37 protein-coding genes and 1 pseudogene (2 of these 38 cut by a window edge) are annotated in these 57671 nt (G+C 69.6%); 26 read left to right on the top strand and 12 right to left on the bottom strand.

What is annotated here, in order from left to right; translation table 11 throughout:
- The 8 genes from ASD33_RS11595 to ASD33_RS11560 form a co-directional block, all read left to right on the top strand.
- Positions 1-200, top strand: partial view of a DEAD/DEAH box helicase gene (locus tag ASD33_RS11595; RefSeq protein ID WP_056557574.1) — the end only. The gene continues 2710 nt to the left of window position 1, outside the view; the window shows 200 of its 2910 coding nt (coding positions 2711-2910); the start codon falls outside the window, past its left edge; the stop codon is at positions 198-200.
- Complete coding sequence (locus tag ASD33_RS11590; protein WP_056557573.1) at positions 200-4261, top strand: DNA methyltransferase; 4062 nt, start codon at positions 200-202, stop codon at positions 4259-4261. Before ASD33_RS11595 ends, ASD33_RS11590 begins: the two co-directional genes overlap by 1 nt.
- Positions 4258-5931 (top strand): hypothetical protein, encoded by a 1674-nt coding sequence (locus ASD33_RS11585; RefSeq protein ID WP_056557571.1) that lies wholly within the window; start codon positions 4258-4260, stop codon positions 5929-5931. The genes ASD33_RS11590 and ASD33_RS11585 overlap by 4 nt, the downstream gene beginning before the upstream one ends.
- Positions 5928-6575: a hypothetical protein gene (locus ASD33_RS11580; RefSeq protein ID WP_157870027.1), complete on the top strand. Its 648-nt coding sequence runs from the start codon at positions 5928-5930 to the stop codon at positions 6573-6575. The genes ASD33_RS11585 and ASD33_RS11580 overlap by 4 nt, the downstream gene beginning before the upstream one ends.
- Positions 6572-8668, top strand: coding sequence for an Hsp70 family protein (locus tag ASD33_RS11575; RefSeq protein WP_056557567.1), 2097 nt, complete (start codon positions 6572-6574; stop codon positions 8666-8668). Before ASD33_RS11580 ends, ASD33_RS11575 begins: the two co-directional genes overlap by 4 nt.
- A 47-nt stretch (positions 8669-8715) precedes the next feature.
- Positions 8716-11637 (top strand): GTPase, encoded by a 2922-nt coding sequence (locus ASD33_RS11570; protein WP_157870026.1) that lies wholly within the window; start codon positions 8716-8718, stop codon positions 11635-11637.
- On the top strand, positions 11630-13372 hold the full coding sequence (locus tag ASD33_RS11565; protein WP_056557563.1) for a GTPase: 1743 nt from the start codon (positions 11630-11632) through the stop codon (positions 13370-13372). Before ASD33_RS11570 ends, ASD33_RS11565 begins: the two co-directional genes overlap by 8 nt.
- Before the next feature lie 157 nt (positions 13373-13529).
- Positions 13530-14885 (top strand): endonuclease domain-containing protein, encoded by a 1356-nt coding sequence (locus tag ASD33_RS11560; RefSeq protein ID WP_056557562.1) that lies wholly within the window; start codon positions 13530-13532, stop codon positions 14883-14885.
- 66 nt (positions 14886-14951) lie between these two features.
- On the opposite strand, the gene ASD33_RS11555 is transcribed toward ASD33_RS11560, so the two are convergent.
- Together ASD33_RS11555 and ASD33_RS11550 are read right to left on the bottom strand one after the other, a co-directional pair.
- Positions 14952-15137: a DUF397 domain-containing protein gene (locus tag ASD33_RS11555; RefSeq protein ID WP_030309559.1), complete on the bottom strand. Its 186-nt coding sequence runs from the start codon at positions 15135-15137 to the stop codon at positions 14952-14954.
- Positions 15134-16002, bottom strand: a pseudogene (locus ASD33_RS11550) (helix-turn-helix transcriptional regulator). The gene ASD33_RS11555 and the pseudogene ASD33_RS11550 overlap by 4 nt, the downstream one beginning before the upstream one ends.
- Positions 16003-16171: 169 nt before the next feature.
- On the opposite strand from ASD33_RS11550, the gene ASD33_RS11545 reads away from it, so the two are divergent.
- The gene (locus ASD33_RS11545; RefSeq protein ID WP_063991931.1) at positions 16172-16726 is read left to right on the top strand and encodes an ATP-binding protein; all 555 of its coding nucleotides are present in this window, start codon (positions 16172-16174) and stop codon (positions 16724-16726) included.
- Here ASD33_RS11545 and ASD33_RS11540 read toward each other — a convergent pair.
- Positions 16707-17315 (bottom strand): hypothetical protein, encoded by a 609-nt coding sequence (locus ASD33_RS11540; protein WP_242426909.1) that lies wholly within the window; start codon positions 17313-17315, stop codon positions 16707-16709. The two genes, ASD33_RS11545 and ASD33_RS11540, sit on opposite strands and share 20 nt — an antisense overlap.
- A 256-nt stretch (positions 17316-17571) precedes the next feature.
- Here ASD33_RS11540 and ASD33_RS11535 point away from each other — a divergent pair, with 256 nt between their 5' ends.
- Entirely contained in the window at positions 17572-18807 is a 1236-nt protein-coding gene (locus tag ASD33_RS11535; protein ID WP_056557557.1) for an AAA family ATPase, read from the top strand.
- Between the two features lie 47 nt (positions 18808-18854).
- Complete coding sequence (locus tag ASD33_RS11530) at positions 18855-19469, top strand: hypothetical protein (protein WP_056557555.1); 615 nt, start codon at positions 18855-18857, stop codon at positions 19467-19469.
- Between the two features lie 15 nt (positions 19470-19484).
- Here ASD33_RS11530 and ASD33_RS11525 read toward each other — a convergent pair whose 3' ends face one another.
- Positions 19485-20114, bottom strand: coding sequence for a uracil-DNA glycosylase (locus ASD33_RS11525; protein WP_056557618.1), 630 nt, complete (start codon positions 20112-20114; stop codon positions 19485-19487).
- 105 nt (positions 20115-20219) lie between these two features.
- Positions 20220-20834 (bottom strand): hypothetical protein, encoded by a 615-nt coding sequence (locus tag ASD33_RS11520; RefSeq protein ID WP_056557553.1) that lies wholly within the window; start codon positions 20832-20834, stop codon positions 20220-20222.
- Between the two features lie 205 nt (positions 20835-21039).
- Here ASD33_RS11520 and ASD33_RS11515 point away from each other — a divergent pair, with 205 nt between their 5' ends.
- The 6 genes from ASD33_RS11515 (at position 21040) to ASD33_RS11490 (ending at position 30870) form a co-directional block, all read left to right on the top strand.
- A complete protein-coding gene (locus ASD33_RS11515) occupies positions 21040-23424 on the top strand; it encodes an ATP-binding protein (protein ID WP_056557552.1) in 2385 nt (794 codons plus the stop codon).
- The gene (locus ASD33_RS11510) at positions 23421-23813 is read left to right on the top strand and encodes a hypothetical protein (protein ID WP_056557550.1); all 393 of its coding nucleotides are present in this window, start codon (positions 23421-23423) and stop codon (positions 23811-23813) included. The genes ASD33_RS11515 and ASD33_RS11510 overlap by 4 nt, the downstream gene beginning before the upstream one ends.
- Before the next feature lie 24 nt (positions 23814-23837).
- Positions 23838-25487 carry a hypothetical protein gene (locus ASD33_RS11505; RefSeq protein WP_056557547.1) on the top strand — a complete coding sequence of 550 codons (1650 nt, stop codon included), beginning with the start codon at positions 23838-23840 and terminating at the stop codon, positions 25485-25487.
- Between the two features lie 108 nt (positions 25488-25595).
- Positions 25596-27458: a DUF4357 domain-containing protein gene (locus tag ASD33_RS11500; protein WP_056557545.1), complete on the top strand. Its 1863-nt coding sequence runs from the start codon at positions 25596-25598 to the stop codon at positions 27456-27458.
- Positions 27455-28669 carry a restriction endonuclease gene (locus tag ASD33_RS11495; RefSeq protein ID WP_056557543.1) on the top strand — a complete coding sequence of 405 codons (1215 nt, stop codon included), beginning with the start codon at positions 27455-27457 and terminating at the stop codon, positions 28667-28669. The genes ASD33_RS11500 and ASD33_RS11495 overlap by 4 nt, the downstream gene beginning before the upstream one ends.
- Positions 28670-28713: 44 nt before the next feature.
- Positions 28714-30870: a DEAD/DEAH box helicase gene (locus ASD33_RS11490; RefSeq protein ID WP_056557541.1), complete on the top strand. Its 2157-nt coding sequence runs from the start codon at positions 28714-28716 to the stop codon at positions 30868-30870.
- A 12-nt stretch (positions 30871-30882) separates the two neighbouring features.
- Here ASD33_RS11490 and ASD33_RS11485 read toward each other — a convergent pair whose 3' ends face one another.
- Together ASD33_RS11485 and ASD33_RS11480 are read right to left on the bottom strand one after the other, a co-directional pair.
- Positions 30883-32544 carry an N-6 DNA methylase gene (locus ASD33_RS11485; protein WP_056557539.1) on the bottom strand — a complete coding sequence of 554 codons (1662 nt, stop codon included), beginning with the start codon at positions 32542-32544 and terminating at the stop codon, positions 30883-30885.
- Between the two features lie 118 nt (positions 32545-32662).
- A complete protein-coding gene (locus ASD33_RS11480) occupies positions 32663-33022 on the bottom strand; it encodes a PIN domain-containing protein (protein ID WP_056557616.1) in 360 nt (119 codons plus the stop codon).
- A 510-nt stretch (positions 33023-33532) separates the two neighbouring features.
- On the opposite strand from ASD33_RS11480, the gene ASD33_RS11475 reads away from it, so the two are divergent.
- Both ASD33_RS11475 and ASD33_RS11470 read left to right on the top strand, forming a co-directional pair.
- Complete coding sequence (locus tag ASD33_RS11475; RefSeq protein ID WP_056557537.1) at positions 33533-34993, top strand: basic amino acid/polyamine antiporter; 1461 nt, start codon at positions 33533-33535, stop codon at positions 34991-34993.
- 70 nt (positions 34994-35063) lie between these two features.
- Positions 35064-36344, top strand: coding sequence for an arginine deiminase (locus ASD33_RS11470; RefSeq protein WP_056557534.1), 1281 nt, complete (start codon positions 35064-35066; stop codon positions 36342-36344).
- Between the two features lie 78 nt (positions 36345-36422).
- Here ASD33_RS11470 and ASD33_RS11465 read toward each other — a convergent pair whose 3' ends face one another.
- The 5 genes from ASD33_RS11465 to ASD33_RS11445 all read right to left on the bottom strand — a co-directional run bounded on the left by ASD33_RS11465 (position 36423) and on the right by ASD33_RS11445 (position 41491).
- Positions 36423-36923: a DUF1269 domain-containing protein gene (locus ASD33_RS11465; protein ID WP_056557532.1), complete on the bottom strand. Its 501-nt coding sequence runs from the start codon at positions 36921-36923 to the stop codon at positions 36423-36425.
- Between the two features lie 91 nt (positions 36924-37014).
- On the bottom strand, positions 37015-38109 hold the full coding sequence (locus ASD33_RS11460; RefSeq protein ID WP_056557530.1) for a hypothetical protein: 1095 nt from the start codon (positions 38107-38109) through the stop codon (positions 37015-37017).
- A gap of 98 nt (positions 38110-38207) precedes the next feature.
- Positions 38208-38696 carry a DUF1269 domain-containing protein gene (locus ASD33_RS11455; protein ID WP_056557528.1) on the bottom strand — a complete coding sequence of 163 codons (489 nt, stop codon included), beginning with the start codon at positions 38694-38696 and terminating at the stop codon, positions 38208-38210.
- A 101-nt stretch (positions 38697-38797) separates the two neighbouring features.
- The gene (locus ASD33_RS11450; protein WP_157870025.1) at positions 38798-39496 is read right to left on the bottom strand and encodes a hypothetical protein; all 699 of its coding nucleotides are present in this window, start codon (positions 39494-39496) and stop codon (positions 38798-38800) included.
- 39 nt (positions 39497-39535) lie between these two features.
- Positions 39536-41491, bottom strand: coding sequence for an APC family permease (locus ASD33_RS11445; RefSeq protein WP_056557523.1), 1956 nt, complete (start codon positions 41489-41491; stop codon positions 39536-39538).
- Positions 41492-41926: 435 nt separating this feature from the next.
- Here ASD33_RS11445 and ASD33_RS11440 point away from each other — a divergent pair, with 435 nt between their 5' ends.
- The 7 genes from ASD33_RS11440 to ASD33_RS11410 all read left to right on the top strand — a co-directional run.
- The gene (locus tag ASD33_RS11440; RefSeq protein ID WP_056557522.1) at positions 41927-43117 is read left to right on the top strand and encodes a cytochrome P450; all 1191 of its coding nucleotides are present in this window, start codon (positions 41927-41929) and stop codon (positions 43115-43117) included.
- Positions 43118-43490: 373 nt separating this feature from the next.
- Positions 43491-43580 carry a K(+)-transporting ATPase subunit F gene (gene kdpF, locus ASD33_RS11435; RefSeq protein ID WP_033204243.1) on the top strand — a complete coding sequence of 30 codons (90 nt, stop codon included), beginning with the start codon at positions 43491-43493 and terminating at the stop codon, positions 43578-43580.
- 8 nt (positions 43581-43588) lie between these two features.
- Positions 43589-45253 carry a potassium-transporting ATPase subunit KdpA gene (gene kdpA / locus ASD33_RS11430; protein WP_056557519.1) on the top strand — a complete coding sequence of 555 codons (1665 nt, stop codon included), beginning with the start codon at positions 43589-43591 and terminating at the stop codon, positions 45251-45253.
- A complete protein-coding gene (kdpB, locus tag ASD33_RS11425; protein ID WP_056557517.1) occupies positions 45250-47361 on the top strand; it encodes a potassium-transporting ATPase subunit KdpB in 2112 nt (703 codons plus the stop codon). The genes kdpA and kdpB overlap by 4 nt, the downstream gene beginning before the upstream one ends.
- 6 nt (positions 47362-47367) lie before the next feature.
- Positions 47368-48036: a potassium-transporting ATPase subunit C gene (locus ASD33_RS11420; RefSeq protein WP_056557515.1), complete on the top strand. Its 669-nt coding sequence runs from the start codon at positions 47368-47370 to the stop codon at positions 48034-48036.
- 545 nt (positions 48037-48581) lie between these two features.
- Positions 48582-57167 (top strand): DNRLRE domain-containing protein, encoded by an 8586-nt coding sequence (locus tag ASD33_RS11415; protein ID WP_079044715.1) that lies wholly within the window; start codon positions 48582-48584, stop codon positions 57165-57167.
- A 13-nt stretch (positions 57168-57180) separates the two neighbouring features.
- A protein-coding gene (locus tag ASD33_RS11410) for an SMI1/KNR4 family protein (protein ID WP_056557513.1) crosses the window boundary here: on the top strand, positions 57181-57671 show its 5' portion. 31 nt of this gene lie beyond the right edge of the window; only the first 491 of its 522 coding nucleotides appear in the window; the start codon lies at positions 57181-57183; the stop codon falls past the right edge of the window.

Below are 57671 nucleotides of genomic sequence, written 5' to 3'. Positions count from 1 at the left end.
TCGGCCAGCTCCCCGCCGTCACCGACCACCTCGAGCAGTTCGGCGGCACCCTCGCCACCGAACTCCACGAGTCCCACCGGCGCGTCCGCCGCGCCTCCGACGAGATCGTCCGGGGCCTGCGGGTCACTGCCCAGAAGCCGGCCGACGTCCTCGGCGTCTACGTCTACCTGCCCGCCGCGTCCGGAGAGGCCGCCGTCTGATGTCCGCCACCACCCGCAACCAGGTCTTCTCCGCCGTCCACACCGTCGGCGGCCTGCTCCCCGCTGACATGCTGCTCCGCATCGCCGACGGCAAGGACGTCAAGGGCTCCGCTCCCGCCGACTACCAGGTCATCGGCGCCCGCTCCGTACGCGACGAGGCCGAACGCCACTGGGACTACCTGAAGTCCGTCTGGCGCGAACTGCGCGAGAAGCTGCCGGTCGCCCCGGACGCCGAGACCCCTGCCGACCCGACCGGCCTGGCCGTCTCCCAGTGGCTGGAACCGCTCTTCGCCGAGCTGGGCTTCGGCCGCCTGACCCCGATCGGTGCCACCGGCATCCCGGCGGACAGCGACCCCGACCGCGTCTTCCCCATCAGCCACCGCTGGAACCACGCCCTCCTCCATATGACGGCCTGGAACGCCGACCTGGACAAGCGCACCAGCGGCGCGGGCACGGTCCCGCCCCAGTCCCTCGTCCAGGAGTGCCTGAACCGCACCGAGGCCCACCTGTGGGGCGTCCTCACCAACGGCCGCCGGCTCCGGATCCTGCGCGACTCCAGCGCGCTCGCCACCGCGTCGTACGTCGAGTTCGACCTCGAAGCCATCTTCGACGGCGAACTCTTCAGCGAGTTCGTGCTCCTGTACCGCCTGCTGCACGTCTCCCGCTTCGCGGTGGCGGAGGGCGCGGCCCCGTCCGCCTGCTGGCTGGAGAAGTGGCGCACGGAGGCGATCGCGTCCGGCACGCGCGCCCTGGACCAGCTCCGCAAGGGCGTCCAGGAGGCCATCACCACCCTGGGCACGGGCTTCCTGCGCCACCCGGCGAACACGACCCTGCGCGAGGACACGGACGTCAAGGCCCTGCACGGCGCGTTGCTCCGGCTCGTCTACCGCCTGCTGTTCATCTTCGTGGCGGAGGACCGCGACGCCCTGCACGGCCCGGAGGCGACCGACCAGGCCCGGGACCGCTACACGACCCACTTCTCGTCGGCTCGTCTGAGGCAGCACGCCCGCCGCCGCCGGGGCACGGCCCACGGCGACCTCTACCAGGCCCTCCGGATCGTCCTGGACGCCCTCGGCGACGAGAACGGCCGCCCGGAACTGGGCCTGCCGGGCCTCGGCGGCATCTTCGACGAGACGGAGACGGACGCCCCACTGAAGGGCCTGTCCCTCTCGAATGAGTACCTCCTCACGGCCGTACGCCACCTTTCCCAGGTCCGGGACGCGGGTTCGCGGCGCTGGCGCACCGTCGACTATCGCCACCTGGACGCCGAGGAACTGGGCTCGATCTACGAGTCCCTGCTCGAACTGGTACCGCAGCACAGCGCGGCCGACCGCACCTTCGAACTGGTGGAGCTGGCCGGCAACACGAGGAAGACGACGGGCTCGTACTACACCCCGTCCTCGCTCATCGAGTGCCTGCTCGACTCCGCGCTGGACCCGGTCCTGGACGACGCGGTCAAGCGCGGCGAGCAGACGGCGAGCGCGGCGGGCGACCCGGACCCGTCGGACACGATCGTCCGCGAGCTCCTGTCCCTCACGGTCTGCGACCCGGCCTGCGGCTCGGGCCACTTCCTGGTGGCGGCGTCGCGGCGCATCGCGAAGCGGGTCGCGGCAGTACGGGAACGCAACCCGGAGCCCACCCTTGAGGCCGTCCGCCACGCGCTGCACGAGGTCGTGGCGCGTTGCGTCTACGGCGTAGACCTCAACCCGATGGCCGTCGAACTGGCCAAGGTCTCGCTGTGGCTGGAGGCCCTGGAACCGGGCAAGCCGCTGGGCTTCCTGGACGCCCACGTGAAGCACGGCAACGCCCTGATCGGCGCGACGCCGAAGCTGCTGCGGGGCGGAATTCCGGACGAGGCGTTCATCGCGACGGAGGGTGACGACAAGAAGCACGCGAAGTCTCTGGAGAAGCTGAACGCCGAGGAGAGAAAGGGCCAGTTCACCCTCTTCGACATGGAGGACGAGGGCGTGAAGGTCGCCAACACGACCCTCGCGGCCGGCATGCGCCGGATCACCCATGCCCCCTCAGGCAACCTGCGTGAGGTCCGGGGCCAGGCGGCGGCCTACGAACAGTGGGAGAAGTCCGCCGACTACCTCAACGCCCTCCACCTGGCCGACGCCTGGTGCGCCGCCTTCATGTGGCTGAAGACCCCGGAGGCTCCCAGGGCGGTCACGCACGGCCTCTTCCGCTCCCTGGAGGACCCGGACGCGTCCAGCGCCTCGAAGGCCACGCACGACGAGATCGTGCGCTTGCGGGAGCAGTACCGCTTCTTCCACTGGCACCTGGAGTTCCCCGAGGTGTTCGCCGTCCCGAACGGGGTCGTCACGGGGACGGTGGACGAGGCGACGGGCTGGGCGGGCGGCTTCGACTGCGTGCTCGGCAACCCGCCGTGGGACAGCGTGGAGCTGAAGGAGCAGGAGTTCTTCGCCCAGCGCGCCCCGGAGATCGCCGCCGTCTCGAACGCGAGCGCCCGCAAGAAACAGATCGCCAGGCTCCAGGACGACCCGGACACGCTGGAGCTGTACGGCGACTACGTGGCGGCGAAGCGTGCCGTCTATGCGGAAAGCCACTTCCTACGCAGGTCGAAGCGGGTGCCGTTGACGGGCCAGGGAAACCTGAACCTCTACGCGGTGTTCGCGGAGACGGACCGGATACTGACGGGCGAGCGGGGCCGCGTCGGCGTCATCGTGCCGACGGGCATCGCGACGGACGCGAGGACGCAGTACTTCTTCAAGGATCTGGTGCAGCAGGGCTCGATCGCGGCGCTGTACGACTTCGAGAACCGGGCCGGCCTGTTCCCAGACGTGGACTCCCGTATGAAGTTCAGCATCCTGTCCCTGACGGGCCGGGCCCTACGCGAGCCTGCCGCTCGGTTCGCCTTCTTCCTGCACGACCCGGCGGAGTTGGACGAGGCGGACAAGGCGTTCACGCTCACGCCCGAGGAGATCACCCTCCTCAACCCGAACACGGGCACGTGCCCGGTCTTCCGCTCCCGTCGGGACGCCGCGATCACTCTTGGTATCTACGGGCGGGTCCCCATTCTGCTCAAGGAGGGCGACTCGAAGGGGAACCCGTGGAGCGTCTCGTTCGGCCAAGGGCTGTTCAACATGGGGCACGATTCGGCCCTCTTCCACTCCCGTGCGGAATTGGAGGCAGAAGGCTGGTACCTGGAGGGCAACGTTTTCGTCAGCGGCGACAACAGGATGCTGCCCCTGTACGAGGCGAAGATGACCGACTTCTTTAACCACCGCGCCGCTGACGTGGTCAAGAGTGTCACTGCGGTCAAGCGCCAGAACCAACCGCGCTCCCTGACGCCGGACGAATGGGAGGACCCCGACCGATGGGCGCTCCCGGACAGCTGGGTGGCGGAACACGATGTCCGCTCCAGGCTGGCTGACAAGGCGTGGAGCCGTCATTGGCACATCGGGTGGCGCGACGTCACGAGTTCGACCAATGAGCGCACGATGGTGACATCGGTCATTCCTGACGTCGGTGTAGGACACAAATTCCTCATCGCCGCTTCAAAGGCCCCAGAACTCCTCGTGTCCGCGTGGTCGTCGTTCGCGTGTGACTACATCGTCCGCCAGGGCATTGGTGGCAACTCGATGAGCTTCTTTATTGTCAAGCAGGTGCCGGTTCCAGGGCCTGATGAGCTGTCCGCGCACCGCGACTGGGTCGTACCGCGGGTTCTCGAACTCTCCTACACGGCGACCGACATGGGTGGGTTCGCGGACGACCTCGGCGATACCGGCGCCCCCTTCATCTGGGACGAAAACCGCCGCACCGTCATCCGCGCCGAACTCGACGCCCTCTTCTTCCACCTCTACGGGATCACCCGAGACGACGTCGACTACATCCTCGACACCTTCCCCATCGTCAAGCGCAAGGACGAGGCCAAGTACGGCACTTACCGCACCAAGGACCTCATCCTCGCCGAGTACGACCGCATGGCGGCGGCCGGCGTCAGCCTGACCGCGCCCCTCGTGGACGGCGAGAACTACACCTCCACCCTCACTCCGCCCCCGGGCCACGGCCCCCGCCACGAAGGAACCGGAGAGTGACGAGTCCGCCGCCGGCCAGCGGCACGGCGGGGCAGTCGGAGGCCGGGGCGCGGGCCGAGGCGGTCGCGCGGGAGCGGGAGCGGCTGCGGGCGCTCAGGGAGCGCAGGGAGGCTCAGAGCGCGGACTCGGGAATCGACGGGTTCACCGTACGCAGATGGCGGAAGGTGGGGGTGCTCGGAGCCCAGGCGGTGCCGCGCGCCCACACCCTGCTCCGGCGACTCGCCGACCTCGCGCGCGATACGGCTCACGACGTCGCGCATGACGCACTGACCGACGCCCTGCGCGACGAACCTGACGACCGGCTGCTGCCCGCTGTCCGGGCTGTACTCGAACGGGCCGACCCGGCCGCGGTCGCCGCGACGCTCACGGAAGTTCACGCAGGCGGCTTCCTGTGGCTGTCCGAAGTCGGGGAGCAACGGCTTACCGCGCTGACGGCGGGCGACGACACCGTCGCCGTCTCCGGGAGCGAGGACCCCTCCGGGGCGTTCGCTCTCCTCGCCGCGTTCGCGGCGGAGAGTACGGCCGCCTTCCCGTCCCGGATGCTGCCGCGGGTGCTCCCCTGGATACCGCTGAGCGTCCTCGACGACCTGATCGACGCCGGAGTGGTCGGCCCCGAGCACCAGCCCTGGCAGTACCGGGCCGAGGAGACGGATCACGCGTACCTCAAGGCCCGGCTGGTCCCCGACCAGGTGACCGCCGAGCAGGCGACCGCGCTGGAATGGACGGCCCGGGAACGGCGGAACGCGTTCCTTGCCGGGGGCGAGCCGCTGCCCTCGGCCGGTGACGTCTACGACCTCCTGGAGCGGGTCGCCGACGGCGACGCCTCGGTCGTGAAGGAGCTGGAACGGGAGCTGCCCCGTGACCTGGTGCTCCGACTGCGCCGGCTCCTGGACGGGGTCGCGGTCGGCAACTGGGACCGGGACATATGGGAGGACCGGGGGTTGTGGCGGCTCATTTTCGCTCTGTGGGAGCCCAAGGCGGCCGTCAACCCGTCGCGCTCGCCGCTGCACGCGCTGATGGCCCTGCGCCAGGCCTACGACCTGCTGTGCATGAACGACCTCGCACGTGCCTCCGCCCAGATCGACAAGCTGGTGTCGTACGAGGCCGCCGACCCGGCCTGTCGGGCCGAGGCCCTCAACTTCCACGCGTACACGCTGCTGCTCCAAGAGGAACTCGATGCGTCGGCCCTGGTCCTGGAGGGCATCCGCGACGCTCACGAGCGGGCCGGGTCCAACCTCCGTATGCTCCGCCGACGGCAGGCGGTTCAGCGCAACGACAGACCGGCGGCCTCCAACCCCTATCTCGACCTCGGGCTGCCGCACGGCGCGCCGAGCTGGACGACCCGGTACCGGGACCTCCGCCGGGAGCATGTGCGCGATGTGGACATGAGCGCGCGGCTCAACAGCGCGATGAAACGCATCAGGGACGCCGAGCGTGACGAGGACTGGTCTGGCTTCTTCGTGCTGCCGCTCGACCTGGACGTGTTCGAGCTTCCGGACGAGGTGCCGGTCACGTTGGTTCCGCCCCTGGCCCCCCTGACCAGGCGAACGGCATCTCACTCTCCCGAAGGCCTGGGGCTCGTGCGGCAGCGGGCGGTGGCGGATCTGCTGCCCCACCTACTCAACGCGCCCCGGCGCCCCGATCGCAACGCAAGGACGCACACACCGTGAAGAAGGTGCCCCGCAGCCAGCGGAAGACCCTGGTGAGCCCCAAGCGGGTTCCTCCCAAGGGAAACAACGGCCTCAAGCATCGTAAAGAGAAGCGGCGAGCGGAGGCGGACGCCCCTGTCGCTTCTCCCCGGGCTTCCCAGCAACATTCCGCGGACTCCCCGCGCACCTACCGCCCCGAGGAACTGCTCAGCCCCCACATGCTGCTCGCACGTTTCACCGAGCGGGCGACCGAGCTCCTGGCCGCTGTCCCGGAAGAGGAGAGGCCGACGCAGACCGCTGTGGCGGCTGCCCTGCGCCAGGCTGTTCTGGAGGCGTTCCGCTCCCGGGAGGAGTACGTGGCCCGGATGGTCGAGGTCGATCTGCTCGCCGGCGCGCCCAAGCAGAACGCCAACTCGCTACGGAGGGGCATCCGTGCCGCCCTGCTGGACCAGGGAGTGCGGTGCGTGGACGCGCCTGACGGCGAACACGAGCTCTTCGTGGTGGTGGAAGGCGACGGCGAGGTGTTCGAGGTGCTGCGTCCGGCCTACGTGGACCAGGCCACCGGAAAACTGGTGCTCGCCGGGCAGCTGCGCCGCCTGGCCGCCCCGGACGGAGCGGGCGACTCGGCCGGGAGCGACGACGCCGCGAACGGGGAGGGCGTGTGACCGCGACCGGAATCGATTTCGGTACCACCAACTCCGTGGTGGCCCAGTGGCTGGGCGATGACGTCGACGTGCTGTCGCTGGACGCCCACCACATCGACGCCGACTGGCGTCATCCCGGCTTCGAGTACCTCTTCCCGTCGGTGGTGGGCATGAGCTCACTGCGCCGGGGAGCGTTGTTCGGCTGGGAGGCCAAGCTCCGCTCCGAAGAGGCGGCCGAGGCCTGCAAGCGACTGCTCAAGAGCGACGAGTACGTCACGATCCACGGCCGCAGGTTCGCGGCCACGACGGTGGCGGCCGGTGTCTTCCAGGCCATGCGCAAGGGCGCGGAGCACAACCTCACCGCCATCGACCAGGCCGTGATCACCGTGCCCGCCAACGCCACGGGTGCCGCCCGCTACCGCACGCGCGCCGCCGCGCGGTTCGCCGGCATCGAGGTCCTGGCGCTGCTCAACGAGCCGACGGCGGCGGCGATCTCGTACGTGCACGAGCTGCGAGAGGCTCGAACCATCCTGGTCTTCGACTGGGGTGGCGGCACCATCGACGTCACCGTGCTCGACTACCAGGACGGGTTCTTCGAGGAGCTCGCTTCACGGGGCGTGACCGAGCTGGGGGGCCTGGAGATCGATCGTCGCCTGCGTGACCTCGTCCTCGAACGGGCTCCGGCGCGATCGGCGTGGACGCCCGCGCAGGAGCGGCAGTTCGGGCTGGACGTGGAGCGCAGCAAGATCCGCCTGTCCTCCGAGGAGTCCGTCACCATCAGGACTCCGGACGGCGACACCGTCGAGGTGTGGCAGGGGGAGTTGGAGGACGCAATCACCGACCTCGTGGACCGCGCTCTCGCGCCGGTTCAGCAGTGTCTCACCGACCTCCACATGGCTCCTCTGGACGTGGACGCGGTGCTGATGATCGGTGGCACGAGCCAGATCCCGAGTGTCCGGGCCGCGGTCGCCGAGGTCATGCAGCAGCAGCCCGTCGAGGTCGATCTGTGCGATCCCATGACTGCGGTCGCCCGCGGCGCCTCCATCGCGGCAGCCGTGCTGTCGGGGGAGGCTGATGGCGTGATCCAGGTGGCGACGAGTCACGCCCTGGGCACGGTCGTCACGGACGACACCGGACAGCGGGCGTTCAGCCAGATCATCCCGCGCAACTCACCCCTGCCGTGGAAGGAGCGCAAGAGCTACACGCCTCGCCGGGACAACGCACGCAGCCTTGCCGTGGAGATCTGGGAAGGAGACCCCGACCGTCCCCTCGACCACGCTGACAACGTGCAGCTGACGGACCTCCGCCTCATCTACCAGAATCCCCGGGTCCGCGAGGACTCCCGTTTCCTGCTGGAGTACACGTACGACACCAACGGGCTCCTGCACGTCAAGGCCACCCTTGAACGCACCGGCGAGGAAGTGCTGAACGAGGAGATCAAGAGCTTCAGCTCCGGTGGTCCGACGCCGGCGGTGCGCAAGGAACTCGATGATCTGCTCGCGGGCAACACGGTCACCACGCTCCTGCCGACGCAGACGCGGAGGCGATCCGCGGGCTCGGCTTCCAAGGCGCTCGTGGTCGACGGCTCCAACCTGGCGTGGATCGGCAGGTCGCCCCGACGACCCGGTGTATACGGCAGGGACGACCGGCCGTCCTACGCCCAACTGCTGTCCGCGCGCGACGCCCTGGCATCGCGGTATCCCGATGCCGTGCTCCACGTGGTCGTCGACGCCACCTTCCGGCACAAGGTCGCGGAGGAGGAACGCGCCGCGGTGGACTCGGCGCTCGCCACAGGGAACCTCATCCAGCCCCCGGCCGGAACCGAGGGCAAGGGCGACGCGCTGGTCACGGCGATCGCGCAGGACACGGACGGAATCGTCGTCACCAACGACAACTACACCGAACTGCAAGGCAGGTACCCCTGGTTGCGGGACAAGGAGCGGGTGCTCGGGGCCACCCTGACCCAGGGTATGTGGGTGTTCACGCCGCGCACCTGCGTACCACCCCGTCATCGGATCGTACGAGCGGAGACGTTCCAGCAGTCGCGGGCCCTGATTCCTCCGAGCCCACATCCACTGCCCGAGTTCAGGTACCACCGCCCTCACGAGGAGTAGTGATGACTGGCGGGGCGGTGAACGACAGGACGAGCCTCAGAGCCGAGATGCTGGCGCTGCTGCTCGAGCCGTTGGGGGTGGATGCCATGGTCGGACCGGCCGCACTCCAGCGATTCGCCAAGGAGGTGGACGCGGTCGCCCAGGCGCGCGGGTGTGCCGGCCTGCCGCCGTCCGGGAGCACGCTTCCGTGGGTGTCCGACGCGGTGGCGGCGTGCGTCGAGGAGCACGAGCTGGCCCGCATGACAATGGCTGGGGGCCGGGCTCCGGCGCCGGACGGGGGCAGATCTCTCCGGGAACTGAAGCGGCTGGAAGGGTTGCGGACTCATCTCCAGGCGCTGGAGGGCGTGCCGGTGGAAGCGCTTCGGGCGGACGCCGCGGCGGTGGCGGCCGCGGAACGGCTGCTGCCCGAAGTCCTGGAGCCGTGCCGTCGTGCGGACCGGGAATGGCCGGAGGAGATCTGGCGCTCGATCCGTGAGATCGACATCGAACCCGCGATGGCCGACCTGAGCCGTCGACGAGGAGGCCGGAAGGCGGCGGAGGCGCGCGAGCTCGTGCTCAGGCACAGTGCCGCGGCGGCCCGGGATCTACGGAACGGGGATCTGGTGCCGCTGCTGGAGAAGGCGCGGGACTTCGTCGCAGCGGAGGAGTCGTACGAGGCGGTCCTGTCCGAGCGGCCGCAGTGGTGGAGCTGGCTCGCACCGGACGCGCGGTTCGGGTTCAGATCGGAGCGGCGCGCCGCCCTGCTCTGGGCGATCGAGGCCCGTGACACCGGTGCCGTGTCCGGAAGTACGGTGGACATGCTCGCGGACGACAGCGTGCGGGCGGTGATCGAGCACGGGCTCGCGACGGCGCCCGTGAACACGGCCGTGTCTCCGGCCGCGCCCGCCGCGAGCTCGGCCGCACGGCTCACGGCGGGGCTGCTGGCGGTCGCCTCCCGGACCGGCATCAACGAACTGCGGGCGTTCGAGTCCTGGTACACGAAGAACGTCGAGTCGTTCGACCGCGTGGCGGCGGCCATGGACCTGTGGCGAACCGAACCGAATCTCCGCGAGGCCCTCGGGGCCCTGGTCGGCGAACTCGCGGCCGGGGCGGTGGACACGAGCCGGTCGGCCTACCGCGACATCCAGACCGCTCTCCGGGAGGAGGCCGAGGCCCGTCCTTCGCGAGCGCCGTACTCCGCGCACGCGATCGAGAGCGAGGACCTCGTCGGGGTCATCCGCCGCATCGGAGCGCTCGAACGCGAACTGCGCGATGCCGTACGGGTCATGCCCACGGCGAGAGGCAGGCTGCGCGTGGCCATCGCCGGAAGGACCAAGTCCGGGAAGACCACGCTGCGCAAAGCGCTGACCCGTGAGGCGGACCGGACCGGGATCGGGCGAGGGGCGCACCGCACCACGCGGGAGACCTCCGCGTTCCACGTCGGCTCTGTGACGTACCTTGACACGCCCGGCGTCGCCGCGAAGGACGACGACCTCGACGCCACGCGTGCTCGGGCCGCGTGCGACAGCGCCGACGCGGTGATATGGAACTACGCCGACACGCTACGTGAGGAGGAGTCCGCCGAGCTCCAGCGACTCCTCCTCACGGGCAAACCTCTGCTCGCTGTCGTCAATGTGAAGGGAAAGGTCGACGAACCGCACCGTCTTGAACGCTTCGCCAAGGATCCGGAGAGAGAGTTCGCGTCGGCGACGGGTCACACGGTTCGGATCGAGCAGGTCTCCGCAGCGGTCGGCGTCACGTCGCCCGTCGTCCTCCCGGTCCACTCCGGTGCCGCGCACGAAGCGTTGTCCACAGCGGACCGCGAGCTGGGGGACAGGGCCCTTCGGGCGAGCAGGTTGCCCGAGCTGGAGCAGTCCCTCACCCGGCTCCTGGCCGAGCGTGCGATTCCGCTTCGTGCGGTTCGCCTGGCCGAGGACGTGCGGGCGCCGCTCGCGGCGTTCCACGACCGGCTGATCGAGGAACTCCCCGGGATCGATCTCGCGCTTGCCGAACTCGCATGCTCGACGCCGCGTGACCGGGCAGAGTCGCTGGAAGCCTTCCGGACAGCGGGCCGGGACACGCGTGACCTACTCGAAGCCGAGCGCCACCGCGCCAAGGAGCGGGTGTCGGAGGTGGTTCGGGACCTGGGCGGCGTGGCTGACGCGCAGCGGTGGAGCGACTTCGTCACCGGTTTGGACCTGGAGGGACTTCTCTCCGGTCTCGGGGACACGTTCGAGCAGGAGGCGCGGAAACGGGGGATGCTTCTGCGCGTGCGGGCGAGCGCCACGGACCATCAGGACGACGCGCAGCCGCGTGTACGACCGCGTCCTGATCTGAAGGAGCAGGCCGCGAGCCTGGGCGCGGCGGCCGTCAAGGGGGCGGCGACGGCCCTTCTGAGCTCCGTCGCCGCCAAGGGGATCCCTAAGAAGCTCGCGGTCCCTCCTCCCGCGGCGACGTTGGTCTACGCGGTGGAGGGCCTGGCCGGAGCGGCGAAAGCGGTGAGCGGTGAGGTTGCCCGCGCGCGGCGGGCGAAGGACGGGTGGACCAGCACGACCACGACCGAGGCTGAGGCCTGCCTCGATGACCTGTTCGACGGACTTGTGGCATGGTCGGCTCGTATCACCGATGACGCGACGGCTCAGATCGATGCCCGGTTCGAGGTGCGGTCCGCGGACATCATGGTCACGCGGGAGCGGTTCGAGCGACTCTGCGGGCTGCGGACGGCCGTGCGGTCCGCCCTCGACGCGATCGACCTCGTCCTGGCGCGCCGGCTCCTGGCTCTCGCGGGAGGGGACCCGGCGGCGATCCGTCGGGCACGTCGGACACCGGGAGTCGAACTTCGTGTCTGGGCCGACGCGTCCCGCGTCGCGGGCGTGCGGTCGTGTCTGCGGGACCAGTTCGTGGACGTCCTCACCGAACGGATCGAGATCCGCGCGGATCTCGGATGGCTCGGCACCCTCGAAGGAACCGAAGGGAACACAGATGGCTGACGGTGGTCCGGTCGACGCGCCCACGATCGACGGGGGCCGAAGCGCTCTCGTACTCGCGCTGGCCGCACGTGCCGAAGAGGTCCTGGGCGCTCACCCTCGCACTCGCGCCCTGACCACGAGCCTGCCTCGTGCGGACACGAGCCCGCTGCGGATCGCACTGCTGGGCCCGTACAGCGCGGGGAAGTCCACGCTCGTCGCGGCACTGCTCCGGCTCCCGTCGGCCGACATCGTCGATCTCGTCGACGCGGCGCCCAAGACGCACGAGGCGACGTGGTACGAGTGGAACGGAGCGACGCTGGTCGACCTGCCCGGGACGCTGTCGGGTGTCGACGGGCACGCCGATGCGGCGCGGGGCGGCGTTCGCGGTGCGGACGCGCTGATGATCGTGACAACGAGCGAACTGCCGGGCGAAGCAGAGACCAGGACGATTCTGCGGGCTCTCGACGCTGACGGGTTCGCTGACCGGAGTGTGGTCGTCGTCAACAAGATGAACGCCGAGAACAGCGATCGCGATGTCGTCCTCGACGAGATCCGCGGGCGCCTCGGGCCTTTCGCCGACCGCGTCCCGATCGTCCCCACCGACGCACGCGACTACATCGACGCGCTCCATGACCCCACTCTCCCGCCCGATCAGCGACAGTGGCTTGTCGCGGAGAGCGGTATCGACGCTCTGGCGGCCGAGTTGCGGAGAATGACCGCGCCCGGTGTCAGCGGTGTCCGGCCCGAGGCTCAGGCCTTCGAACTCCTTCGAGTGCTGGCGGACGCCGAGCGGCAGTGGGTGCTGGACGGAGAGGAACTCGACGCCGCGGAGAGCGCGAAGAAGGTCGAGGAGTCGATCTCCCGGGCGAAGGAGCGTGTGCTGAGCGCCCTGGTGAGAGGGAGTGAAGTCGTCGCTTCCAGGATCACGACGGCCGGAGACAGGGCCGCTGCCGGCGTCTCGGAGAAGGACGGCGTCTTCCCCGACCGCGTCACTCGTGCCGTCCAGGAGGAACTGGAGCGTGCGAGCAATGAGTTCGACGCGAGTTTCTCTTCGTCGGTGAGGACGGCGTTCGACGCGCTGGTCGCCGAGTACGGAACCGGTGTGCCCGAGCCTGAATCCTGGGTGAACGACCTCGAAGCACGCGAGACGACGTTCGACGGGTCCCCGGATGGCACGCCACCGTTGACGCAGGGGGTCAAGGAAGCGGCGAAGAAGGCCGCGAAGGTGGGTACCGAGAAGGCGGGCGAGTGGATCGGGAAGATCGCGGACGGCGGTAACGGGCCGGGAAGCGCGGCCTCCGCCGTCGTGGAAAAGCTCAGCAAGAACCGGGTGGGCCGGAAGATCCTTGACGCCGGAGGGAAAGTCACCAACGGCGTCGAGAAGTTCAAACCGTGGGGCAAGACCAAGGCGGCCGGCAAGGTAGCCGGTACGGCCCGCAAGGTGCAGTGGGTGCTGGCAGTCACGGGGCCGTTGATGGACCTGACGAGCGTCGCGCAGGACCAGAGCAAGTGGATGGCGCTCAACAAACGGCGGAAGCAGATCAAGGATCACTTCGACGAGGAAGCGCGCGAACTGCGGACCGCTCTCACCGATGCCGGTGAGCGGTACCTGAGCGAGTGGATCACCGAGGTGGAACGGTCGCTCAGCGGTCTCACGAAGCGGGGCTCGGACATCAAAGCCGAGCGTGAAGCGGCCCTGACGGCGATCAAGGGCCTCCGCGACGAGGCCGAGAAGCTGGTCGGGCCGACCCGCTGACCTGACGGACCGTGGTCCCGGCGGTGAACGCGCCCCGTGACCACGGCCGCCGGGACAGGCGCTCAGGTTCCGATGCGAACCCTCGCCGACCGCGACCAGGTGTCCCGGCCGGGGGCGCTCGGGCCCGTCGGAGTGTCGGCGCCGTTAGCCTGTCGGTATGACGGAGCGTGTCGTGCCCGGCCGCGCGGACGGCCTGATCACCCTGGAGGTTGCGGACGCGCTGTGGGTCGGGCTGACGGCCGGCGGCGCCGTGCCGACGGCTTCCGGGGCGTTCACCCGCTCGCCCGCCCGTGCCCGGACGGGGTACGTCCTGCTCGGGAGCCGCGTGGTCGCGACGGCCAGGGTGGGCGGCGGTCGGTGGGGCGTCGCGGAGCGCGAGGTGCGCCGGGCGGCCGCGGAACTGAACGCGGTGGTCATGGACCGGCGGGACCTGGTCCGCGTCGGCCCGTTCCGCGGAGCGCCGGAGCCGGAGCCTGAGCCGGAGCGCGACGAGGAGACGACGCTGCGCTGGCGGTGGCGCGTCGCGGGGGAACTGGGGGAGCCGGGCGGCTCCGGGCGCGGGACACGGCACGAGGCCGGCCGGCCGTGTCATCTGGCGGGGATCGACTGGCGACGGCTACTCGTGCAGCACACCCGCGACGGGACCCGGCGGACGTGGCGGCTGCCGCGCGGGATGGTGAGGCTGCTCGACGCGGCCGAGCACGCCGAGACGCGGTGGCTGCGAGCCGCGCGGACCCGTGAGACGGGCACGGCCGTGGCCGAGTCGCCCTCCCGCCCTCGGCGGGCCGGGGACGCCGACGGGCGGCGCGCGACGAGCGCCGAGAGCCCCGCCGCCTCATCGCGCCCGTATGGCAGGGAGCTCGAAGGCCAGCTGTACTCGGTGCTCAGCAGAAAGCCCGGCATCTCCCAGAAGGTGGCCGGGTGGGTGTGCGCCGTCTGCGGCGGCGCGCCCGCCGCAGTGCTCGACCACTGCCACGAGCACGGCTACGTCCGCGCCCCCGTCTGCCAGTCCTGCAACACGCGGGAACGCCCCGACCATCTGTACGCCAACGACGTCCGCGTCGCGAACCGCTACACCCGCCTCTTCCACACCGACGCCGACGACTGGCTTCGCCACTGGCACCGCTGCACCGGCTGCCGCGCGCGCACCACCCTGCCGCTGCCGCACCTCGCCGCGTGGACCGCTTTCATAGCCTGCCAGTCACTGCGCCCGACCCACCGGGCCCCGCGCGGGCGCGAGCCCTGCGGCACCCTGCGCGTGTCCTGGGCGGGTAGTCAGAATGCGCCCCGGTCCTGCCTGTTCACGGTCACGGTCGATTTCTGCCCCGCCGGCGAGCACCGTGTCCTGGCGCGGGTCCCCTACCGTGAGGCCGCCGAGCGGTTCCGTGGCTGGCTCGCCGAGACGGCCCCCGCCGTGGCCGCCGCGTCCGGCCCCGACCGCCTGGACGGCCTCCCCGCCCAGCCCCGGCCGGCCGTCGTGGACCCCGGCGGCGAGGGCCTGGGACTGTTCTGAGCCGAAGAGCCGCCCGCCGCGTACGGCGACGGGCGGCTCCCGCGTAACACCGGGCGGGCGTGCCGCTCAGTCCTCCGCCGCGTACCGCACGAACCGCGTCCAGCCCTCACGGCCGACCGCGAACGGCCGGCGCTCCACGTCCTTGGAGTCCCGGATATGGACGGCCCGCGGGGTGACGGCGACCTCGACGCAGTCGTCGCCCTGGCTGCCGCTGTAGCTGGACTTGAACCAGGCGAGTCCGGTCGTACTCATAGCTCTCCTCGCAGACGCTCCAACAGGCCCCGCGACTCCTTGGGGTTGAGGGCCTGTGAGCGCAGTGTGTCATAGCGCTGGTGGAGCAGACTCACCTCTTTCGGGTCGGAGATCAGCCGCCCGTTCTGCTGCCCCTCGGAGTACCCGAGCCGCCGCCATCCGGGGTCTCGAGAAGCCGCACAGGCCCGTCCAGGCACGCGTGCAAACCCGCGTCCAGGGGGATGACCTGCAACGTCACGTTGCGCGGCGCGCTCGCCTCCAACACGTGATCCAGAAGCTCCCGCATCTCCTCCGTGTCGCCGAACCGGCGCCGGAAGACGTGCTCTTCCACGATGAAACTGAACGGCGCAGTCGGCCGCTCCCGCAACATCCTCTGGCGTTTCTGCCGCGCGGCGAGCTGTACGTCCAGCTTTCGATCGGTCAGCAACGGGATGGTGCCCTCGAACACCGCCCGCGCGTACGCCTCCGACTGCAGCAGCCTCGGCACGAGCCGACACTCGTACGTGTACAGGCTGACCGCCACCTTCTCAAGGCGTGCCCACCGCCGGAACCACACCGCGAGACCCGCCTCGGCGCGAGTGAGGAACGGGGCGGACCTCCGCAGCGCCCCCGTGTTCCCCAGGGCCCCTTCCCCTCGCTCGACGAACGCCTCGTCCGGCATCCGCCGCCCCAACTCCACCGATTCCACCGTGTGCTTGGAGAACCGGACGATCTCCGCGAACTCGGCCCTGCTGAGCCCCGAGTGCTCCCGCAGGGCCTGGACGACGGCCCCGAAGGTCCGCAGGCTGTCCGACGGATCGGGCTCCCGGCCCTGCTCGTCCGTCTCGTCCGCCCCGGCCGTCACGATCTCGACGTCCTCAGCCACCCGCGGCCACCTCCCGACGCACCCGTACCTCGACCGCCGTCCCGGCGATCGACAGCACTCAGCGTGACGCGCACGCCCCCGTACCGTCTACCGCATGTGCCCGTACGCTGACGCAGCGTACGGGTCTCGCTCCTGGCGCGTGCTCCCGCGCCCCCGCCACGCTGGCCTCATGTACGCGACCACGCCCCATCAGCACTCCATCGTACGGACGTTCGCCCAGCAGCTGTCCTCGACCCGTCGCGGTGCCCGCCTCGCCCGCCTGCTCGTCGCCGAGCGGCTGACGGCCTGGGAGGTGTCACCCAGCGTGGCCGAACGGGCGGTACAGATCACCGCCGAACTCGCGGCCAACGCCGTCCTGCACGGCCGTGTCCAGGGCCGTGACTTCCGGGTCGCCCTCACCTGCGCGGCGGCGTCCGGCGGTGTCCGCATCGAGGTCACCGACCCGCGCGGCGAACGGCTTCCCACTCCATCCCCAGGCCCCGGAGGCATCCCCTCCGACACCGCGTCGGGCCGAGGGCTCCTCCTGGTCGCCGCCCTCGCCGACCGCTGGGGTGTGGAGTCGTACCCGCCGAGCGGCAAGACGGTGTGGGCCGAGGTCGAGGACCCGTTCGCGCGAGTTCAGGCCCCCGCGTCCGACTCCTCGCCGGGCAGGGGGCCGGCGAGGAATCCCGGCAGCGCTGAGCAGCGGCATCGCCGTACGACCGTCAGCCCGCCTGTGCCTTGAACCGCCAGACCGCGTGCTCCAGTGCCCCCGGTTCGTGCCCGAGGAGGGTGGCGGCCACCTCGTACGCGGTTCGCAGTTCCTCGTATGTGAGGTATGGGACACCTGCCGCCGCTGCGAACGACCTCAGGTGCACGTCCACCGCGACCTGAGACCGGCCGACGAGGTTGCCGATGTAGTCGACACTCTTCGGCCCCACGCCCTTCACCATGCGAAGGGCCGCACGGTTCTCCTGGCGGTCGAGCCACTCATGGAGATCGTCTCGGGTGTCGACACCTCTGGCGGCCAGCAGATCGGTGAGGGCGTGCGCTGTAGCGACCCTGCCGGGGCTGTTGAAGTCCATGGCGACGGCAAGGTCTTCCGTGGCCAGGCGTGCTTGAAAGCCGCGCACCGTGACGGCTTCCGGCCATGCGGACTGAAGTCGGAGAAGTCGCGGCCGGACGGTCGACTGGTACTTCCGGCGTGCCTGGAAACTGACATCGCAGATGACGGCACCCATGTGCGTCCAGCCGCCGGGCAGAGCGAAAGGGCCGTCGCCGAGGACGGCCCGAACACGGGCGGCGAGCAACTGGGCGGCGCTGAGAGTGGGCATGTCCCAATGGTGGAGTTCCGGTCTGACAATCGGAGCCGAATACGAAGAGACAGCAAGGTGCTCGATATAGCGCCGGGCCCATGATGTCAGCCGGTCGGGCTAGTCTCCTCCCTGTACTGATTCCGTAGTTGCTCACGCCACAGCGTCGCCACGTCGAGGCGACAGCATGGCGGCGACCAGAGACGCGGCGCGACAGTGGGGCCAGTTGTTGCGCGATCGGCCTTCACTCTGGTCGCCCACCCGATAGGTTCCTTTCATGCCCAGCCGTCTCCTCGAACTGCACGTCGAGAACTTCCGAAGCCTGCGTGACGTGACCGTCCCACTCGGTCCACTGACCGTGCTGGTGGGACCGAACGGCGTGGGCAAGTCGAATGTGCTGAAGGTCTTCGACTTCCTGGCCGACATCATTCGTACGGATCTCCAGCCCGCGCTCGACACCAGAGGAGGGTTCGACGAGGTCGCCTTCTGGGGCGGTGCGAAACCTCCGACGTTCATGCGTGTCCAGCTGAAGGCCACCTGGACCAGCAATTCCACTCTCAATGCGCCCGACGAGTACAGCCTCACGATCCGGCGCCGCTCTCTGCCGTCGAACCGGGACAGCAGCCGGGCCGCCTACACCCTGTCCCGCGAAGAGAGCTTTCAGTTCAAGCGGAAGCAGGGGCGGGGGCGACGCATCACCATCTCCGGTGAAGAAGCGCGTGTACTCGACAGGCGCGCCGGCAAGGAACAGGACAGCGGCAGCTTCGGCATTCGGCGGCTGAGCAGTGGCTTGTCCACACTGCCCAGACTCGGTCCGGCGGACGGCGGCGACGAAGTGACCCGTGTCGCGGACCGCCTGTCCTCCTTCCGGGTCTTCGACGTCGATGTGGCCGCGGCCCGCATGCCCACCCGATTGCGCGTCGCCGACCTCGCCACGCTGTCACCGCACGCCGAGAACCTTGCCGCGTTCCTGATCCACCTCAGCGGCCGGGACGAGATCTGGGAGAGCCTCGTCGAGGACGCCCGCCAGGTTCTTCCGCAACTGGAGAACATCGAGTTCGAGGAGGTCGGCGGTTCGACCGACCAGCTGACGGTCGTCCTGCGTGAACATGGCCTGCGCCGCCTGACCCCTCTGGCCGACGCCTCCTATGGCACGGTCCGTCTGCTCGGACTCCTTGCCCTTCTCTACGACCCTCATCCACCGGCCTTCACCTGCATCGAGGAGATCGACCACGGGCTGCACCCACAGGCACTGGAACTCGTCGTGCAGCGGCTGCGGGAAGCTTCCGAGCGTACCCAGTTCATCGTCGCCACCCACTCACCCGCGCTCGTGAACCGGCTCCGTCCCGACGAGTTCGTCGTCTGTGACCGGGATGAGGAAGGTGCCTCGATCATTCCCGCGCTGACGGTAAGGGAGGTGGAGGAGATCGTCGAGGAATCGGGGGATCAGCCGCTCGGCGAGCTGTGGTTCTCGGGTGTGCTCGGCGGCGACCTCACCGGAGGTGAACTGTGAGCGCCAGTGGTCGGAGCGTGGGCCGGCGCACCAGTACGCAAGGCCGAGTGATCGTTCTCGCCGGTGAGGACCAGAACGACTGCGAGATCATGGCGGCGCTGATACGCGCGCACCGGCCCGACCTCGGTGCGACGGCCAAGCTGGTCCGCATCAACGACTCTGTGAGGCTGCGGAGAAAGATCGGTCCTGACCTGTCCGCGGCGGTGAAAGCGCTCGTCGGCAAGGCGCGTGCCAAGGCGGTTCAGCAGAGGGCGCAACTCGTGGGGTTCGTGGTCCACGAAGACCTGGACGGCTTCACCGACCTGGACTACGGCAGAGTCCGAGCAGCGGTCGCGGGTGAACTCGGCCGCCAGTGCGGCGGGTTCCCTGCCGCACTGGCGCTTGCCGCGTGGGAGTCCGAAGGCTGGCTCCTCCTGTTCCCTGACGCCTTCCCCCATGTGCGCCCGAGGTGGAGGGTCCCCGAGCAATTACGGGGAAGGGACTCGGGGCGGGTCAAGGAGCCCAAGGAAGAGCTCAGGCGACGGCTTGGCGTGCCGCTCTTCCGAGAGAGTGACGGTCCCCTCGTCGCCCGCGAGGCCCTCGCGCACGGCCTGATCGCCGCCCCGGAAGGCAGGAACGACTCGTACAACGATTTCGTCCGGGACCTCGACAGCTGGTCCTGAGCACCAGGGGAGTGGTCAGGCCCGGAGTATGTCGGCCACTTGGCGGAGCGCGTCCTCGCGGTGCTGTTCGCGCGCCGCGCGGACCTCGGGGTCGGGCGACCACAGTGCCTGCCGGCCCGGGTGGTACGTACGCACCACCTGGAAGCGCTCCTGGCCGGCGAGGGCCGGGTGCGCCTTCTCCAGCCGCCGCCAGGTGGCCTGCGCGTCGCCGCCCTGGAGCAGGACGACGCGGAGGTCCGGCATCAGTCCAAGGAGGCGCGCGAGGGCGTCGGCGCCGGCCTTCTGTTCGGAGGCGTCGGGCTTCCGGTTGATGTACCAGGGGTAGGCGTTCCAGGGCGTGACGTCGCGGGCGCCGATGCCGGCCTGTTCGAAGGCCCGGCACTGACGCTCGGCGGTCGGGTCGTCATTCTCCGTGCACAGGAAGCCCGAGCCGGTGCCGTCCTGGGTCTTGGGCCCCGGATCGCGCAGCACGGACAGCACGCGCGCCTCGGTTCCGCCGTGCCAAGGAGCGACGTACGGCATCCAGCCCCTGCCGTCCTGGTCCCGCAGGCCGTCGACCAGCTCGTTGATCGCGCGGACGTGTGCCGCGTACCGGTTCCGCTCCTGGTCGGTACGGAACGTCTCGTCCGCCATCTGTCGCGCCATGTCGTCCTCCCCTGCCGTCTCCACCCGAGTGCACGCCGACAGGGGTGGTGCTCGGCCTCCTACGCTAGCGGGTGGCACTGACACGTGGGGGCGAGGCCCGAGACGTCAGAAGGCGGGTGAGGACGGCAGCCAGCCCACCGCGCGGAGCGTCGGCATGACCCGGGTGATGACGTACGCCATGACCGGCGTCTCGTCGTCGTCCACGGGGAAGTACAGCGCGTGCTGGAGAGGCTTCACATCCTGAGGGTGCTCCAGATCGACCAGGGGGAGGTCTTCCTGGTCGAAGGCGGGTTCCAGCGTGACGCCGGGACGGCTCGTCAGAGTCCGCAGGAGCGGCAGCCCGCATTGTGCGGCGAGTTGCGCCGTGGTGAGGGACTTCCTGAAGCCGGCCCGGTCCGAGCCGGTCCTCGGTATGACGGTCCAGGCCATGAGGCGCAGGCGACCCCTTCCGGCGGGCACGGCCTCGATGCCTGCGCGGCGGCGGCCGTGCAGATTGGCCAGGAGGGCGGGCATCTCGGGAACCACCGACGGCTGGTGGAGGACCAGGTCCCGCTCACCGTTGTCCCAGCGGGTGTCGTGCAGAGTGAGTTGAGGGCGACCGGGCAGGACGAGACGCCATTCCACGGCGGTCCCGTTCTCCGTGGATCCGGAGCAGGTGGCTCCGTGGCGCGTTGCGCGGGTGCCTGACCGCCGCAGGGTCAGCTGGTCCGTAAGTCTCATGACGGTTGAGCTTCTCCTCAAGAGGTGGGGCCGTGCGGCCGTCTGACTGTCACTCATGCCGCCCGGATCCGCGATCGTACACAGATGCGCATGAAGTCTGGCGGGAAATATCCGTTGACGACGTCAACGTATCTGCGCCACTCTGGGGCTCCCGGGTTCGGACTTCGCCGTCACACCCGCCGCCTCCCGTGCATGGAGCCACACCGTGAGCGACCAGCCCCACCCCTCCCTCCGTGACCTCGTCCTCCAGCGCCTGGCCGTCGCCGGCCTGGAGCCGGAGACGGCGGATCTGCTGCGCGACCTCTTCCCCGGGACTCAGGCCGGAAGCGCCTCCCGAACCGGTCCTCTCTTCCTCCGCTCCATCACGGCCGCCGGGTGGCGAGGCATCGGCCCGGAGACCGCGCTCGGCCTCACCCCCGCACCGGGCCTCACCGTGGTCGCCGGACGCAACGGCTCCGGTAAGTCCAGCTTCGCCGAGGCCGCCGAGATGGCACTGACGGGCGACAACTTCCGCTGGCAGGACCGTACTCAGATCTGGCGGCAGGGGTGGCGGAATCTGCACGATCCGGCGGCTCCCCGTGTGGAGGTGGAGTGCCGCCGTGACGGTGCGGACACGCCCGTCACCGTCCGCAGGAGCTGGCACGGCGACGGGCTGGGCGATGCACGGGTGGCGGTCCACCGGCCAGGCCTGCCCGGCGGAGAGCTGGGCGAGGTCGTCGGCGCGGAGGAGCTCGCGCTGTACCGGCCGTTCCTCTCGTACAGCGAACTCGGCGCCGTGATCAACGGCCCCATGACCGCCCTCCATGACGGACTCGCCCAGATCCTCGGCCTGGAGCAGCTCTCCGAGGCCTACAAGGAGGCGGGAGCCCGCCTCAAGGCGATCAAGGACGGCGAGAAGAAGGCCACCGACCTGGCAGCCGCGGTCCTCACCGAACTGCGGGGCTCCGGCGACCCGAGGGCCGTCGCGGCCGTGGAGGTTCTCTCCGCACGCCGCCCGGACCGCGAACGCGTTCGCACCCTCCTCGCCGCACGGCTCGAGGGCGACAACGCCGAACTCGAAAGACTGCGCGGGCTCTCCACCCTCGAAGGGCCTGATCTGAGCGACATCAGCGGTGCCGTGACGCGGCTGCGGGAAGCCGCGGCCCGGGCCGATGACGCGCGGTCCGGCTCCGCCGAGGACGCCCGTCGTCTCTCCGACCTCCTGGAGCGGGCGCTCGACCACCGGCGGCGGGCGCGGACCGCCGACTGCCCCGTCTGTGACACGCCCGGACTGCTCGACGACGACTGGGCGGTGCGCGCCCGGGAGCAGGTCGAACGGCTCCAGCACGAAGCCGCGGAAGCGCAGTCCGCGCGCGACGACCTGCGCGGCGCCATCCGCGCCGTCCACGATCTCGTCCAGCCCGTCCCCGTATGGCTCCGGCCGGAGGACTCGCCGCTCGCCGCCCTCTGGCGGGAATGGTCCCTGTGCCGGAGCGCGACCGACCCCCGCCCGCTGGCGGATCAGGTCGAGCGCCTTTCGGCCGCCCTCGCCGACGCCTGCCGGCAGGAGAGCGAGCAGGCGGCCCGCCTGCTCGCTGATCAGGACGCCGGCTGGCGGCCGCTCGGAGTGCGCCTCGCCGAATGGCTGGCCGCCGCCGACCGGGCCGCTGAGGCCGCATCGCTCGGCAAGTGGCTCAAAGACGCGCAGACCTGGCTCAAGAAGGTCACCGACGAACTCCGCGAGGAGCGGCTGCGCCCGTTCGCCGACCAGTCGCAGACCATCTGGAAGCTGCTCTGCGAGCGCAGCAGCGTCACGCTCGGCTCGATCGGCCTCACGGGGACGGCCAACCAGCGCAAGGTGCAGCTCGACGTGTCCGTGGACGCCATGGACGCGCCCGCCTTCGGCGTGATGAGCCAGGGTGAACTGCACTCGCTCGCCCTCTCGCTGTTCCTCCCTCGCGCCACCCACCCCGACAGCCCCTTCGGGTTCCTGGTGATCGACGACCCGGTGCAGTCCATGGACCCGGAGAAGGTCGAGGGGCTCGCGCGGGTCCTCCACGCCTGTGCCCAGCGCCGCCAGGTGATCGTCTTCACTCACGACACCCGCCTCCAGCAGGCCATCCGCCACCTGCGCATCCCCGCGACGATCATGCAGGTCTCCCGGCAGACCGACTCCGTCGTCAAGGTCACCCGCACCGACGACCCGGTCTCCCTCGCGCTGAGCGAGGCCCGGGCCGTCGCCAAGGACCCGAACGTGCCGCAGGATGTCGCCGACCGGGTCCTGCCCCAGATGTGCCGTGGCGCCCTGGAGGCCGCCTGCCTGGAACCCGCACGGCGCCGCCTGCGGGCCGAAGGCCACGGCCACGCCGACGTCGAGGCCAGGATCGGCAAGGCGCACAAGCTCACCGAACTCGCCGCGCTCGCCTTCTACGACAGCACCATGGAGCCCGCCCAGGTCCTCGCCGCCGTCGCCCAGGACCACGGTCCCTGGGCCCGCGCGCTCATCGAGCGGTGCAACGCCGGCGCCCACCAGCTCCTCACCCCGATCGGCGACCGCATGGACCTGGTCCGGGACACCGAGCGCCTTGCGAAGGCGGTGCGCGGCCGATGACCCGCACCCCCGACGACCTGGCCGCGGCCGCCCGTCATCTGCTCCTCCCTCCCCCCGGTGTTCCCCACACCCTCGCGCCGGGACTCCGCGCCCGAGCCGCCGCGGCCCTGCTCCGGCTGGCCCTGGACGAGGCCATGGACGACTTCTGGCGGCGGGTCAGTCCCGCCATGGCGCACAGCCGTGGCCGTACCAAGGCGCTCTGTCTGGAGTGGTACGCCCCGTGCTCCGTGGCCCGTCAGTGGTACGCCGTGTGGTCCGCGCTCAGCGCGGCCTGCCACCACCACACGTACGAACTCCCGCCCACCCCGAGCGAGGTCAGGGCCTGGCACGACGACGTCGTCGAACTGCTCGCCGCCCTCCGCCAAGGACCCGAGCGGACCGAAGCTTGACCGGTGCACCGAAAGGACCACGGCATGGACACACGCCGCTACCGCATGGTCGTCACCAGCGGCCTCGACTACGTCAGCACCGGCGCGCAGGTCGACGCCCGGCTCCGGGACTGGCTGCGTGAACCGCCCAAGAACTACGACATCCAGGCGTTCGCGGAGGGACGCAACGAGATAGCCCGGGGAGTCACGCTCGACCACGACTCGGCGACCGGCACCGGCGGGGCGTACGGGCGTTGGCGCCTCCGGGAGACCGCCCCGGGCGGCACCTGGCAGACGACCCTGGTGATCAGGCAGACGGAGAGCCGGCCGACCCGCGTACAGCTGGACGTGGAGCACCTTCCCGACGATCCGGACACGTTGCCGACGCCCGCAAAGACCCCCCGCCTCGCGGCAAGCCTGCTGGACGTCCTCCAGGCCCGCGACGGGCTCGCGGACGTGACCCGGATGCCACAGGTCGTCGAGGCGGCCGACATCGACTCCGTCATCGACGAGTTGTGCGACGCGGAGCGCCGTCTGCCGATCGTCATGGCCACCGCCCCGAACGGGGCCGACTTCGATGTCTGGCTGGAGCGGACCCTGGACCCGCTGGTCCGTCCCCTGGCCGGCCTCGCCATCCTCTACGCCCTCGCGCCCGGGGCGGACAACCGCTTCAACCGGCTCATGGAGTACCACCGGGTGTACGGCGGCGGCATCCGGACCTTCCTTCCCGGTGTGGACCCGGCCTGGGCGGCCGACGGCCAGCGCCACCGCGTCATGTCGCACCGGGTCGTCGCCGAGAACCCGGCCCGGGCCCGCCGCCTGCTCGCCCAGCTTCCCCAGGGCCTTGCCACCCGGGCGCCACTGCCGCCCGAGCTGGACGCGGTACCCGTGTTGCGCGCGCGTACCAAGGAGAGCTCGGGCAGCTCCGAGCTGGAGCGGCTGAGGGACGAGAACCACGCCCTCTTCGAGATCCTCGAGGAAGCCGGGCGCGAGCAGCGGGTACGGGCCGACGAGATCAGGGACCTGAAGAACGAACTCCAGCGCGCCAGGAGCGACGAGATCACGCTGATCGCCGAGTACGACGAGCAGTACCGGGAACTGCACGAGACCCGGGTCCAGCTCGTCACCGTGCAGAAGCGCCTGCTCGCCCTCGGCGCCGCCGAAGCCGCGTATGCCCCGGACGACAGCGGTCTCGCTGTCCCCGAGTCCTTCGCGGAGATCCTGGAACGGATCGAGGAGATGCCTCGCGTGCACTTCACCGGAGCCAGGAAGATCACCCTGGAACTGGACGACCAGGCGTACGGTTCCTCCTGGGTCCGCATGGCCTGGGACGCTTTGCTGGCGCTTCGGGACTACGCCGACGTCTCGGTCGACGCCCCCGCCGACGGCGCGGCCTTCCGTGACTTCAAGCAGTGGTGCGAGGACGCTCCGGGCGGCAGGCACGCGATATCGCCCCGCAAGGTCGTGCGCGACGAGTCCAGGACGGTGAAGACGAACACCGTCTGGCGCAAGGAACGGACCTTCCCCGTCCCGGAACACGTGGATCCCGCCTGCCGGCTGTTCATGGGCGCGCACGTGAGGATCGGCGGCGGCAACACCGTCGCTCCACGCCTGCACTACCACGACGCCGCCCGCGTCGAGCACGGGATCTTCATCGGATACATCGGGCCGCACCTCACCAACACCCTCACCTGAGGTACGGAGCGGGACTAAGGTCCTTCTCGGCACCGGCCTTCGGGCATATGCCGTTCCCGTGTCCACGGACTCACGGGAACGAGGAACGTACGTGAACCAGGAGTGCGCGTGAACGAGGACAGCGGCAACCCCGCCGAGTACCCGGAGTTCCGGCTGCGGCTGCCCGGCGGGGACGGCATCGGGCGGGCGGTCGGCGTCCTCCTCGACGCCGTCGGCACCAACGGGAGCCGCAAGTTCCTGGTCCGGGCCGGTTCGCCGGCCAGGGAGCACGTCATGCCGTCGTTCCCCAAGCACTTCAGCGGCACCTTCAGGCGGCGCGAGGAGCTGAGAGCCGCCGGAGTCCTCGCGCCGTCCGACCGCTGGCCCGGATGGCTGGAGCTGACCGCTGACGTCGAGTGCGGATCGCCGTCCGCCGCCGCCGAGATACTCGTCGGCGCCCCGCGCAACGGCTGGGAGGAGTGGCGCACCGAGGCGGGCACACCGCTGTCCGACTTCATGGAGGGCGTGCGTTCCGGGCCCAACCGGGCCTGGCTCGTACGCGGCTCGAACGTGGCGGGCAGTGACCTCGTCCACCGGCTCTGGCTCCCCGAGGGCAGGGTCACGCTGTCGGCCGCGCGGCTGCGCCAGGGAGTGGCGCAGGGGGCGAGCAAGGAGCGGCTGAGAGCGTTCGTCGAGGAGGACTACGGGACGACGGCGACCTACAACCAGAAGCTGGAGCTCGTCGACGAGCTGTACGCGTTCCTCTCCTGGATGAAACCGGGCGACACGGTGTGCGGCATCTCCGGGGGCCGCCTGTACGTGGGTGAGATCACCGGCACGGTCGAGCAGACCGCTTCCGAAGGCGGCCGCTCCAACCTGCGCCGCCCCGTCGACTGGCAGAGCAGCGGGTACGCCTACGACGAGCTTCCCGAGGAACTCCAGCAGAAGCTCTCGGCGCAGCACGACGTCGTCGACCTCACCTCCGTGCAGGCCCTCATCGACGGACTCGGCCGTACCGACGAGGAGCTCGCCGACGAGGCCGTGTCCCGGGAACGCGACCCGAGCGAGACCGTCCCGGCCCTCGCGGCCCGGCGTGAGCTGGAGCTTCCCGAGCCGGGCCAGGCCCTCGCCGACGAACTGCTCGTCCACGACGTGGAGTGGCTGCGCGAGGTGAAGGACCTCCTCTGGGACGAACGGCAGCTGGTGCTGTACGGCCCGCCGGGCACGGGCAAGACCCACCTGGCCCTCAAACTCGCCGAGTTCCTCGGAGGCGGGCCCGAACGGGTCAAGCTGGTGCAGTTCCACCCCTCGTACGCGTACGAGGACTTCTTCGAAGGGTTCCGCCCGAAGGAGGACCCCGACACCCGGGAGGTCGCCTTCCGGCTGACGGCGGGCCCGCTGCGGGAGCTCGCCGACCTCGCCTCCCGCGAAGGAAACCGCCACATCCCGCACTTCCTGATCATCGACGAGATCAACCGTGCGAATCTGGCCAAGGTCTTCGGAGAGCTCTACTTCCTCCTGGAGTACCGGAACAAGTCGGTCCGCCTGACTTACTCGGGCGACGACTTCGCCCTCCCGTCCAATCTCTTCGTCATCGGGACGATGAACACCGCCGACCGCTCCATCGCCCTTGTCGACGCGGCCATGCGCCGGCGCTTCGCCTTCGTGGAGCTCTCGCCGCGTACCGAGCCCACCCAGGGGCTGCTGCGCCGCTGGCTCGCGGCCCAGGACCGCGGACCCGAGCCGGCGGACCTGCTGGACGCGCTCAACTCCCGCATCGACGAACCCGATTTCCGCATCGGCCCCTCGTACCTGATGAAGAAGGCGGTCTACCGGGAAGGCGGCCTCGACCGCACCTGGCGCACCAAGATCCTTCCGCTCCTGGAGGAGCATCACTACGGAGAGGGAATCGACATCGCCAAGACCTACGGTCTCGAAGCCCTTCGCGCGACCATCGCACCGGCTGCCGGCCCGGCTGAGCCCGACGCGTGACCGGCATCCAGCTCGTCGAACACGCCCCGCACACCACCCATGACCTGCCGACGGCCATCGGCCGGGCACTCGCCGCCTCCCGGATCGTGGACGCGGCGCCCGACCCGTACCGGACCGGGGGATGGCGGCTGCGCGCGGGGAGCAAGGTCGGAGCCTTCGTGGTCAGGGCCCCGGGGGAGGACCCCGTCACCCTGAGAGTCACCCCGAAGGTGCCGATCGCCCACCTGTTCTTCCTCCTGGGGTACGCCCTGAACCCACGGATCCACCAAGAGGGCACGGTTGAGGTGTCGGCGCACACGGAACTGGTTCCCTTCTTCGCCCAGACCTACGAGAGGGCGCAGGAGCGAGCCCTGAGGCAAGGAGTGCTGCAGGGTTACCGGCACACGGAAGAGGCGTCCCCTGTCCTTCGCGGTCGGCTCAGGGAGACCGACCAGGTGCGCCGTCACCACGGCCGGCTGTTTCCCCTGGAAGTGGCCTACGACGAGTACACCACCGACATCCCCGAGAACCGGCTGCTGCGGGCGGCAACGGAGCGGCTGCTGAGTCTGCCCCGCGTCCCGGCCGGAGTACGGCGGTCCCTCCAGCACCAACGGGCCCGGCTCATCGACGCCGAGCCCCTGCTGCGCGGCGCCGCTCCGCCCCGGTGGCGGCCGAGCCGTCTGAACCTCCGCTACCAGCCCGCGCTGCGGCTGGCGGAGACCGTCCTGCGCCGCGAGTCGCCCGAGCACCTGCCGGGTGACGTCACCGTCGACGGATTCCTGCTCGACATGAACAAACTCTTCGAGGACTTCGTCTGCGTAGCCCTGCGTGAGGCCCTCGCCGCGTATGGCGGACACTGCGCGCTCCAGGCCAAGGGAGTGCATCTCGACGCGGACGGGACCATCCGCATGAGGCCGGATCTCCTCCGGTACGGGGACGGCGGCCGCCCGCTGAACGTGGCCGACGCCAAGTACAAGGCGCAGAAGCCCGACGGTTTCCCGGACGCCGACCTCTACCAGATGCTCGCCTACTGCACGGCGCTGGGTCTTCCCGAGGGGCATCTGATCTACGCCAGGGGCGGCGCGCTTCACGCCTCCCACCGTGTCCGGAACGCGGGGATCGTCATCCACCAGCACGTCCTGGACCTGGAAGGGCCGCCGGCGGAACTGCTCGGGACGGTCCGGGACCTTGCCCGCCTGATGGCCGAGGGCGCGGGACTCGCATCCCCCTAAGATCGTTTCGGCCGCGCCGCACGCCACGAGGTAAGGAGCCCACCGTGCCCCAGCTCGCCTTCGCGAACAGCTTCTGGGAGAGCTACGACGTGCTGGAGAAGCCCGTCAAAGCCGGAGTGCGCAAGGCGATGGCCAAGTTCCAACAGCTCACCGTCGCGGAACTGCACGCCGACAAGGGGCTTCACCTGGAGTCGGTGGACAAGGCGCGCGATCCACGGATGAGGACCATCCGGATCAACGACTTCTGGCGCGGAGTGGTCCTCGCCCCGAACGACGGCAGCGATGTCTTCCTCCTCATCAACGTCGTGCCGCACGACGACGCCTACAGCTGGGCGGCCAAGCGGCTCTACACGGTCAACACCGCCACCCGAGGCCTGGAGGTCCGCAACGTCGTCGCCATCGAGCAACTGACGCCGGCCCTGGAGGCGGCGGCGGCCACGGCCCCCGCCCTGCTCTTCGCCTCCCACTCGGACACCGTGCTGCGGGAACTCGGTATCGATGCACAGGTGTTGCGTGCCGTGCGCACGATCACGGACCAGGCACAGTTGGACGCGTTCGGCACCCTGCTTCCCGAGGACCAGTTCGAAGTCCTCCAGTACCTCGCGGAGGGCTTCAGCCCCGAAGAGGTCTACCGCGACGTCGTCACCGCACGGCGGCCCGCCGACGCTCCTGAAGACCCCGCGGACGACCTCGCGTCGGCGATCCTCCACACCAGAAGCCGCATCACACTCGTGACCGGGCCGGACGAGCTGGCCGAGATCCTGGAGAAGCCCTTCGACGCCTGGCGGGTCTTCCTCCACCCCTCCCAGCGGCGCGTCGCCTACCGTGTGTCCTACGGCGGACCGGCCCAGGTGACCGGAGGCCCGGGCACGGGCAAGACTGTTGTCGCCCTGCATCGCGTCAAGCACCTGTTGTCCCGCTCCGAGGACAGCCGGGTCCTGCTCACCACGTACACCAACGCTCTCGCGGCGAGCCTGCGCGAGAACCTCGCGCAGCTGCTCGACGGCGATGAGGCGCAGCTTCGCAGGGTCGACGTGACGACAGTGAACGCCTACGCGCACCGAGCCCTTCAGACAGCTGGCGGCCGGACGCCGTCCCTCGTCGGAGACCGTGAGGAGCGGCAGATCTGGCAGCGGGTCGGCAAACGCCTCGGCCTTCCGTGGCCGGAGCAGTTCCTCGCCCAGGAATATCGCCACGTCGTACTCGCCCAGGACATCGGCACGCTCGACGCCTACCGGGGCGCGGTGCGCAGAGGACGCGGCTCGGCGCTGCCCGTAGCCCAGCGAGAGCGGGTCTGGGAGGCGGTCGAGCTCTTCCGGGCCGAACTTGCTGCCCGAGGCGGCCGCACCCACCTCGATGTCTGCGCCCAGGCGGCACGGCTGCTGGAAGGGAAGGTCGCTTCGGACGGCCACGACTACGACCACGTGGTCGTCGATGAGGCGCAGGACCTGCATCCAGCCCAATGGCGGGTGCTGCGGGCAGCTGTGGGCCGTGGACCCGACGACCTCTTCATCACCGGTGACCCCCATCAGCGGATCTACGATTCCAGGGTCTCCCTGGTCTCACTGGGCATCACGGTGACCGGCCGGAGCGGTCGGCTGCGGATCAACTACCGCAGTACGGAGGAGATCCTCGGCTGGTCCACCGGCATTCTGAAGGAGATGGATGTCGAGGATCTCGGGGGCGACGGTGCGGACAGCCTCCTCGGTTACTGCTCGCTGCTCCACGGAGGACGCCCTCACGTCAGAGGTCATGCTTCCGAGCAGGCCGAAGTGGACGCGATCGTCGAGCGGATCGAGGAGTGGATCGGCCAAGGCATGCGCCCCGAGGAGATCGGGGTGTGCGCCCGCTTCCACCTGCTCCTGGACAAGGTGTACGACAGGCTCGCGGCTCGGGGCATTCCCGTGGTCCGGGTCAAGGAGGGACCGGGGGCGGGAACGGCAGGGGTGCGCCTCGCGACGATGCACGCGATGAAGGGGCTGGAGTTTCGTGGCGTCGGTGTACTCGGGGTTTCGGACGGCGCACTCCCGTTCGCCCGTGAGGTCACCGCGGCCGCGACGGACAGGCTGCAGAACGAGGCCGATCTGCTGCGTGAGCGGTGCCTGCTCTTCGTCGCCTGCACACGGGCCAGGGAAGCATTGCACGTGTCCTGGAGCGGAAAGCCCAGCCCGTTCGTGCCCCTGTCTTCCGAACTCCCCTGACCGGCCGACGGGTCACTCGCCGGAATCGTCCGCAGGAGGTGCAAGGGCTCCGTTGGTCAGCCCCTCCCGGGCCAGAGCGGCTGCCTCCTTCCCCAGTTCGGCCAGACTCGCGACGCGTTCCTCGAACTCTTGGAGAGAACGGAAGACGGCTCCGTAGCGACGCTGGTCGGCGACCGCCATCTGCGGGATGCGGGCCGCCCGCGCGTCCACACGGTGCGTTCCGCTGGTACTGGTCGAGCGGCGGACGTTGGACGCGCTCTGAAGAAAGCCGCGCAGGTAGTCCGTATCGAGTTGAGGACTCAGGGATTGGGGGCCGCCGGCGCCCGCCTCGATCAGTCCCGCTCGGGACAGATCCGCGAGGCTGACCGTGGCTGTGTCCAGAGAGTCTTCTCCCGCCGTTTCCCGCAAGGCCGGCAGGAGTGCGCCCAGCGCTTGGAGCTGCTGCTCGATCTCTTCGCGCAGGGACCAGTACTCCGCCCGGAAGTCCTGGGTGGAACGGTGGATGTGAAGGTTCGGCGTGAGGTCCACGGTCTCGTCGAGGAGGTCGATGAGGGGGATGTCGGCGACCTGGTCGCTGGTGGGTTCCAGTGGTCCGTCCGGATCGTTGCCCGTCAGGTCGACCATGCGGACGTGTGACGGAGTCGTGTCGTCCGGTTTCGGGCGGCGGAGGATCCAGAGCAGTACGGGGACGGAGTGCGAGGAGGCGACTCCACCCGGTAGCGCGATGACGTGGGCGAGGATTCCCCGCCGTACGAGTTCCGCCCGGATCCGGCGTCCAGCCTTGCGGTAGGCCACGGATGACGGCATGACGATCACCGTGCGGCCGCCAGGGGCGGTGTGGGCGTAACAGTGCTGGAGCCAGGCGAGCTCCCCCTCCGCCTTGGAGGGGGTGCCAAGCTCCCATCGTGCGTCGAGGAGCAGTTCCTCGCGCCCCCAGTCCGGGCCGACGGCGGGAGGCTCGCACACGACGAGGTCGGCGCGGAGCGAGGGCCAGGCATCCGCCCGCAGCGAGTCACCCGCTTGGATCACCGCATCGGCTCGGCCGCTCAACTTGGCTCGGAGTTCCGCGAACCGTGCTGCTGCGGGGTCGATCTCCTGCCCGCGAATGACCGTACTGCCGTCGTCCCCCGCAACCATGAGAAGGACCCCGATCCCGCAGGCGGGATCGAAGACGGTGGTGCCCTTGGGCAAAGGGCCCACAAAGTGAGCGACCGCCCGGGCGATCCTCGCCGAGGTCACCTGATCCGAGCCGCTGCGACGCGCCGAATCCTGAAAGCGTTCGACGAGTCCGTCGGCCACGTCGGTTGGTGTGGCGCTCTGTGCTGACGAGGCGACGATCGCAGCCGCTGCGGAGTCGAGACCAGACGGATTTCCCGTCGAAAGGAATGCTGCGACCGAAGACAGGCCGCTGATCATGTCATCGCCGAACGACGCGCGGAGCGCCTGCCAGAGCCGGACTTCGTCGGACACGTCATGGCTCTTCCGCTGGGTCGCGAGCCATGCCCGTACATCGGTAAGGGAAAACAGAGGTGTGCCCGAACTGCCTCCCGCCGGGGCGGGGAAGTCCTTGTGGCGGCGTCTCCAGTTCGACACAGCGGCTCGTGTCACGCCCGCGATGCGAGCGATCTCGGCCCCGGTGATCAAAGGGTCTACTGCACCCGCGTCATCCCTCATACGGAAACCGTACACGCCATTGCAGACACGCGGTAAGTGTTGGGCGTTGACGTCGTCAACGTGTTCATCTGGGACGGAAGTCATCCGCTTGTGCAGAGAACGTGAGCGGCGGTGGGATTCAGACCTTCATGACGGTGGCATGCCCGCGGCAAAGCGCTGTGAGGTCCTCAGGATCGGAAGTGAGGATCGTGGCCGGCCCTGGTGAGGCCAGTGCGGTGGCGGCGAGTATGGCGTCGATGGCGTACTTGTGGCCGTGCGGGCCGGCGTCGGCGAGCAGGATGGCGGCGTGGCGGGCGATCGGCTCGGTGATCGGTTCCACGACCAGGCGGGAGAGTGTCCACTCCAGGGCCGGGCGGTTGATGCGGGGGTGGGCCACTTCGACCAAGGCGGCTGCCGAGGTGATCACACGGAGGTCGTCGGTGCGGGCCAGGGCGAGCCGGGCGTGACCGTTTGGCGGGCAGGCGGCCGAGGCGATCACTTGAAGGCCGGCGTCACAAGCGACTGCGAGCGGCTTGCGGACCTCGTGGTCGCGTTGTGCAGTCTCGGCGAGCCTTCGCCGTCCGGCGAAAATGATCACGCTCGCGAGCTCGCCCCGCTTGGTGGCGGCCTCCGGGCCGTCGAGGGGCAGTACGCGTGCGTCGAAAGGCCGCGCGTAGCGCCCATGGCGCACGTAGTGCACATGGATCTTGAGTCCGTTTTGCGCGCCACGTGTTTCTGACCTGCGGTTTTCATTAACCTGTTTTTGGCTCTACATGTTTTCGATGACGCACCACGTGGAGTGCGTCGCGATTCTGGAGCCGGTGAAGAAGGACGCCTGACCTGAGCTCGTAGCTCGGGTCGCCGCATCCCTCCGGGTTGTCCCGGAGGGATGCGGGGGCTGCGCGTCGTTCCTCCGCAGGACAAAGCGGTCAGAGGGAAATAGGTTCGGTCTGCATGAGGCGGGCCGTTGTCGGTGCCGCGGCGTTCGAGTGCTTCGACGAGGAACGACATGGCCCAGGTCGACACTCACGGCGACACCGGAGCGGGACCGACGGCGCCGACCGCGAAACTCACCCTGCTCACGCTCACCGCGATGGTCGTCGGCTCCATGGTGGGGGCCGGCGTGTTCTCGCTCCCGCGGCGCTTCGCGCAGGAGACCGGCGTCGCGGGCGCGCTGATCGCCTGGTCGGTGGCGGGTCTGGGCATGCTGATGCTCGCCTTCGTCTTCCAGACCCTCGCCGTGCGCCGGCCGGACCTGGACGCGGGCGTCTACGCGTACGCCAAGGCCGGCTTCGGGGAGTACCTGGGCTTCTTCTCCGCCTTCGGGTACTGGGCGAGCGCGTGCGTCGGCAACGTGACGTACTGGGTGCTCATCATGTCGACGGTCGGCGCGATCGCGCCCGCCCTCGGTGACGGGGACACGGCACTCGCCATCATCCTGTCGTCCGCCGGACTGTGGGGGTTCTTCCTCCTCATCCGCCGGGGCGTGAAGGAGGCGACGGCGATCAACAGGATCGTGACCGTCGCCAAACTCGTCCCCATCATCGTCTTCATCCTCCTGGCGCTGTTCTACTTCGAGCCGTCCGTGTTCGCCGACAACTTCGGCGGCGCGGACTACGCCGGCTCTCTCTTCAACCAGGTCCGGGGCACGATGCTGGCCACCGTGCTCGTGTTCCTCGGCGTGGAGGGGGCCAGCGTCTACTCCCGGCACGCCAAGCGCCGGGAGGACGTGGGGCGGGCGACCCTGCTCGGATTCCTCAGCGTCTTCGCGATCTTCGCCTCCGTCACCATCGTGTCGTACGGCATCCTGCCCATGAGCGAGATCGCCGAGCTCCGGCAGCCTTCCATGGCCGGTGTCCTGGAGGCGGCCGTCGGCACCTGGGGCAAGGTCTTCGTGAGCGTCGGCCTCATCATCTCCGTCCTGGGCGCCTATCTGGCCTGGTCCCTCATGGCGGCGGAGGTCCTGTTCGTCGCCGCCAAGGACGAGGACATGCCCCGGTTCCTCGGCCGGTCGAGCGGGGACGACGTACCCGTCCCGGCGCTGCTCATGTCGACGGTTCTCAGCCAGGTGGTCCTGGTCGTCACGGCCTTCTCCGGCGACGCGTTCAACTTCGCCCTCGATCTGACCAGCGCTCTGAGCCTGATCCCGTTCCTGCTGGCGGCAGCCTTCGCGGTGAAGATCGCCCTGCGGCCGCGGCAGGAGGGAGTCGAGGGGCGGAGCACCCGGCGGGAACTCGTCGTCGCCCTCCTCGCGACCGTCTACACGGCGTTCCTCCTCTACGCGGCCGGGCTCAAGTTCGTCCTCGTCTCCTTCATCCTCTACGCCCCGGCCACCTTGCTGTTCGTCAAGGCCCGCCGGGAACAGAACCGGCGGCTGTTCTCACCGAAGGAGGCCGTCATCTGCGCCGTCTCCGTCGTGGGGGCCGTCGTCGGTGTCGTCGCCCTGGCCGCCGGCTGGATCGAACTGTGACCTGCCGGGCCCTCACCCGTCCGGAGCATCGGGGCCTCCCGTATCCGCCGCTTCACCGGAAAGGCTGCTCATGACCCTCCCCGAGACCGGTACCGGTACCGGTACCGGTACCGTGACCCCCGACCTCGGCGTTCACTCCGAGGTCGGACGCCTGCGCAAGGTGCTCGTCTGCTCCCCGGGACTCGCCCACCGCCGGCTCACCCCGACCAACTCCGACGATCTGCTCTTCGACGACGTCATGTGGGTGGAGAACGCCCAGCGCGACCACGCCGACTTCGTCGGCGAACTCACCCGGCGCGGCGTCGACGTCGTCGAACTGCACGACCTCCTCGCGGAGACCATGGCCCTCCCGGAAGCGAGGGACTGGCTCCTCGACCGGAAGATCGTCCCCAACGAGGTCGGACTCGGCCTGGTCGACGACACCCGGGCCTACCTCGAATCCCTCGCCCCGCGCCGGCTCGCCGAGTTCCTCATCGGCGGCCTGTCCACCGCCGACCTGCCGGAGGACTTCCGCTCCGGATACGTGTCGCTCGCCAGGGAGGGGGTCGGCGCACGGGAGTACCTGATGCCCCCGCTGCCCAACACCCTCTACACCCGCGACACCACCTGCTGGCTGTACGGGGGAGTCACGCTCAATCCGCTGTACTGGCCCGCCCGGCACGGCGAGACCCTGCTGATGAAGGCCGTCTACACCTTCCACCCGCACTACAGGGGCGCGACGGTCTGGTGGGGCGATCCCGAACAGGACTGGGGCCAGGCCACGTTCGAGGGCGGCGACATCATGCCCGTGGGCAACGGCGTCGTCCTCATGGGCATGAGCGAGCGGACCTCCCGTCAGGCCATCACCCAGGTCGCCCGGGCCCTCTTCGACCGCGGTGCGGCCGAGCACGTCGTCGTCGCCGGCATGCCGAAGCTCCGCTCCGCCATGCACCTCGACACCGTCTTCACCTTCGCGGACCGCGACGTCGTCACCCTCTACCCGAAGATCATGGACGCCGTGCGCACCTTCTCCCTGCGTCCTTCCGACAAGGCGCCGGGCGTCGAGATCACCGACGAGGGCGGTGCCGCGTTCGTGGACGTGGTGGCCAAGGCCCTCGGCCTGCCCCAGCTACGGGTGATCGGGACGGGTGGTGACGTCTACGCCTCGGAACGGCAGCAGTGGGACAGCGGCAACAACGCCGTCGCCCTGGAGCCGGGCGTCGTCTTCACGTACGACCGCAACACCCAGACGAACACGCTGCTCCGCGAGGCGGGCGTCGAGGTCATCACGATCGTCGGTGCCGAGCTGGGGCGCGGCCGCGGCGGCCACTGCATGACCTGCCCCCTGGTCCGCGACCCGGTCGCGTTCTGACGCGTACGAAGCGGCCGGGCGTACGAAGCGGCCGGGTCCCGTGGGGACCCGGCCGCTTCGTACGCGTCGGGCAACGTGTCAGGCAGCGGCTTCGGGGCCGGCCAGCTGCTCCGCGAGCTCCCGCTCGGCCTGCTCGGAGAGCGAGGTCTTGAGCACCTCTCCGCCGAAGGGGCTCATCGCGGCGGCGAACCGGTCCTCGGTGACCTTCGTGGCCATGACGACGACGGCGGCAGAGCCGGGGCCGAGCAGTTCACGGACGTTCTCGCGGAACTTGTTGTCGACCCCCATCTGCTGGAGCTTGCCGATCAGGCCTCCGGCGGCCGCGCCCACGACGCCGATCGCCGGGGTGAGGATGAGGATGCCGAAGACCATGCCCCACAGGGCGCCGGCGGTCGCCGACTTGGCGATCTCCTCGGTTCTGGCCGGTGTGTCCACATGGGTCTTGCCGTCCTCGTCGACCGATACGACGGCGAGTCCGGACAGTTCGACCACATGGTCCCTGGCCAGCCGCTGTACCTCGGCGAACGCTTTGTCGGCGACGGCACGGTCCTCGTAGCCGAGGACGATGAGTTCGGACATGTGCGATCTCCTTGTGAGGGGGCTTGCCGGTACCGCCGGGTCACGGGCAGCCGTCCCGGTCGTCCCGGGACGGCTGCCCGTCAGCAGCCCGTCAGTACCGCAGCACTCCGGCGATGTGTCCTTGGCCGGCCAGCGCCTCGTCGGGTACGAAGTGGATCTCGGCCCCCCGCTCCAGGGCCTGCTCGACGATCTCGTCGACCATGTCGTCCCGTGCTCCGGGGTGGTCGGCGGCCGCGGGTTCCAGATGGCCCCCCTCCTCCCGTACGACCGTGCGGTAGTGCTCCTCGACGGCCAGCAGCCGCACCCGCCCCTCCTGCACGGCCTGCCACACCTCGTCGAGTCCGCCGGCGAACTCCCTCCGGCCGCGTGCCGCCTCCAGCTCAGCGGCGATCGTGGCCGTCGACGCCGCCTCCCGCGCGGTGCGGACCGGCTCCACGGCCTTGGCGACAGCAGTGGCCGGACCGTCGGCGAGCCCTCCGTGCTGGACCGTGACCGCGCCCGCGCCCAGCGGGCCGAGCTCCTCCAGGAGCGCGAGAGCGGCGGCCGACCCGAGCACGTACAGCGGGCGGGGCGTGCGGTCGAGGACGGCACGCAGCTTGTCGTGCGCCTCGCGCAGAAACTGGCGGGTGGCCTCGTCCTGGAAGGTGCTGGGCAGGTCCCCGATACGTTGCTTGCGTTCCGCGTCCGGGTCGTCGAGGCTCCGCGCGAGCGGGAATCCGTCCCCGGAGTGCTCGGTGGCCTGTTCGGGGCTGCCGTCCCACAGGGAGACCCGGTCGGCGGCCACCGCGAGCGCCCAGTACGGCTGCTCGGCGGCCTGCGCCGATACGAGGTTGCGGGTGAGGAAGGTGTCGGCGAGCACCACGCGTTCGGGCACGGTGCGAGCGACCGACCACACGTGGTGCTCGCCCTGGGCCACGAAGATCACCAGACCGTCCTGGGCGCGGGCCGGATCGAGCTCTGCGACGGCCCGCCGCAGCCGGTCGACGATCTCCACGCGCCGCTCGCGCGGTACGTCGGGATCGTTCTCCAGCGCCTTCTCCGCCCGGGTCACGAGATTGCGCAGCCGCACGGAGTCCTGCGCCTTCTCCGGCTCGCGCCGGTGGGTCGGCATCAGCAGGGAGACGGCGGGATAGGGCCGGGGCCGGCGCAGCCCGGCGAGCTGGTCCGAGGTGAGCAGGGGGTCCATCGGATGCCTTCCTGGTGGTGGAGGTGCGCGGGGCGAGTACGCGACGGATTCGGGGGACGTTCGTGGAGCCGGCGGGGGTCCGTCGCGGCCGGACCGCGCTATTGCAGCCCGGCGAGCTGTTCCGCGAGTTCCTTCTCGTCCTCGTCGCTGAGCGAGGTCTTGAGGACGGTGCCGCCGTGCTGGTGCATCGCCGCCGTGAACTTGTCGTCGCTGACCTTGGAAGCCATGATCACGACCGCGGCGGTCCCGGGTTTCAGCAGATCTCCCACCTGCTGACGGAACTGGTCGTCGATGCCGGACCTGCTCAGCCTGCCCACGAGGCCACCGAGCGCGGCCCCGGTCAGGAGACCGAGGCCGGGAACGAGGAACAGCATGCCGAAGATCGCGCCCCACACGGCTCCGGTGGCCGTGCCGGCGCCGACGGCGCGGCTGTCCGAGTCGACGTGGGTCTGTCCGTCCTCGTCGACCTCGACGACCGCCAGACCGTTGAGGTGCACGACGTAGTCGCGCTGGAGCTCCCGCACGGTGTCGAACGCCCTGTCCGCCACGTCGACGTCGTCGTAGCCGATGACGATGAGCTCGCCCACTTCCGCCTCCTCGGTCCGGCGCCCTTCCTGATGATCCGCCGCCGAGCGATTCATTCGAAAAGGCACGTCATACCGAGACTGCCCCGATATGCGGGAGGCCGCTACTCGGTCCGGTGAGGACCTCCGGGGAGGGGGCGGGGGAGGGGATGGGGGAGGGAGCGGGGAAGGCCGAAGGCCGGGTAGACGCTCGTGTCGCGGAACCAGGTGATCGCGGTGATCGCGTCCCGGTCCGCGGTGAGGACGACCAGTCCGTACGGGCGGGCGATGGCGGCGAGCGGTGTGGGCAGGTAACAGCCCAGCGCGTGCTGGCCGTTGGCCCGTACGGGGACGGCGCGCAGCGGTACTCCGCGGGCCTGCTCGCGGTCGGCCAGGAAGACCCGGATCGACTCGCGGCCGTGGTGCTGCTGCGGCTCGGGCGGCATGGTCAGCCAGGAGTCCTCGGCGAGCAGGGCGATCACGGCATCGGTGTCGCCGGCCTCCAGGGCCGTGGCGAACAGTCCCGCCAGTTCCCGCTCGCGGGCCGAGCCCGCGGCCGCGGCGGGCCGGTGGCCGGGCTCCGCCCGGTGTTCGCGCAGCACCGCCCGGCCGTGCTGGAGGGCCGTGACGAAGGTCAGGCTCACCGACTCGCGCAGCTCGTACCGTGCCTCGGGGCCCGGCTGCCGGTCGGGGAGGGCGTCGAGCAGGTCCTCCAGAAGGTGGTCGGGGTAGGGCTGGAGCCAGACCGGCTCGCCGAACCGGGTCGGTTCCGGCAGCGCCGACGCGGTCCTGACGGCAGCGGCCGGCTGCGGGCGAACCCGCACGCCGAGCCCGGCCGGCACCGCGGCCGGGCCTCGCCCCCCTCAGCCGACGTGGACGCGGGGGCGGCGGGCGCGGTCCGGTTCCGCTTCGCGGAGGACCTCGCGGGTCACCGGGGCCACCTCGCCCTGACCCAGGAGGAAGAAGCGGAGGAAGTTGGCGAAGGGGTTGCCCTCGGTCCACTCGAAGTAGATGTGGGGGCGGGTGCCGGTGGTGTCGCGGGCGTGGAGGAGCAGGGCCGCGAGGGCGTTGGGGACCGAGGAGCTCTCGACGGTGAGGACCCGGTAGCGGTCGTGGAGGACCTCGCCGCGGACGGTGAGCCCGGCCTCGAACTCGGAGGGGTCGGTGACGGTGACCTCGACGAAGACGAAGTCCTCCGTGGTCGGGAGGTCGTTGTCGGCGCGGATCTGCTCGATCTTCTCCCGGTACTCCGCGATGTCGCGGCGGTCGGGTTCGTTGGCGATGAACCGGGCCGTCCGGCGGGAGATGTCCTGGATGAAGCGTTCGCCCATCTCGTCGACCTCGACATGGGTCACGCGCAGTTCGAAGGCGCGGCCCAGCCGGGAGAGGAGGGAGATCAGGATGATGCCGGCGATGAAGCAGGCACCGATCTTGACGCCGTCCGGGCGCTCGATGACGTTGACGACCGTCGTGTAGAGGAAGACGGCCGAGATCACGCCGAAGCCGATCGTCCAGCCGCGCTGGCCGGCCTTGCGCGCGGCGATCGTCACCGCGATGGCCGCCGAGCAGATCAGGACCAGGACGCCGGTGGCGTACGCGCCGCCCTGGGCGTCGACGTCGGCGTCGAAGATCCAGGTGACCAGGAAGGCGACCAGGGTGAAGACGAGCACCATCGGGCGCACGGCGCGGGCCCAGTGCGGGGCCATGCCGTACTTGGGCAGGTAGCGGGGCATCAGGTTGAGCAGGCCGGCCATGGCCGAGGCGCCCGCGAACCAGAGGATCGCGATGGTCGAGACGTCGTAGACCGTGCCGAAGGTGTTGCCCAGGTACTGGTGCGCCAGGAAGGCGAGCGCGCGGCCGTTGGCCTGGCCGCCGGACTCGAACTCCTTCTCCGGGATCAGCACGGTGGTGATGAAGCTGGTGCAGATGAGGAAGACGCTCATGATCACAGCGGCCGTGGTGAGGAGCTTCTTCGTGTCCCGGATACGGCCGGTGGGGTGCTCCTCGGTGTCGTCCGGGTCGCCCTTGACGTGCGGCATGACCGCGACGCCGGTCTCGAACCCGGACAGACCGAGCGCCAGCTTGGGGAAGACGAGCAGCGCGACGCCGACCATCGCGAACACGTTGCCGTGCTCGGCGGTCAGGGCGTCGGCCCAGTCGGTGACGACATGGCCCTCGGTGAGCACGTGCCAGAAGCCGGTGATCACGACGACCACGTTGAGCGTCAGATAGAGGCCGACGAGCGCGACGGCCACCCCGATGGCTTCCAGGAAACCCTTGAGGAACACCGCGCCGAGCAGGGCGATCAGCACCAGGGTGATGATCATCTGCTTGTTGTGGAGGGCCTCCGCGAGGTGCGGGTTCTCGACGAGGTGGGTCGACGCGTCCGCGGCCGACAGCGTGATGGTGATGAGGAAGTCGGTCGCCGCGAAGCCCAGCAGGGTGAGGACGAACAGCTTGCCCTTCCAGAAGGAGAGCAGGCGCGACAGCATCGAGATCGAGCCCTCGCCGCGCGGGCTCTCCTCGGCCACCCGCCGGTAGACCGGCAGCGCGCCGGCCAGGGTGACGATCACGAGCACGATCGTGGCCACGGGGGAGAGGAGACCGGCGGCCAGGGCGGCGATGCCGGGCTGGTAGCCGAGCGTCGAGAAGTAGTCGACACCGGTCAGGCACATCACCCGCCACCAGCGCTGGCCCTTGTGCCCGGCGTCCGGGGCGGGTTCCGCGGGACGGGAGGGCTTGCCCTTGCCCATGTCGGACAGCCCCTCCAGCATCCACGCGCGCAGCCTGCCGCCGCGCGTCTCGTTCGGGATGGCCATCGGGTGCTCCTGGGCGTGCTCGGACAGTGGTTCGGCCGCCGGACGGGCGGCCGAGTCAGCCTAAGCAGCCGGAGATGCCCTGATCCGTCCGTGGGCGTAAGGGAAGCGTCAAGATCGCCCGGTCGGGCGTCGGATGTCTCACATGCGCAGGCCGCGGGCCGTGTGGCCGGCCCGGTCGTCGGGACCGCTTCGGAGGCGCTTCTGGTTAGCTTCGGGGTCGCTCGGGGGTCGCTCGGGGGCCGGTGCCGCCGTCGGGTCCGGCATTGCCTTCGTCTTCATTCATTGCAACGAAGCGTTGCGTTCGGTCGCAGCGTCATTGCATCAATTCCTTGCCGTTGAGCTGGAGTTACGTCAAACCGTGATTGACGGAGCTTCCTGAAACGCCGTAGCTTTCACATTGTGTAAACGTGTATCGACGCGAAGTGAGGAATGGCCATGAGTGAATCCCCGTACACCGTCGCGGCGCTGCCGACGGAGCGTCGGCCCGGTTGCCCCTTCGACCCGCCCGCGGAGCTGGTCGACGCCCGCGGTCACGGCCCGATCAGCCGCTGCGCCCACCCCGGCGGCAAGCCCGGCTGGCTGATCACCGGATACGACCTGGTCCGGTCCGTCCTGGCCGATCCGCGCTTCAGCTCGCGCAAGGACCTGTTGAACGTCGTCGACTTCGAGCTTCCGCCGGCGCCGCCCGGCGAGTTCCTCCTCATGGACGAGCCGCAGCACAGCCGCTACCGGAAACCGCTGGTGGGCCGGTTCACCGCACGCCGGATGCGCCTGCTGACCGAGCGGGTCGAGCAGATCACCGCCGAGTGTCTGGACGCCATGGAACAGGCGGGGCCGTCGACGGACCTCGTGACCGCGTTCGCCAAGCCCATCCCCATGATCATCATCTGTGAGCTGCTCGGGGTCCCGTACGAGGACCGGGACTCGTTCCAGGAACAGATCGACAAGTTCATGGGCGGATCGGTGAGCGACGAGGAGCTGATCGCCGCCTACACCGCGACCCAGGAGTACCTGGCGCGGCTGGTGGCGGCCAAGCGCGCCCACCCCACCGACGACGTGCTCAGCGAACTCACCGACAGCGATCTGACCGACGAGGAACTGAAGGGGATCAGCCTGATCCTGCTCGCGGCCGGGTTCGACACCACCGCGAACATGCTGTCCCTCGGCACCTTCGCACTCCTGCGGAACCCGGAGCAGCTGGCCGCGCTGCGCGCCGACCCCAAGCTCATCGACCCGGCCGTGGAGGAGCTGCTGCGCTATCTGACCGTCGCCAAGTCGTTCATGCGGACGGCGCTGGAGGACGTCGAGGTGGGCGGGCAGACCATCGAGGCGGGTACGACGGTCGTCCTCTCGTACCACATGGCCGACCACGACCCCGAGCGCTTCACCGACCCCCACGTGCTCGACCTCGGGCGTCAGGACGGCGGACACCTGGCCTTCGGCCACGGCATCCACCTGTGCCTGGGCCACCAGCTCGCCCGGGTCGAGATGCGGGTCGCCTTCGCCGCGCTCCTCGACCGCTTCCCCACGCTCCGTCTGGCCGTACCGGCCGAGGAGGTCGTCCTGCGCCCGGAGACCGCGGACATCTTCGGGGTGAAGAGCCTCCCGGTCACCTGGGACGCGTGACCGCGAGCGGTGACGGACGGAGCGCCGGCCGGTGACGGGCGGACCGTGCGCCCCCGTCCGTCTCCCCACGTGAGGCGGCCCGCACGTCCCCGTCCGTCACCCCACGTGAGGCGGACCGCGCGCCCCCGTCCGTCACCCCATGTGAGCCCGTGCGGCCCCCCTGCCGTAGAAGACCCGTCAAGAGCGGCCCGCGCGCCGTATGAGGGGCGTTAACGAGCGCCGACCCCCGGCTGGAAAGCGGTTTTCTCATCTCGTCAGAGAATCCGTTCTTCCTTCTTCTCCGGGAGCTCACGATGGCCGACGTGGCCTTCGTCGTCACCACGGTCGCGGTCTTCGCGCTGGTGGCCCTCATCGCCAGGGGGGTGGCGAAGCTGTGAGTGCCGAGAACATCGTCGGCCTGCTCGTGGCCGCCGCCCTGCTGGGATATCTCGTCCTCGCCCTCGTCAAGCCGGAGAGGTTCTGAGTACGGATATGAGTCCCGTCCTCGCTGGGCTTCTCCAGCTTCTCGCGCTGGTCGTCGCGCTCGGTCTGTCGTACCGGCCGCTGGGCGATCACATGGCGCGGGTCTACTCCTCCGACAGGCATCTGCGGGTGGAGAAGTGGATCTACAAGGTCATTGGTGCCGACCCGTCGGTGGAGATGCGCTGGCCCGCGTATCTGCGCGGTGTCCTCGCCTTCTCCGCCGTGAGCGTCCTCTTCCTCTACCTGCTCCAGCGGCTCCAGGGCGCGCTGCCGGGCTCGCTCGGCTTCGTGTCGATCGACCCGGACCAGGCGTTCAACACGGCCGCGTCGTTCGTGGCGAACACGAACTGGCAGTCGTACTACGGCGAGCAGGCCATGGGGCACGTCGTCCAGACCGGCGGGCTGGCGGTGCAGAACTTCGTCTCGGCGGCGGTGGGCATCGCGGTCGCGGTGGCTCTGGTCCGTGGTTTCGCCCGGTCGCGGACGGGAGAGCTGGGTAATTTCTGGGCCGATCTGGTCCGTGGTGTCGTCCGGATCCTGCTGCCCATCGCGGTGATCGGCGCGCTCGTGCTGGTGGCGTGCGGCGCGATCCAGAACTTCTCCGGCATTCACGAGGTCGGTCAGTTCGGTGGTGGGTCGCAGCAGTGGAACGGTGGGGCGGTGGCCTCGCAGGAGGTCATCAAGGAACTGGGTACGAACGGTGGCGGTTACTTCAACGCCAATTCGGCCCACCCCTTCGAGAACCCCAACGGGCTGTCGAACCTCTTCGAGATCTATCTGATCCTCGTCATTCCCTTCGCGCTCACCCGGACCTTCGGCCGAATGGTCGGTTCGCTGAAGCAGGGGTACGCGATCCTCGGCACGATGGCCACGATCTGGCTGCTGTTCACGGGGCTGATGCTGTGGACCGAGTTCGCGGGCAAGGGGCCGGCGTTCGAGCTGGCCGGCGGGGCGATGGAGGGCAAGGAGACCCGGTTCGGGATCGCCGGCTCGGCGCTCTTCTCGGTCGCGACCACGCTCACTTCCACCGGCGCGGTGAACTCCTTCCATTCCTCGAACACCGGCTTCGGCGGCGGAATCGACCTGCTGGGGATGCAGTTGGGTGAGATCGCGCCGGGTGGTGTCGGCTCCGGTCTCTACGGGATGCTGGTCATGGCGGTCATCGCGGTGTTCATCGCCGGTCTGATGGTCGGCCGCACGCCGGAGTATCTGGGGAAGAAGATCGGCACCCGTGAGATCAAGTTCGCGGCCTGCTACATCCTGGTCACCCCGGCTCTCGTTCTCGGTTTCACCGCCGTCGCCATGGCGCTGGACACGCCGTCGCACTCGATGACGAACTCCGGCGCGCACGGATTCTCCGAGATCCTCTACGCCTATACGTCCGGGGCGAACAACAACGGCTCGGCGTTCGCGGGTCTGAACGCGGACACCCAGTGGTTCAACTCGACCATCGGTATCGCGATGCTCCTGGGCCGGTTCCTGCCGATGGTGTTCGTCCTCGCGCTGGCCGGGTCGCTCGCCGAGCAGACGCCCGTCCCCGAGACGGCGGGCACGCTGCGGACCGAGAAGCCGCTGTTCACGGGCCTGCTGGTCGGCACGATCCTGATCATCACCGGTCTCACCTACTTCCCGGCCCTCGCGCTGGGACCGCTCGCCGAAGGGCTCGCAGCATGAGCACCATCACTCCCACCCGGCCTCCGCACGCGGAGACGCCCGGCGGCCGTCCGGCCGAGGCCGGACGCGTCGGCGGGGGACTGTTCGACCCCAAGCAACTGCTCACGTCCCTCCCCGACGCGGTCAGGAAGCTCGATCCCCGGGTGATGGTCAAGTCGCCCGTGATGTTCGTGGTGCTGGTGGGTTCGGTGGTGACCACTGTGCTGGCGGTCATGAACCCGGGGGACTGGTTCGGCTGGGCGATCACGGTCTGGCTGTGGCTGACGACGATCTTCGCCAATCTGGCGGAGGCGGTGGCCGAGGGCCGGGGCAAGGCGCAGGCGGACACTCTGCGCAAGGCCAAGACCGACACCGTTGCCCGCCGTCTGACCACGGACGGCAGGAGCGAGGAACAGATCGCGGGGACCGAGCTGCGGATCGGGGACCTGGTGGTCTGCGAGGCCGGCGACGTCATCCCCGGCGACGGTGACGTCGTCGAGGGCGTCGCGTCGGTCGACGAGTCCGCGATCACCGGCGAGTCCGCGCCCGTGATCCGGGAGTCCGGCGGTGACCGGTGCGCGGTGACGGGTGGTACGAAGGTGCTCTCGGACCGGATCGTCATCAAGATCACGACGAAGCCGGGCGAGACCTTCATCGACCGGATGATCAACCTGGTCGAGGGCGCCGCCCGGCAGAAGACGCCGAACGAGATCGCCCTCAACATCCTGCTCGCGTCGCTGACGATCGTCTTCCTGCTGGCCGTGGTCACGCTGAAGCCGTTCGCGGTCTACGCCGGCGCCGACAAGCAGACCTCGATGATCGTCCTCGCCGCCCTGCTCGTCTGCCTGATCCCGACCACCATCGGTGCGCTGCTCTCCGCGATCGGCATCGCGGGCATGGACCGCCTCGTCCAGCGCAACGTCCTCGCCATGTCCGGCCGCGCGGTCGAGGCGGCGGGCGACGTCTCCACGCTGCTGCTGGACAAGACGGGCACGATCACGCTCGGCAACCGGCAGGCGGCCGAGTTCGTCCCCGTGAAGGGCACCACGGCGGCCGAACTCGCCGACGCCGCCCAGCTCTCCTCCCTCGCCGACGAGACCCCCGAGGGCCGCTCGATCGTCGTCCTCGCGAAGGAGAAGTACGGGCTGCGCGAGCGTCACCAGGGCGAACTGGCCGGCGCCGCCTGGATCGAGTTCACCGCCCAGACCCGCATGTCCGGTGTCGACGTCGACGGGCGCAAGGTCCGCAAGGGCGCGACCGGCTCGGTCGTGGCCTGGGTGGAGGAGCGCGGCGGCCGTGTCGCGGAGGACGCGCAGGCGCTCACGGACCGGATCTCCCAGGCCGGCGGCACCCCGCTCCTCGTGGCACTGGAGGACGACAAGGGCGCCCGCGTTCTCGGTGTGATCCACCTGAAGGACGTGGTGAAGGAGGGCATGCGGGAGCGGTTCGACGAGCTGCGCCGGATGGGCATCAAGACGATCATGATCACGGGTGACAACCCGCTGACCGCGAAGGCCATCGCCGAGGAGGCCGGTGTCGACGACTTCCTCGCCGAGGCCACTCCCGAGGACAAGATGGCCCTCATCAAGCGCGAGCAGGCGGGCGGGAAGCTCGTCGCGATGACCGGCGACGGCACCAACGACGCACCCGCGCTCGCGCAGGCGGATGTGGGTGTCGCGATGAACACGGGCACGTCGGCCGCGAAGGAGGCCGGCAACATGGTCGACCTCGACTCCAACCCGACCAAGCTGATCGAGATCGTCGAGATCGGGAAGCAACTCCTCATCACCCGGGGGGCGTTGACGACGTTCTCGATCGCCAACGACGTGGCGAAGTACTTCGCGATCATTCCCGCGATGTTCGCCGTCGCCTACCCGTCGCTGGACAAGCTCAACATCATGGGCCTGGCCTCGCCCGAGTCCGCGATCCTCTCCGCCGTCGTCTTCAACGCCCTGATCATCGTCGCCCTCGTCCCCCTCGCCCTCAAGGGCGTCCGCTACCGGCCCTCCAGTGCCGACTCGATGCTCCGGCGGAACCTCGGGATCTACGGACTCGGCGGGCTGATCGCCCCGTTCATCGGCATCAAGATCATCGACATGCTCCTCTCCCTCATCCCCGGAATCGGCTGACCCACGATGAACAACTCAGCAGCGAACACCGGCCGTGTCCTGTGGGCGGGCCTGCGCGCCCTCCTCGTCCTGACCGTGGTCTGTGGCGTGCTCTATCCGCTCGCCGTGACCGGGATCGCGCAGGTGGCCTTTCCCGGGAAGGCGAACGGCTCCGAGATCGAGGACGCGAGCGGGAAGGTCGTCGGCTCCGAGCTCATCGGGCAGCGCTACGACCTGCCCCTGAAGGACGGCGAGGAGACCCCGGCCCCCGACCTGCGCTGGTTCCAGCCCCGCCCGTCCAACGGCCTCGGCACCAACAGCGTCAACCCCCAGTACGCGATCATCCTGTCCGGCGCCACGAACCGCTCCGGGGACAACGCGGACCTGATCCAGTGGGTCAAGGACGCCAAGGCCGCCGTCATCAAGGACAACTCCACGGTCGGCCACAAGGTGAGCCCCTCCGACGTCCCTGCCGAGGCCGTCACCTCCTCCGGCTCCGGCCTGGACCCGCACATCTCCCCCGAGTACGCGCGACTCCAGGTCCACCGGGTCGCCGAGCGCAACAAGCTCACCGTCGGCCAGGTCGACAAGCTCGTCACCGACCACACCGACGACCGCATCCTCGGCTTCATCGGCGAACCCCGCGTCAACGTCCTGAAGCTCAACACCGCACTCAAGGAGCTGATCGAGAGCTGATCCCCGCTGCGGCGGAACGGGAGCCGGGCGGCCCGGTCCTCACACCGCCGCGGCGCGACAGGAGCCGCCGGCCGATCTCGGCCGGCGGCTTCGGCGTGCGCCGGCCCGGCCCGTCACGAGTCCTCCGGGCGGCGATACGGCCGCCCTTTCGCGTCCGCCCTCTACATCATTCAGGGCATTGAATTCCAACTCCCCGACAAATGCCCCCACTCGTCAGGTCTCCCCGCGATTCCCTCAGTGAAATGCACTATTTGGCCGGACGCTTGACGGGGTGTCATTCCCGTGAATAAGAATCTCCCCCGCCGTCCTCGGCGCACTTCACGCAAGGCCGTCTCCCCGTTCGGGAGGTGGCCTGGTTTGGCGTGTCCTGAGGTGTTTCCGGGGGTGGTCGGGTGCGTGCGCGCCGGTGGGGGAGGTCCCTTGCCGGGCGCGTCGGCGCGCTTCCGTTCGCGTGTTCGCGCGAGGGGTTCTTGGAAGGGATTCGCGTGAGATTCAGATACGGGCGGGCGATAGCCTGCCTCGTGGTCTCGGCCATCGCCGGGACCATGTTGCCACAAGTGGCTTATGCCGCACCGGTTTCCGCCGATGACGGCGAGGGTATTGTCGACGCCCTCTCGGGGTGGTTCTCGGACGACGAGGGCGAAGGCAGGGCCGACGCGCCCGTCCCGCCGTCGCAGCCCGCCACCGGCGGGACGCCGGTGCTGCCCAGCCGGGAGCGGCTGCCGAAGGGCAAGGCGGCGGCCAAGCCCCAGCGGGTCGCGGAGCTGACGGGCCGGCGCACGCCGACCGCCCGCTACTGGCAGCTGTCCGACGGCCGGGTCCAGGCCGAGGTGTCGGCCGTGCCGACGGCGTACCGGGCGGGGAAGTCCTGGAAGGGCATCGACCCGAGGGTCGTACGGACCGCCGGCGGTGACTTCGCGTACACCAACGCGACCAACACCGCCCGCAGTTGGTTCGGCACCGACCCCGGCAGGCTGCTGCGGTTCGAGGCCGCCGACGGGCACGCCGTGACCCTGGGCCTGCAGGGCGCCGCCGCCCTCGCCCCGGTGGCCGAGGGCGACACCGTCACGTACAAGGACGCCGTCCACGGCGCCGACCTGTCGTACCAGGTGGGCCCGGGACGGGTGAAGGAGAACATCGTCCTCGACCGGCGGCCCGCCGGCCCGGTGGCGTTCACGTTCACCCTGGACTCCGGCGGGCTCACGCCGAGGGCGGGCAAGGACGGCTCGATCGGCTTCTACGCCGAGGGCGCCGACCCCGTCCTGGTGATCCCGGCCGCGTTCATGACGGACGCCGCCGCCGACGCCCGCTCGCCGTACGGCACCGGCTACAGCGGCGACGTCGAGCAGCGGCTCACCCGCGCGGGCAAGGGCTGGAAGCTCACCGTCGTCCCGGACGCGGCCTGGCTGGCCGCGCCCGCGCGCAGGTACCCCGTCACGATCGACCCGACGATCTCGATCGCTCCCACGCCGTCCACGGCGCAGGACGTGATGATCTCCTCGGACGGCCCGACGACGAACTACGACGACAACTGGCGGCTGTCGGTCGGCAACACCAGCACCGGCGCCTCGCGCGCCCTGCTGCGGTTCCCGCTGACCGGCGTCCCGGCCGGCACCAAGCTCGACTCGGCCGATCTGAAGCTGTACTTCGACCAGACCCACACCACCGGTGACACCGAGGTCCAGCTGGAGGCGCACCGCGCCACCCAGGCCTGGACCGAGGCCCAGGCCACCTGGAGCAACGCCAACGCGCTCACCGGCGAGCTGTCGGGCACCTCCGTCGTGGTCGACGACGGCGACACCGGACGGACGGCCGCCGTCGGCGCCTGGCCGGCGTCGGGGAACACCGCGTACACGCAGTACGCCGTCAACCAGGACTACCTGTACAACAAGGGCGCCGTCGCGGGCGACACGTACACCTGGCAGCCGAGTCTGCCCGAGGACGGTACCTACCAGGTCGAGGCGCACAGCATCCCCGCCTCCGACCGCGCGACGAACGCCCCGTACACCGTCACCTACGACGGCGGCAGCAAGGTGTACAGCGTCGACCAGCAGGCCGGCACCGCCGGTGTGTGGAAGACGCTCGGCTCGCACCCCTTCAAGGCCGGCACCCTCGGCAAGATCGTCCTCGGTGACGGTCCCGCGTCGACCGCGACCTCGGTGATCGCGGACGCCGTCCGCTTCACCAAGGGCGGCGTGGTCACCAAGCGGCCCGGCGAGCTGAACACCTGGCACACCTTCCCGGTGACCAGGACCGTCCAGTCCTGGATCGACGGCGCCAACGTCAACAACGGCTTCGTGATCAAGGCCGGCGACGAGAGCGCGACCGGCCCCAAGGGCGGACCGCGCTACGAGGGCAGCGAGTTCGGGTACGGCGGCGAGACCGCCAACTACCCGCGTCTCGTCCTGACCTTCGGCCGGCAGGGCGTCGACCTCGCCGCACCGACGACGATCCACGACACCGGCGCGGAGCTCAGCTGGTCCGCCTACCGGGACCCGGACCCGATCGCCACCGGCGACGACATCGTCGAGTACCAGGTCCACCGGTCGATCAACCAGACCTTCACGCCCTCGGCCGCGACCCTCGTCGCGCCCGTCGCGTCCACGGTGACCGCCTTCACGGACACCTCCGGGACCCCGACGAAGGCCGACGACCCCGACCCCTTCGGCCGCGCCTACTACTACATGGTCGCGGTCAGGACGAAGGACGGCCAGGTCGTCGCCGCGCCCACGCAGCTCGTCCGGCTGCCGAAGGCCGGGCGGACGACCAAGGTCCTCGACGCGACGCAGGACACCACCCTGTCCTCGACGCGGACCACGTCCACCCACGACACCATCGACGACGGCGGACCGAAGAACTGGCTGTCCGTCGGCAACAACTCCGCCACCTACGGCGACACCCGCGCCCTGCTGAAGTTCCCGGCCCTCGGCATCCCCGCCACCGCCCGGGTCCTGGACGCCAAGGTCCGCCTCTGGAGCACCCAGACCGCGCAGGACGCCCCCGGCGCCGTCTACGAGCTGCGCCCCCTCACCCGCGACTTCGACGAGGCCGCGGCCACCTGGGTCAAGGCGAACGCCACCACCGCCTGGACCGCCCCGGGCGGTGACTTCGGTGCCTCCGTCGCGGACACCGGGGCCAAGACGAACGACCCGGCGCGCCACGACTGGAACGTCACCTCGCTCGCCCAGTCGTGGGTGACCACCCCGTCCTCGCAGAACGGCGTGGTCATCAGGACGGCCGACGAGACCGCCGCGCAGGAACGGACGCTGTTCCTCTCCTCGGAGGGCGCCGAGACCCGGCTGCGGCCCCGCATGGTCGTCACGTACATCGACTCCACCACGGAATCGACGTACTACGCGCCGCAGACCCCGGCGCGGATGACGCCGAACACCGACTACACGGTCGACTTCACCCTCACCAACACCACCGCGTCGACGTGGAAGGCCACCGACCGGGTCCTCAGCTACACCTGGTCCCTGCCGGACGGCACCGACGTCACCAACGGCGGCAACCAGATCCAGACCGCGCTGCCCGCCGACGTCGTCCCCGGGGACAGCGTGTCCCTGCAGGCGAAGGTCAGGACCCCGGTCAACTCCGACTCGGGGAACAAGCGGACCGACTACGTCCTCGACTGGGACGTCTACGACAAGACCACGGGGACCTGGGCGTCCGGCACCGCCGGCATCCCCGGTCTGAAGCAGAACGTGGCGGTGGAGGACCCGACCTCCAACCAGCTCGGCATGGAGAAGTTCTACGTCTACACGGGCAAGAACACCGGTGCCGGCTCGACCGTCATGACCAACCTGGCCTCCGGCAACACCGTCTGGCAGTACAACGCGTTCACCAACCCCGGCCGCGGCGTCACCACCTTCGCCCGGTTCGCGTACAACAGCCTCGACACCTCCGACACCGTCTCGGGCTCCGGCTGGTCCTTCCAGGCCTCCGGCCCGATCCGGCTCGGCGCGCCGCTGGAGTTCCACCCGAAGCCGCACCCGACCGAGATCCGGCTCCCCGACGGCGACGGCACCACGCACGTCTTCCGTGAGCAGGCGGACGGCTCCTGGAAGGCCCCGGCAGGCGTCCACTACCGGCTGACCGCCAAGCCCGGCCTGGACTGCACCCCGCTGAAGGACCCGGTCCCGGACGCCTGGACGATGACCCGTCCCGACGGCACCCGCTTCGTCTTCGGCTGCGACGGCTACATGACCTCGGCCGTCGAGAAGAACGGCAACACGCAGACGTACACCTACGAGGAACGGAAGTCGAACAACAAGCCGACCAAGTTCCTCAAGTACGTCACCGACCCCGCCGGCCGGCAGTCGCTCACGATCGAGTACTACTCCAAGGCCGACAGCAGCAACCCGAAGATCATCGACCACATCAAGTCGATGACCGACATCTCGAACCGCAAGGTCACCTTCGAGTACTCGGACAAGGGCCTGCTCACCAGGATCACCGACGGTGCCGGGTCCACCCAGCCGAAGGTCTACGGCTTCGAGTACGACGCCACCCAGGGCAACAAGAACGTCAAGCTGGTCAAGGCGACCGACCCGCGCGGCAACGCCACCTCGCTGGCGTACAACTACCCGCAGACCGGTGACGACCCGAAGTACCACTGGTGGACCAAGACGATCACCGACCGTCTCCAGGGCACCACGGGCTTCACGTACGCCGTCGACCCCGGCAACACCAAGTTCACCGACACCCGGGTCACCGACGCCGAGTCGCGTTCCTCCGACTACGTGACCGACGACTTCGGCCGCGCCGTCCTGTCGACGAACGCCAAGTCGCAGGCCATGAAGATGTCGTGGGACGCGGACAACAACGTCACGTACACGGAGGAGAGCAACGGCGCCAGGACCGCGTACTGCTACGACCAGAAGACGGGCTACCCGCTCTGGAAGCGCGACGCGGAGAACAACAAGGCGGGCGTGCCCGCCCAGAGCGAGTGCGCCCCGGGCGTCTACCCGGCGAACTCCTCCCGGTACGCGTACCAGACGCGTGCCGACGGCTACTCGGCCGACATCTTCACCAAGACCTCCCCGGAGGGCCGGACCTGGCAGTTCGGCTACGACACCTTCGGCAACCTGAAGACGGTCACCGACCCGAAGGGCGTCGCCACCACGACGGCGGGGGACTACACCACCTCGTACGAGTACGACGCCTACGGCCAGCTGACCCGCGCGGTCGACGCCAACGGCAACGCCGACACCAACAGCGGCTTCGGGCCCACCGGCTTCCCGGCGACGATGACCGACGCGCTCGGCAAGGCGTCGACCTTCGTCTACGACGAGCGCGGCCAGGTCCGCGAGGTCGTCGACGCGCTGGGCAAGAAGACCACCCAGACGTACGACGTCTACGGCCGCCCGCTGGTCAAGACCGAGCCCAAGAACCAGGCCACCGGTGACCTGATCACCGCTCCGGCACCCGTCTACGACGCCAACGACAACGTCACCACGTCGACGGCGCCCAACGGCGCGGTGTCCGAGGCGGTCTACGACGCGGCCGACCAGATCACCTCGGCGACCGAGCCGAAGTACACGCCGACGTCGGACGAGCGGAAGACGACCTACACGTACGACAAGGTCGGCAACCTCAGGACGACGACCGAGCCGAAGGGTTCGCTGACCGCGGCGGACGCGACGGACTTCGTCACGACCAACTACTACAACGAGATCTACCAGCTCACCTCCGTCACCAACGCGAACGGCGACCGGGTCAGCTACGAGTACGACAACGTCGGCAACACGACCAAGGTCGTCGACCCGAAGAAGAACGCCACCGCCGACCCCGCCGACTACAGCACCCTGTCCGCCTTCGACCTGAACCACCGGGTCACCGCGGTCACGGACGCCGCCGGCAAGACCACCAGGAAGGCCTACGACAAGGACAACCTGGTCGTCTCCACGACGGACGCGGAGAACAACACCACGCTCGTCACCTACGACGAGCGCGGCAAGCAGACCGAGGTCAAGGTCCCGCGCAGCGGCACCTCGCCGATCCTGTACCGCACGACCCGGTACGAGTACGACCAGGTCGGCAACGCCACCAAGGTGATCAGCCCGCGCGCCGTCGAGGCCGGGACGACCACCGCGTTCACCTCCCGCACCGAGTACGACGCGCTGAACCGGCCCAAGCGCCAGTACCAGCCGTACGACCCGGCGGACACCCGCCACAACGATCCGAACGTCTACACCGAGACCGCGTACGACGCCGTGGGCCGGGTCTCCACGACCTCGATGCCGCCCTCCGAGGGGCAGACGGTCCGCAACGTCACCAAGGTCGACTACTTCGACAACGGCTGGACCAAGAGCACCACGGACCCGTGGGACATCTCCACCACCTACGACTACAACGCGGTCGGCCAGCAGACCGCCAGGACGCTGACCTCGGCCGGTGGCTCGTCCAACCGCACCATGACCTGGTCGTTCTACCCGGACGGCAAGGTCAGGTCGCGCTCCGACGACGGTGTTCCGGTGGGCAGGTCGGTGGTCCTCGTGGACAACTCCGACACCCAGCACACCACCGCCACGGGCACCTGGGCCACCGGGGACATCACCGGGCAGCAGGGCTACGACCACCGCACCCACGCGGCGGGCGCGGGCACGGACGCCTTCACCTGGACGCTCGACATCCCCAAGGACGGCACGTACACCGCGTACGTGACGTACCCGAAGGTGACCGGGGCCGCCACGGCCGCGAAGTACACGCTCACCCACGGCACGACCACCGAACCGGCGGTCACCAAGGACCAGAACGCCGCCACCGGCACCTGGGTCGCCCTCGGCAGTTACGCCCTCAAGCAGAGCGAGGGGGCCACGCTCAAGCTGGACCAGAACAGCGCGGGCGCCGTGGTCGCGGACGGCGTCAAGCTGGTCCGTGACAACGCCGCGGAGACCGACAACGAGAAGCGGACCTTCAGCTACTCGTACGACGCCAACGGCAACCTGACGTCGATCGGCGACACCTCGCCGGGGACGAAGGTCGACGCCTACGCCATCGCCTACACCGGCCTCAACCAGGTCCAGAAGGTGACGGAGTCGCTCGCCGGCGTCGAGAAGAAGGCGACCACGTACACGTACGACGCCAACGGGCAGTCGGACACGGTCACCCACCCCAGTCAGTTCTCCAAGTACACCTACGACCTCCGCGAGAAGGTCAAGTCGGTGTCCGTCGGCAAGTCCCCGACGGACGGTGACCCCAAGGTCACCTCGTACACGTACACCGACCGCGGCCAGAAGCTGAAGGAGACCAAGGACAACGGCAACACGGTCGACTACACCTACTTCCTCGACGCGGCGCTGAAGTCGACGACGGAGAAGAAGGCGGACGGCACCACGCTGGTCGCCTCCCACACGTACGCCTACGACGCCAACGGCAACAAGTCGCAGGACGTCGCGAAGAAGATGAACGCCGACAACCGCACGGCGTACCTCGACTCCACGACCGACCTGACCTACGACCCGGCCGACCGGCTCACCAAGTCGGTCAAGACGGGCAACGGCGCGGGCACGGAGACGTACCTCCACGACGACAACGCCAACGTCATCAGCCAGACCGTGAAGGGCGCGACCACCACGTTCCGGTACGACCGGAACAGGCTGCTGACCGCGACGACCTCGGGCGCCACGCCGGCCGACTACAGCTACGACCCCTTCGGGCGCCAGCAGTCGGTCAGCTCCGGCGGCAAGGTCGTCGAGCGGAGCGTGTACGACGGCTTCGACCACGTCGTGGAGTCCCAGAAGCTGGACGCCGGCGGCGCGATGAAGTCGACGACGTACACCTTCGACCCGCTGGACCGCACCGCCTCCAAGACGGCGGCCGGCAAGACCACCGACTTCGAGTACCTCGGCCTGTCCAGCGAGGTCCTCGACGAGAAGGTCGCCGGCGCGCTGACCAAGTCGTTCCAGTACAGCCCCTGGGGCGAGCGGCTCTCGCAGACCAAGCACAACACCGACGGGACGACGGAGGACGGCTACTACGGCTACAACAGCCACACCGACGTCGAGACCCTGACCGACAAGAACGGCGACACCAAGGCGACCTACGGCTACACCGCCTACGGCAACAACGACGCCACCGAGTTCACCGGCATCGACAAGCCCGAGAGCGGCCAGCCGGACAAGGAGGAGTACAACCCCTACCGCTACAACGCCAAGCGCTGGGACGCCCAGTCCGGCACGTACGACATGGGCTTCCGCGACTACAACCCGGGGCTCAACCGCTTCACCACCCGGGACATGTACAACGGCGCCCTCGCCGACATGAAGCTCGGCTCGGACCCCTTCACCGGGAACCGGTACGCCTTCACCGGCGGCAACCCCACCAGCCTCGTCGAGCTGGACGGCCACTTCGCCATCCCGCTGATCTGGTGGGCGGGCGCGGCGCTCGTCACGGCGCTGTACGCGGCGACGCCGCAGGGCCAGCAGAACCTCGCGGACGCGAGCACGGCCCTCGGCAGCATGCTGATGCCCTCGGCGAGCGACGTCGACTCCGACTCCTCGTCCGACGACGAACCGCGTCCGGGTCCCACCCCGCAGCCGTCGCCGGGCCCCCAGCCCCGGCCCGCGCCGCGGACCACCGACACCAACAACCCGACGTGCGACCCGATGCCGCTGGTCGACGGCGGGCGGGTCTACGGCGGCCTGGAGGAGTACACGGACCACCAGGGGAACAAGGGCTGCCGGGCGACCGGTGCCTGGGCCTTCCTGACCAAGGCCGACCGCAGGTCGCGCACCGGGGCCGGCGGCCTTCCCAAGTGCCCCGAGTGCGAGCCCTCCGTGCAGCCCGACGGCATGGGTGAGATCGCCGCCGGCGGCGGAAGCCCGCAGGCAGGGCACCTGATCGGATACTGGGGCAAGGGCACGGGCCAGGACGTCCGCAACCTCGTCGCTCTGCACGGCAGGGCGAACGCGCGGATGGCCAGCAAAGTTGAATCCTTCGGATGGAAGCATTTGACTGGCGACAACAAACTGTTCATGTCGGTCGTGCCCATCTACGGTGACCCGCATTCGGCCGTCCCCACGCTCGTGCAGGTGGGAATGACCGCGTACGGCCCCCAGGGGGACATCGTGGAGAGCTATTCGTGCACCGCGATCAACTCCCCGACCGGCATCGGCTCGACGTGCTAGAAGGGGCCCCGTAGTGGCAACGCTCTCCGAGATACGAGCCCTGTTGGGCGAATCCCGGTTCAACTGGTCGGATCCGGCCCCGTGGACCGAGCTGGAGCAGGAGTTCGGCGTCGCGTTCCCCGCGGACTTCCGCGAGGTCGTGGACGCCTACGGTTCGGTCTCGATCAACGGACAGCTGTTTCTGAAGCACCCCGCGAGCCATCTCCTGCACAACCTGGGCAAGGAGCTCAGGATGGACCTCGATTTCTGGCGCGAGGAGGACATGGCCGAGTTCCTGCCCAGCCGGGCGGGGACGGCCCCGGGCGAAGTGATCCCGGTGGCGTCGGCCACGTCGGGCGAGGCGATCTTCCTTCGCGTCCCCGACGAGCCCTCGTCGCCCTGGCGGGTCGTGGTCCAGGAGATGGACAGCCCCTCGTGGACCCTCTACGAGATGACGTTCGGCGAATGGCTGCTGGCGTATCTCAAGGGGCGGGACGTGATGCTGTGCGTGCGCGACCGCGCGCC

The organism is Streptomyces sp. Root1304 (assembly GCF_001426405.1).
GTDB lineage: Bacteria > Actinomycetota > Actinomycetes > Streptomycetales > Streptomycetaceae > Streptomyces.
This window is presented reverse-complemented; position numbering and strand designations above follow the sequence as displayed.

Excerpts from the sequence above, each read along its gene's own strand:
- ASD33_RS11525 (WP_056557618.1), bottom strand. The coding sequence starts at position 20,114 with ATGGCGCGACAGATGGCGGACGAGACGTTCCGTACCGACCAGGAGCGG.
- ASD33_RS11520 (WP_056557553.1), bottom strand. The coding sequence starts at position 20,834 with ATGAGACTTACGGACCAGCTGACCCTGCGGCGGTCAGGCACCCGCGCA.
- kdpA (WP_056557519.1), top strand. The coding sequence starts at position 43,589 with ATGAGTCCCGTCCTCGCTGGGCTTCTCCAGCTTCTCGCGCTGGTCGTC.
- ASD33_RS11510 (WP_056557550.1), top strand. The coding sequence starts at position 23,421 with ATGACCCGCACCCCCGACGACCTGGCCGCGGCCGCCCGTCATCTGCTC.
- ASD33_RS11535 (WP_056557557.1), top strand. The coding sequence starts at position 17,572 with ATGCCCAGCCGTCTCCTCGAACTGCACGTCGAGAACTTCCGAAGCCTG.
- ASD33_RS11540 (WP_242426909.1), bottom strand. The coding sequence starts at position 17,315 with ATGCCCACTCTCAGCGCCGCCCAGTTGCTCGCCGCCCGTGTTCGGGCC.
- ASD33_RS11560 (WP_056557562.1), top strand. The coding sequence starts at position 13,530 with ATGACGGAGCGTGTCGTGCCCGGCCGCGCGGACGGCCTGATCACCCTG.
- ASD33_RS11555 (WP_030309559.1), bottom strand. The coding sequence starts at position 15,137 with ATGAGTACGACCGGACTCGCCTGGTTCAAGTCCAGCTACAGCGGCAGC.
- ASD33_RS11485 (WP_056557539.1), bottom strand. The coding sequence starts at position 32,544 with ATGAGGGATGACGCGGGTGCAGTAGACCCTTTGATCACCGGGGCCGAG.
- ASD33_RS11590 (WP_056557573.1), top strand. The coding sequence starts at position 200 with ATGTCCGCCACCACCCGCAACCAGGTCTTCTCCGCCGTCCACACCGTC.
- ASD33_RS11470 (WP_056557534.1), top strand. The coding sequence starts at position 35,064 with ATGACCCTCCCCGAGACCGGTACCGGTACCGGTACCGGTACCGTGACC.
- ASD33_RS11415 (WP_079044715.1), top strand. The coding sequence starts at position 48,582 with ATGTTGCCACAAGTGGCTTATGCCGCACCGGTTTCCGCCGATGACGGC.
- ASD33_RS11420 (WP_056557515.1), top strand. The coding sequence starts at position 47,368 with ATGAACAACTCAGCAGCGAACACCGGCCGTGTCCTGTGGGCGGGCCTG.
- kdpB (WP_056557517.1), top strand. The coding sequence starts at position 45,250 with ATGAGCACCATCACTCCCACCCGGCCTCCGCACGCGGAGACGCCCGGC.
- ASD33_RS11440 (WP_056557522.1), top strand. The coding sequence starts at position 41,927 with ATGAGTGAATCCCCGTACACCGTCGCGGCGCTGCCGACGGAGCGTCGG.
- ASD33_RS11545 (WP_063991931.1), top strand. The coding sequence starts at position 16,172 with ATGTACGCGACCACGCCCCATCAGCACTCCATCGTACGGACGTTCGCC.
- ASD33_RS11565 (WP_056557563.1), top strand. The coding sequence starts at position 11,630 with ATGGCTGACGGTGGTCCGGTCGACGCGCCCACGATCGACGGGGGCCGA.
- ASD33_RS11460 (WP_056557530.1), bottom strand. The coding sequence starts at position 38,109 with ATGGACCCCCTGCTCACCTCGGACCAGCTCGCCGGGCTGCGCCGGCCC.
- ASD33_RS11570 (WP_157870026.1), top strand. The coding sequence starts at position 8,716 with ATGCTGGCGCTGCTGCTCGAGCCGTTGGGGGTGGATGCCATGGTCGGA.
- ASD33_RS11505 (WP_056557547.1), top strand. The coding sequence starts at position 23,838 with ATGGACACACGCCGCTACCGCATGGTCGTCACCAGCGGCCTCGACTAC.
- ASD33_RS11475 (WP_056557537.1), top strand. The coding sequence starts at position 33,533 with ATGGCCCAGGTCGACACTCACGGCGACACCGGAGCGGGACCGACGGCG.
- ASD33_RS11445 (WP_056557523.1), bottom strand. The coding sequence starts at position 41,491 with ATGGCCATCCCGAACGAGACGCGCGGCGGCAGGCTGCGCGCGTGGATG.
- ASD33_RS11465 (WP_056557532.1), bottom strand. The coding sequence starts at position 36,923 with ATGTCCGAACTCATCGTCCTCGGCTACGAGGACCGTGCCGTCGCCGAC.